This window comes from Curtobacterium oceanosedimentum (genome assembly GCF_020297365.1).
Classification (GTDB): Bacteria; Actinomycetota; Actinomycetes; order Actinomycetales; family Microbacteriaceae; genus Curtobacterium.
In genome coordinates this window covers 1-53,552 of record NZ_JAIXIG010000028.1, presented here as the reverse complement: position 1 = coordinate 53,552, position 53,552 = coordinate 1, and the positions used below count along the sequence as shown (strand labels likewise).

The following is a 53,552-nucleotide window of genomic DNA, read 5'->3' as shown; positions in this document are numbered from 1 at the left end:
GCGGCTTCTCCGGCGGCGGCCGGTTCTGACCGGTCGCACTCCCCCGCACCGATCCGATCCGGCCCGACCCGACCACCGATCGACCACACACGACCTGACCGACCAGACCATCCACAGGACTTCCACGAAAGGGAACAGCAATGGCCAAGCAGACCATCTTCGGACGCATCTCCACCCTCGTGCGCGCGAACATCAACCAGATCATCGACGACGCCGAGGACCCGCAGAAGATGCTGGACCAGCTCGTGCGCGACTACACGAACAACATCGCCGACGCGAAGACGGCGATCGCGCAGACGATCGGCAACGTGCGCCTGCTCGAGCAGGACCACGAGGAGGACAAGAAGGCCGCGGTCGAGTGGGGGCAGAAGGCCGCCAACGCCTCCGCCGCCGCCGACAAGTACCGCGCCGAGGGCAAGGCCTCCGAGGCGGACAAGTTCGACAACCTCGCCAAGATCGCCATCGGCAAGCAGATCGCCGCCGAGCAGGAGGTCAAGGACGCCGAGCCGAACCTGGCGTCGCAGAACGAGGCCGTCGAGAAGCTCAAGACCGGTCTCGCCGGCATGGAGCAGAAGCTCGAGCAGCTCCGCGCCAAGCGCGACAACCTCGTCGCCCGCTCGAAGACCGCCGAGGCACAGTCGCGCGTGAACGACGCCCTCGGCAACATCGACGTGCTCGACCCGACGAGCGACCTCGGCCGCTTCGAGGAGAAGGTCCGTCGCGAGGAGGCCAAGGTCCTCGGGCAGCAGGAGCTGCAGTCCTCGAGCCTCGACGCCCAGTTCGAGAGCCTCGAGGACGTGGGCAAGGACGCCGAGGTCGAGGCCCGGCTCGCCGCGCTCAAGTCCGGCGGCTCGTCGACCATCTGACCGACGCACTGACGACGCCGGACCCCAGCTGACAGACTGAGACGATGCAGTTCCTCGTGGTCGGTCAGTGGCAGGGTTCGGCGTCGTCGCGCGCGATGCGCCTCGGGGACGGCGCCGCGGCCATCGCCGCCGACCTCCCCCGGGCCGCGACGACGACGGTCGAGGTCCCGACCGGAGCGGGCGACCGGCTCGAGACCGCCGTCGCGCGGTACACGTCGGTGCTCGCCGTCGCCGAACGCGTCGCCGAGGAGACCGCCGTCGCACCCGAGCCCGTGCTCGTGGTCGGCGGCGACGGGGCGAGCGTCCTCGGCGCGACCACGGCGCTCACCCCGGACACCGCCTTCGTCCGCATCGCCGGCTCCAGCGGCTACCGCGCCCTGAACCGCGCCCAGCCCGTCGCCGCCGAGACCGCCGCCCTGCGCCTGCTGGTCGACCGCCCCGCCGACCTGTTCCCCGGCCTGCCGGTCGTCCCCGCCGCCTCCGTCGTCGTCGCGGGCGTCCGCGGCGTCGAGGAGGCCGAGCGCGCCGCCCTCGACCGTGCCGGTGTCACCCACCTCGACGTCGACGCCGCGACACCGGACGCCGTCGCCGCCGCGGTCGACGCGACCGGGGCGTCCGCCGTGTTCGTGCACGTCGACCTCGACGTCCTCGACCCCTCGGAGGTCGACGGCCTGCTCGAACCGGTGCCGTTCGGCCTGGACGGCGGAGCGCTCGTCGAGCGCATCCAGGCCGCGACCCGCGGCCGCCGTCTGGCGGGTGCCGCCCTGACCGGGTTCGCCCCCGTCGACCCGAGCCGGGCCGTGGACGACCTCGGCGTGATCCTGCGCGTCGTCGGAGCGGTGACCACCGCCTCCCGGACGGCCTGAACCGGCGCCGACGCACCCGGCAGAACCGATGCCGGTCCGCGTACGCTCAGGGGCATGACGGACTACGACCTCATCGTGATCGGCGCCGGCGCAGTCGGCGAGAACGTGGCGGACTACGCCAGGAAGCGCGGCCTGTCGGTCGCCGTCGTGGAGGCCGAGCTCGTCGGCGGCGAGTGCTCGTACTGGGCGTGCATGCCGTCGAAGGCGCTCCTCCGCAGCGGCCACGCCCTCGCCGCGGCGAAGCGACTCGACGGAGCGGCCCAGGCCGTCACCGGTTCCCTCGACGCCGCCCGCGTGCTGGCCCGCCGCAACTCGTTCACCTCGGACTGGAAGGACGACAGCCAGGTGGCCTGGCTCGAGTCCTCCGGCATCGACCTCATCCGCGGGCACGCGCGCATCACCGGCGAGAAGACGATCGAGGTCGACGGTGTGACGCACCGGGCCCGCGCCGCCGTCGCGCTCGTCACGGGATCGCTGCACACCCTGCCGCCCGTACCGGGTCTGGCCGAGGCGAAGCCGTGGGGCACCCGCGAGGGCACGAGCGCCCAGCAGGTGCCCGAGAGCCTGCTCGTCATCGGCGGCGGCGTCGCCGGGTCCGAGCTGGCGACGGCGTGGGCGTCCCTCGGCGCGGAGGTCACCCTGGTCGCGCGGCACGGGCTGCTCGGCGGCATGGAGCCCTTCGCGGGCGAGCTGGTGGCCGACTCCCTGCGCGAGCTCGGCGTGGACGTGCGCACCGGCGTCAGCCCGACCCGGGTGGACCGCGACGAGCACGGCCTCGTCACCACCACCCTCGACGACGGCACCACCGTCATCACGAGCGAGGTGCTCGCCGCGACCGGTCGAGCAGCACACACGAAGGACCTCGGCCTCGAGACCGTCGGACTGACCGCCGGTGACTGGCTCGACGTCGACGACACCATGCTCGTGCACGGCACGGACTGGCTGTACGCCGTGGGCGACACGAACAACCGCGCACTGCTCACCCACCAGGGCAAGTACCAGGCGCGTGCCGCGGGCGAGGCCATCGCCGCCCGGCACCAGGGCACGCCGCTGCACACCGAGCCGTGGGGTGCGCACGTCGCCACCGCCGACCACGCCGCCGTGCCCCAGGTGACCTTCACCGACCCCGAGGTCGCGAGCATCGGCCTGACCGAGGCGAAGGCCCGCGAGCAGGGGTTGAACGTCCGCGCCGTCGAGTACGACCTCGGCGCCGTCGCCGGCTCCGCGCTGCAGGCCGACGGCTACACCGGCCGGGCGAAGATGGTCGTCGACGAGGACCGGAAGGTCGTCGTCGGGGTCACGTTCGTCGGCCAGGACGTCGCCGAGATGCTGCACGGCGCCACCGTCGCCGTCGTCGGCGAGGTCCCCGTGGACCGCCTGTGGCACGCGGTGCCGGCGTACCCGACGATGAGCGAGATCTGGCTGCGCCTGCTCGAGACGTACGGCCGCCCGGCCTGATCGTGCGCAACCCGTTCGTCGACTCGCTCGTGTCCCGGGCGGGCTGGGTGTTCGCGACGGGTGTCGGGTTGGCCGTCGGTGTCCCCCTGTCCACCGGACGCGTCCGGGTGGTCGACGGGCTCGTGGTCTGCACGGGGCTGCCGCGCTGGGTGTTCCGGCGCGGCGGCACCTGTGTCGGCTCGGTGTACCTGACGCGCGACAACGACGGCCCGCGGGTGCTCCGGCACGAGCGGGTGCACGTGGAGCAGTGGAAGCGGTACGGCATGCTCATGCCGCTGCTGTACGCCGTCGCCGGGCGGGATCCCCTGCACAACCGGTTCGAGGTCGAGGCCGGCCTGCGCGACGGCGGCTACGTCCGCTGATCCGCGCGTACGTCATCGAGGTCGCACTCCGTCCCGTTCCGACGCCGGCGGAGCGGGAGTTCGTGCGACCTCGGCGCGGTGGCCGGTGCGCCCGACTGGTCACGACACCCCGCCGGCCTCGCGGTGATGGGTCACGAATCGTCGCGTGCGGTGCCGCCGGACGACGGTTCGTGACCGCTCGGCGGCAGCATGGCCCCGGCGGACTCGGCGGCGGCCAGTGCGTCAGGCGGCGGGGCGGCGGGGCACCACGAGGGGGGTGCCGGTCTCGGGGTCGGGGACGACGACGCACGGCAGGCCGAAGACCTCCTCGACCAGGTCGGCCGTCAGCACCGCGGCGGGCCGGCCCTGGGCGACGATCGACCCCTCGCGCATCGCGATGACGTGGGTGGCGTACCGCGCGGCCTGGTTCAGGTCGTGCAGCACCGCGACGACCGTGCGACCGGCGGCGTGCAGCGCCGAGGCCAGTTCCAGCACGTCGTACTGGTGCGCGATGTCCAGGAACGTGGTCGGCTCGTCGAGCAGCACGATGTCGGTCTGCTGCGCGAGCACCATCGCGATCCAGACCCGCTGCCGCTGGCCGCCGGAGAGCTCGTCGACACTGCGGTCGGCGAGCGACACCGTGTCGGTCTGCTCGAGTGCCGCCTGCACGGCCTGCCGGTCGGACCCGGACGACGGGTGCAGCAGGTCTTGGTGCGGGAAGCGACCGCGGGACACGAGGTCGCGCACGGTGATGCCGTCGGGCGCGATCGGGGTCTGCGGGAGCATGCCGACCCGCCGCGCCACGGCCTTCGGGCGGTACGAGTCGATCGGCGCTCCGTCGAGGAACACCGTGCCGGCCCGGGGCTTCAGGGTGCGGGCAAAGGACTTCAGCAGCGTGGACTTGCCGCACGCGTTCGGGCCGACGATGACGGTCAGCTCGCCGTCCGGCACGTCGACGTCGAGGGTGTCCACCACCACCCGGTCGTCGTACGCCAGGGTCAGGCCGCGGGCGCCCAGGGCCGTGGTCGGGACGGCACCGGGCACGGCACCGACCGTGCCCGCCCCCGGCATCAGTGCTCGGCCCTGCCGTGCCGCCAGTACCCCATGAACGCGACCTGCTTGCGGTCGATGCCGACACCGCGCACCAGGTGGCGACGGAGCTCCTTGACGCAGCCGGCCTCCCCCGCGATCCAGGCGTAGACCGGGCGCTCGTCCACGGGAGCGGGGACGTCCCACAGCACCTGCTCGTCGACGTCGACGTCGGTGAGCTCGGCGGCCGGCTCGCACGTGGCGGCGGCCGCGGGTGCGACGGTGGAGGCCCATGCGTGCACCTGGTCGGTCATCCGGACGCCGTGCGTGGCACCGTTCCGGGCGATCCAGCGGACCTCGACCCCGGCGGGGGCGCGGACCGGCAGGCGGTCGGCGTCGGTCGGGACCTCGATGAAGACGTGGCCGACGGTGGAGACGTCGAGCGCCTCGAGGATGGCGCAGATCGCCGGGGCGGCGGTCTCGTCACCGGCGAGCAGGATCCGGTTCGCGTGCCCGGGGGCGAACTCGGCGGCCCCGGTCGGCAGGTCCTCCGGGGACTCCGGCACGCGCGGCCCGACGATGCGGAGCTCGTCGCCGACGCGGCAGGACGACACCCAGCGCGACGCGGGGCCGGCGTCGCCGTGCGCGACGAAGTCGATGTCGAGCTCGTGGGCGTCGGGGCGGAACGAGCGGACCGTGTAGGTGCGGAGCGGGTTGCGGGTCTCGTCGGGCAGGGCACGCCAGGCGGCGTACCAGTCCTCGTCCTCCGGCAGCTCGGCGAACCCGATGCCGTCCAGGGGCAGCACGACCTTGATCCGCTGGTCGAGTCCGACCGCCGAGAAGTCGGCGAGCGCGTCGCCCGTCAGCGTCACCCGGACGAAGTGCGGGGTGAGGGACGTGACGGCGGCCACACGGACGGAGAAGACGCGATACCGGGTTGCCACGAGATCGAGTATGGCATGCCTTACCTAACGTCTCCAGACCCCGGACGGTGCGAGGATCGTCCCGTGTCCGAAGCCCCCGACGACGAATTCGCCGACCTGGCCGCCCTCGCCCGCGCGAGCGGCGTGACGGAGCCGCTCCGCGCCTCCCGGCAGGTGGTCCGCACCACGGACGGGCAGGAGATCTCCGCGATCCGGTGGGGCGACGACGGTCAGGAGGCCCGGATCACCTACCTGCACGGGCTCGGCATCGACGCGCACAGCTTCGACCAGACCGCGCTCGCCGTCGGCGAGCCGGCGGTCGCCATCGACCTGCCCGGGCACGGCTGGTCGTCGTGGCGGGACGACGCCGACTACGCGGCAGCCGTGACCGCACCGAGCGTGCTCGCCGCCCTCGACGCGTTGGCGGTGCCCCCGGGGATCGTCGTCGGTCACTCGCTCGGCGCGATCCTGTCGGCGCGGCTCGCCGCCACTGCGCCGGAGCGGGTCACCGGCCTGGTGCTCGTCGACATGTCGCCGGACTTCGCGCAGCGGGCCGTCGACCGGATCGCCCGGGCGCTCGAGGCCGAGGAACCGTTCGAGTCGCTCGAGCAGGTCGTCGACCGGGCGGTCGAGGCGCGCGTCGGGGACGACCGGCAGGTGCTGCTGCGCGAGGCCCGGCACACCACGAGGCTCGGCGCGGACGGTCGGCTCGTCCGGCGACACCACTTCCCGCACCTGCCCGCCGGACGGACGTCGTCGGTGGGGCGGTTCGCGGACGCGTGGCCCGACCTCGACGCACTGCGGGTGCCGATCCTGCTCGTCCGTGGCGACCGTGGGTACGTGTCCCCCAAGCTGCACGCCGGGTTCGCCGAGCGTCTGCCGGACGCCGAGATCGTCACCGTGACGGCGCGGCACGCGGTGCAGAACCAGGCACCCCTCGCACTGGCGTCGGCGATCCGGGCATGGGCGGAGCGTCACGGTTTGTTGCACCCGATCGAAGAACCGTCGCCGGACGGCAGCAGCCGCCGGTAACCTCGTGCGAGCGCGAGGCCCGATCACCGCCCTCGCGCCCGGAAGGAACCCACACCCCATGAGTCCGCTCCTGCCCCGCCGCACCGCGCGCACCACGCGCCCCACGCGATCCGGCCGTGCTGCCCTGGCCGCCACCGCGGTCGCCGTCGTCTCCGCCCTGGCCCTGACCGGCTGCTCGGGTCCGTCCGGCACCACCGGTGGCCCCGACGCCACGGTGCGCGTCGGCCTGGTGCTCGAGCCCACGAGCCTGGACATCCGCACGCAGTCCGGCGCCGCGCTCGACCAGGTGCTCATCGACAACGTGTACCAGGGGCTCGTCGGCCGCACCGCCGAGGGTGACATCCGCGACGTGCTGGCGTCCTCGCACGAGGTCTCGGACGACGGGCTGACGTACACGTTCACCCTGCGCGAGGGCACCACGTTCCAGGACGGCGAGCCGGTCACCGCGGCGGACGTCGTGTGGTCGCTCGAGCAGGTCAAGGCGAACGAGTCGTACGTCGACTCCGCCAAGCTGGCGGGTGTCCGGTCGATCACGTCCCCGTCCGACGGGGTGGTCCGACTGCAGCTCGCGAAGCCCGACTCCGACCTGCTCTGGAACCTCACGGGTCGGGCCGGGCTCGTGCTCGAGCAGGACGCCGAGAACGACCTGTCCGACAGCGCGAACGGCACCGGACCGTTCGAGGTCGCGAGCTGGAAGCAGGGCGACGCGCTGACCTTCGACCGCAACGACGACTACTGGGGCACGAAGGCGAAGGTCGCGAAGATCGTCTTCCGGTACATCACGGACCCGTCCACCGCCGTCAACGCGATGGCGAACGGTGACCTCGACGTCCTGAACCCGGTCGACGGCACGCTGCAGAGCCAGCTCGAGGGCAGCGACGACATCACGCTGCACAGCGGCAAGACGACGGACAAGTACACGCTGGCGTTCAACGACCGCAAGGAACCGTTCACCGACAAGCGCGTGCGGCAGGCGATCCGGCAGGCGATCGACCCGAAGGCGCTCATCACGGCGATCGGCGGCACCGGTGTCGAGCAGGGCGGCCCGATCCCGGAGCTCGACCCCGGCTACGAGGACCTGACCGACATCGACGCGTACGACCCCGCGAACGCGAAGCAGCTCCTGGCCGACGCCGGGCAGGAGGACCTCGACCTGACGCTCACCTACGCGAACATCTACCCGACCACGATCGGTGACGTGCTGAAGTCGCAGCTCGCCGACGTCGGGATCACGCTGACCGTGAAGCGCGTCGACTTCGCCACGTGGCTGTCCTCGGTGTTCCAGGCGCCGAAGTCGGGCGAGCGGGACTTCGACCTGTCGGTGGTCGACCACGTCGAGGCACGCGACTTCGGCAACTGGGCGAACGCGGACTACTACTTCGGGTACGACAACCCGAAGGTGCAGGAGCTCTACGCCCAGTCCATCGCCGCGACGGACGAGCGGACGAAGGTCGACGCCCTGCGGAAGGCCGCCCGCATCGTCAGCGAGGACGCGGCCGGCGAGTGGCTCTACACAGCGACCGAGATCACCGCGGTGCGCTCGGGTGTCACGGGCTTCCCGGTCGACGGCGGCAACTCGCGCCTCGACCTGGCGGGGCTCGCGGTCAAGTGACCGAGCGTCACGCCGGCACCGGAGCACCGGTGTCGTGACCCGGTTCCTCATCGGGCGGGCGCTCCTGCTCGTCGTCGGCCTGCTCGTGGCGAGCGTCATCATCTTCGCCACGCTCCGCGTGCTGCCCGGTGACGTCGCCCAGGTCGTCGCCGGCACCCAGTCGACCCCGGCGCAGGTGGAGCAGCTCCGCCAGCAGCTCGGGCTCGACCGGCCCGTCGTGGTGCAGTACCTCGACTGGATCGGCGGGGTGTTCCGCGGCGACCTCGGCCGCTCCCTGGTGACGAACGGTGCCGTCGCGCCGGAGATCGCGCAGAAGCTCGCGATCACCCTGCCGCTCGCCGGCATGTCGCTCGTCGCCGCGCTCGTCGTCGGGGTGCCGCTCGGGGTCGTCGCCGCCGTGCTCCGCGGCCGCCCGGGCGGTGCGGTGATCGGCTTCGCCGCCCAGGCCGTGGCCGCGGTGCCCGTCGTCTGGGCCGGCATGCTCCTCATCGCCCTGTTCGCGGTGACCCTGCACTGGTTGCCGACCCAGGGCTTCCCGCTCGACGGCTGGTCGGAGCCCGGGCGGGCGTTCGCGTCGCTCGTGCTGCCCGCGCTGACCATCGGAGCGGTCGAGGGTGCCGTGATCCTCCGCTTCACCCGGTCCGCCACACTGTCCGTGCTCGACGCCGACCACGTGCGGACCGCCGCCGCGATCGGCCTCAGCCGCACGCAGGCGCTGCTGCGGCACGGGCTGCCGTCGGTGGCCCTCACCGTGCTCGCCGTGCTCGGGGTGCAGATCGCCGGACTGCTCGTCGGGGCCGTCGTCGTCGAGCAGCTGTTCTCGCTGCCCGGGGTCGGCCGGATGCTCGTGACCGACGTCGGGCGCCGCGACATCACGAAGGTGCAGTCCGAACTGCTCGTGCTCACCGGGCTCGTGCTGCTCGTCGGGTTCGCCGTCGACGTCCTGCACCGCACCCTCGACCCCCGCCAGCGAGAGGTGCAGGGATGATCCGCCGCCTGGTGTCCCGTCCGACGGGGGCCTTCGCCGTCGTCGTGCTCGGCCTGCTCGTCGTGCTCGCAGCGGTGTCGCTCGTGTGGACGCCGCAGGACCCGTTCCGCGCCGACCCGTTCCACCAGTGGGAGGGCCCCGGCGCCGCGCACTGGTTCGGCACCGACGCCGCCGGCCGCGACATCGCGAGCTACCTGCTCGCCGGCACCCGCACCACCCTGCTCGTCGCCGTCGGCTCCGGGGTGATCGCGAGCGTCGTCGGCATCGTGCTCACCGCGATCGGCTCGCTCACCGCACGCTGGGTGCGCGAGGGCACGGCGGTCCTGCTCGACATCCTGGTGGCGTTCCCGACGCTGCTCACGGCCATGCTCCTGACCGCGGTGTTCGGCGGCTCGCTCGGCGTCGTGATCGTCAGTGTCGGGCTGTCCTTCGGGGTGACGATCGCCCGCGTGGCCCGGGGCGAGATCCGCCGGATCGCCCGGAGCGACTACGTCACCGCTGCCCGGGCCTCGGGGGTCGGCGGTGCCGGGGTGCTGTTCCGCCACCTCGTGCCGAACGCGGCGCCCCTGTTCACCGTGCAGCTGTCCCTCGCGATGGCCACGGCCGTGCTCGCCGAGGCCGGCCTGTCCTACCTGGGCTACGGCGCCGGATCGGACACGGCGTCGTGGGGCAGCCTGCTGTCCGACCTGCAGACCTACATCGGAGTGCACCCGTGGAGTGCGACGTGGCCGGGGGCGGCGATCGCCCTCGTCGTCGCCGCGCTGTCACTGCTCGGCGACGCGGTGCGCGACGCCTCCGACCCGCGGCTGACGACCAACGACCGGGCTGCGAGTGACAGCACGACGAACGACCGGGCCGCGGGCGACCGGAGCGGCGACCCGGCCACGACCACTCCCGGGGTGACCGCATGACCGCCGACGCACGGGACGGATCCGGCGCAACCGGCACCGCCCCGACCACCCCAGCCTCCGGGCTCGAGGTGCGCGGGCTGTCGGTCCGCATCACGGGGCGGACGATCCTGGACGACGTCACGTTCACCGTGCCTCCCGGCCAGCGCGTCGGCGTGATCGGCGCGAGCGGATCCGGCAAGTCCATGACCTCGCTCGCCCTGATGGGGCTGGAGCCCGCCGGTGCCGTCGTGACCGGCAGCATCCGCCTGGACGGCACCGAACTGGTGGGCCTGCCCGACCGCGAGCGCGCGCGGCACCGCGGATCGGGCATCGCGATGGTGTTCCAGGAGCCGGGCACGGCCCTCGACCCGCTGCGGCGGGTCGGCGCGCAGATCGCGGAGCCACTCCGGCTGCACCGGGGGCTCGACCGACGCGCCGCACGTGCGGCGGCCGTCGAGCTCGCCGCCTCCGTGGGCCTGCCCGATCCGGGATCGCTGCTGCGGCAGTACCCGCACCAGCTGTCCGGCGGGCAGCGGCAGCGGATCTGCATCGCGATGGCGATGGCCGGTGAGCCGTCGTACCTGGTGGCCGACGAGCCCACGACGGCGCTCGACGTCACCACCGAGGCCCGCATCCTCGACCTGTTCGAGCACCTGTCGGCCGGCATGGTGTTCGTGACGCACGACCTCGCCGTGCTCGCACGCATCGCCGACACCGCCGTGGTGCTCGACGCCGGCCGGGTGGTCGAGCAGGGTCGGGTCGCCGACCTGCTCGCCGCACCGCAGCACCCCGCCACCGTCGCGCTCGTCGACGCCGCCCGCGCCACCGCCCGTCGCCCTGGAGGCTCCGCGTGACCGACGTCCTGCACGCCACCGGCCTGCACCGCACCTACCGGCTCCCCCGCCGCGGTCCGTTCGAACCCGGTCCGCTCCGCACCGCCGTCGACGGCGTCGACCTGACGGTCGCCCCCGGCGCGCGGCTCGGCATCGTCGGCGAGTCGGGGTCCGGCAAGTCCACCCTGGTGCGGCTGCTCGCCGGTCTGGAGGCCCCTTCCGCCGGCACCGTCGTCGCCTCCGGTCGTCCGGTGGTCGCGTCACAGTCCGCAGCTGCGATGCGCTGGTTCCGTCGCGAGACCGGGGTGGTGTTCCAGGACCCGTACGCGTCGCTCGACCCGCGGATGCGCGTCGGCGCGATCGTCGCCGAGCCGCTGCGGGCGCTGCGGGTCCCCGGGTCGCACGAGTCACTCGTGGCGTCGGTGCTCGAGCGCGTCGACCTGCCCGCCGACGCGGTCGACCGGTACCCGCACGAGTTCTCCGGCGGGCAGCGGCAGCGCATCGCGATCGCCCGTGCCGTGGTGCACTCGCCGCGGATCCTGTTCGGGGACGAGCCGATGAGCGCCCTCGACGTGGTGGTCCGCGCCCGGGTGATCGAGCTGTTCCGGTCGCTCGCCGACGACCTCGGGCTGACCCTGGTGCTGGTGTCGCACGACATCGGCGTGGTCCAACGGCTGTGCGACACGGTGGCGGTGATGTCCGAGGGCCGGATCGTCGAGCACGGGCCGGTGTCGTTGCTCGACGCGCCGCAGCACGCGGTGACGCAGGCGTTGGTGGCGGCGGCGCCGACGCTGCCGTAGGGGCGCGGGCGCGGGCGCGGCGGCAGCGGGCAGATTCTGCGACGTTCCACGAGTCGATCGACGCGTGGTCCGTCGGAACATGCGCACGCAACCGATGCATGTGCACACTCCGACGGAACACGAGTCGATCGACGGGTGCTCGGTCGGAAGATGCGCACGCACGGACGGCGCCGCGTGGCGCCGCGCGCGCGACCCGGCACGGGCCTCCCGTCAGGCGGTCCAGGCGGCCGGGTGCCGCCGCTGCCACCGCAACCGGCGCTCGAGCTGCGCGCCGATCGCGAGCAGGACGCGCTCGCCACCGGGGCGTCCGATCAGCTGGACGCCCATCGGCAGGCCGCCGCCGTCCGGGTGGTCGTCGTCGGTGACCCCGACCGGCAGGGTGATGGCCGGCAGCCCGGACACGTTCGCCATCGACGTCCACGGCGAGTACGCGCACTGGCGGCGGAAGTCCTCCTCCGGGTCGTCGCCGTACCAGCCGAGGGGCCGCGGCGTGAGCGCGAGCGTCGGTGTGAGCACCGCGTCGAACCGGTCGAACGCGCCGATGAGCGTCGTCGAGAAGGTGTCGAGCGTGGTCATCGCCTCGAGGACCTGCGTGCCGGTCAGCGCCCGACCGCGTGCGACGAGCCACGCCACGAGCGGGGTGAGCGCCGACAGGTCGATGCCGGGCACCATCGGCAGCCGGGCGGCGGAGCTCTCCCATGCGACCCGGAACGCGTCGGCGTAGGGCACGCGAGGCATCCGGACGTCCTCGACGCCGTGGCCGACCTCGCCGAGCACCCGCACGGCGGTCTCGACGGCGGCTCGGGCGGCGGGGTCGACGACCACGTCGACGGTGTCGTCCCACGGCGAGCCGTCGAGCAGCCCGATGACGAACCGGCCCTCGCCGCGGACGGCCGCAGCGGTGAACGGCCCCTCGCCGACGTCGGGCGTGACCAGGGCGTACGGCGACGGTTCCGGCAACCCCGTGGGCGCGACCAGGGCGTCGAGGAGCATGCCGGCGTCCGCGACGGAGCGGGTGAGCGGCCCGGCGACGGACAGCCCGCCGACGCCGGAGCGGCCGGGCATCGACGGCACGCGGCCGCGGCTCGACTTGAGGCCGACGAGTCCGGTCGCCGCGGCGGGGATTCGCACCGATCCCCCGCCGTCCGAACCGACCGCGGCGGGCAGCAGCCCGGCAGCGACGGCGACGGCCGCACCGCTCGACGAGCCGCCCGGCGCGCGCGTGGTGTCGTAGGGGTTCCGCGTCACGCCGAGCCGGGTCTCGGACGACGACGACATGCCGAACTCTGGCGACGCCGTCTTGCCGAGGCTGACGGTGCCGGCTGCGTCGAGCGCGGCGACGAGCGGGTGGTCGGCCGACGCGGGCCGCTCCGGCAGGCTCGTGGTCCCGTTCCGCGTGGGGACCTCGGCGCGGTCGTACAGGTCCTTGTCGGCGGACGGGAGGCCCCACAGCGGTCGCGACGTCGGCACCAGGTGACCGAGACGGTCGGCTCGCGTCCGTGCCGCGTCCGCCGTGACCGTCACGAATGCGCCGAGTCCGGCGTCCAGGCGTTCCACGCGGCCCAGGTAGTGCTCGGTGACCTCGAGGGCGGTCGCCTCGCCCCGGCGGATCCAGTCCCAGAGTTCCTGTGCGGAGAGGTGGTGGAGTTCGAACACGTCTCCGAGCCTAGGCGTCGGCGGCCGGTACCCTTCGGTGGTGGACTCCCCGCTCCCCTCCGGCACGACGAAGCGCCGGCTCGAACTCCGGCTCGTGCGTCCCCCGTTCACCTGGTTCGCCCGGCCGACCGTGACGATCGACGGCGTCGGCCAGCCGGCGCAGTGGGGCACCGGAACGTGGGCGGTGCCCGACGACGGCGACACGGTGGTCGGCGTGTACCTGTACAACCGCGTGTGGCGGTTCGGCGCGGTGTCGGTGACCGTCGGGCGGACGGACGTCCTGGAGTACCGGGCAGGACTCCTGCCCGTGGGCGCGGGACGCCTGGCGCCGCCGCAGGGCTGAGGCCGGGAGCGCCGGCTACTCGAACATCTCGGCGAGCAGCGCGTGCGGGTCGCCGTCCACCACGTGCGCCGACCGTCGCTCGGGCCAGTGGGTGGTGCCGTCGTCCGGCCAGCACGGCACGACGTGGAGGTGCAGGTGCGGCACGCTCTGGCCCGCGTCCGCGCCGGAGGCCTGCAGCAGCACCGTGCCCGTCGCGCCGAGTGCACCCTTCATCGCACGGGCCACCCGCTGCGCCAGGGCCGTGGTGGCGGCGAGCGCCGTGGGCCCGGCGGTGAGCAGGTCGGCGGTGTGCTCGACCGGGACGACCAGGGTGTGGCCGGGAGCGAGCGCGGAGTCCGGCAGCGGCGCGAACGCGACGGCGTGCTCCTCGCGCTCGACCCACACGGCGGGTTCGTCGCCGGCGATGACGGCACAGAAGACGCAGGAGTCCATCGGCCCAGTCTGCTGCACGTGGGCGGGGTGCTCCGCGTGGGACGATGGGCGCATGACCGCCACGCTCGTCGCCAAGGGCCTGTCCGGCGGGTACGCCGCTCGCACGCTGTTCGACTCCCTCGACCTGACGGTGGCACCCGGCGACGTGATCGGGGTCGTCGGGGTGAACGGTGCCGGCAAGTCCACCCTGCTGCGGTTGCTCGCGGGGGTCGACGAGCCCCTCGCCGGCACGGTCTCCCTGGCGCCGACGGACGCGTTCGTGGGCTGGCTGCCCCAGGAGCACGAGCGCATCGCGGGCGAGACCGTCGCCGCGTACATCGCGCGACGCACCGGCTGCGCCGAGGCGACCGCCGTCATGGACGCGGCCGCTGCGGCGCTCGGCGACCCCGACGCCGGCGATGCCGCGGCCGACCGGTACTCGGCAGCGCTCGATCGTTGGCTCGCCGCGGGCGCCGCCGACCTGGAGGACCGGATCCCGGCCGTGCTCGCCGACCTCGGGCTGGAGCCGGGCACGGGCGCCGACGGCTCCGGTGCGGACGGCGTCGGTCCGGACTCCCTGATGTCCGCGTTGTCCGGTGGGCAGGTCGCCCGCGTCGGACTCGCCGCGCTGCTGCTGTCGCGGTTCGACGTCGTCCTGCTCGACGAGCCGACGAACGACCTCGACCTGGACGGGCTCGACCGGCTCGAGGCGTTCGTGCGCGGGCTGCGCGGCGGGGTGGTGCTCGTCAGCCACGACCGCGAGTTCCTGGCCCGCTCGGTGACCGCGGTGCTCGAGCTCGACCTGGCGCAGTCGTCGAACCGGCTGTTCGGCGGTGGGTACGACTCGTTCCTCGAGGAGCGCGAGATCGCCCGGCAGCACAAGCGTGATGCGTACGACGAGTACGCGTCCACCAAGGCCGACCTGGTCTCCCGTGCCCGGACCCAGCGGGAGTGGTCGAGCCAGGGCGTGCGCAACGCGATGAAGAAGAACCCGGACAACGACAAGATCCGTCGTCGGGCCGCCTCGGAGTCGAGCGAGAAGCAGGCGCAGAAGGTCCGGCAGATGGAGTCCCGCATCGCCCGGCTCGACGAGGTCGAGGAGCCGCGCAAGGAGTGGCAGCTCGAGTTCACGATCGGCAGCGCGCCCCGCTCGTCGGCGGTCGTCGCGACACTGTCCGACGCCACCTTCACGCAGGGCGACTTCACGCTCGGTCCGGTGTCGCTGCAGGTCGACGGCGGCGACCGCATCGGCATCACCGGGCCGAACGGCGCCGGCAAGTCCACCCTGCTGCGGGCGCTGCTCGGCAAGCAGGCGCCGACGACCGGCACCGCGTCGCTCGGGTCGAGCGTCGCGGTCGGCGAGGTCGACCAGGCCCGTGCCGCGTTCACCGGCGACCAGCCGCTCGCTGCCGCGTTCGAGGCGGTCGTCCCCGAGTACACGACCGCCGACGTCCGGACGCTGCTCGCCAAGTTCGGCCTCAAGGCGGACCACGTCGGACGACCGGCATCGGCGCTCTCCCCCGGGGAACGGACCCGCGCCGGGCTGGCCCTGCTGCAGGCCCGCGGGGTGAACGTGCTCGTGCTCGACGAACCGACGAACCACCTCGACCTGACGGCGATCGAGCAGCTCGAGCAGGCGCTGGAGTCCTACGACGGCACCCTGCTGCTCGTGACGCACGACCGGCGCATGCTGGAGACGGTGCGGCTCGACCGGCAGTGGCGCGTCGAGGGCGGCCGCGTCACCGAACGCTGAGACACGACCGAGGGGACACACTGTGCGACGGACCACCTGGATCGCGACGACCGCCGGCGCGGTGGCGATCGTCACCGTCGCCGTCGTGGTGGGGGTGACGGTCGGAGCCCCGACGCCGGAACCGACCCGTGCGGCACGAGCGACGGCGACCGTCACACCCACGTCGACGCCCAGCCCGGAGCCCGCGCTCGCCGCCGTCCCCGCCGCACCGTCCGACGCCGCACTGGCCGCGCTGCCGTTGGCGTTCCACGACGCCGTCGTCCCGCAGCTGCTGGACGGCGGTGACGTGCAGCCCGAGGACACCTGGCGGATCGCGACCCCGCGCACGCCGCTCGTCGCCCTGTACGCGAGCCCGTCGAGCCGGGCCCGCCCCGTGGCGACCCTGTCCCACCTGGTGTCGACGATCAACCGGCCGGCGGCGACCGCGGTGTGGGGTCGCTCCCCCGGCGAGGACGGCGGGATGATCCTGGTGTCGACGCCGTCCCGCAACCGCACCCCCGGCGACGGCGGCGACCCCGACGCGCCGAGTGCGACGTTCGCCTGGGCCCGGGCGGCCGACTTCACCATCACCCGGACGGACCGGATGATCACGGTCGACGTGACGGCGAGCACGGTGTCCGTCGTCACCCGTGGCGGCGAGGTCACCGCGACCGAGGCCGCGCGGCTCGGCACGCCGGAGGACCCCACACCGACCGACACCGCCACCTACGTCGAGGCCGCCTACGTCGACACGCGGGTCACGTACACGCAGGGCAACCCGATCATCCTGACCGGCGCGCACTCCTCGCGGATCCCGTCGTACGGCGGGAACGCGGCGCTGACCGCGCTGCACTACTACCCCGACCCGACGGGCAGCTCCCACGGCTGCGTGCGGATCTCGGCGGAGATGACCCGGACCCTCGCCGCCCTGCCGGTCGGCACGCCGATCCGTTTCACCTGAGCACCGAGGACGACGGGGCACCCACGAGCCGGCCGTGGCCGGTCCGTCTGTCCTGCCCGGGCCGTGCCCGATCAGCCCCTCGGGATCGGGACCAGTCCGAGGCGCTCGACGACCTCGGCGCTCTCCTGTTCCGGCGTGCGGTCGGCGGCGATGGTCAGGTGGGCCTCGTCGGGCTCCGGCACCTCGAGCGTGGCGAGCTGCGACCGCAACAGCGACGTCGGCATGAAGTGCCCGGACCGCTGCGACATCCGCTCCTCGATGAGGGCACCGTCACCGGCCACGTGCACGAACACCACCCCGGGCGCCCGCAACACGTCACGGTACGAGCGCTTCAACGCCGAGCAGGTCACGACCCCGTTCGTCCCGGCGTCCAGGTGCCCCCGGATCCAGTCGGCGACGACCTCGAGCCAGGGCCAGCGGTCCTCGTCGGTGAGCGGGGTGCCGGCCTGCATCTTCGCGACGTTCGCCGCCGGGTGCATGGCGTCGCCCTCGGCGAACGCCCACCCGAGCTGCTCGGCCACCATGGCGGCGACCGTGGACTTGCCCGACCCGGACACCCCCATCACGACCAGGACGCGGGCGTCCGGGCCGGCGGTGGTGGCCTCGGCTGCTGCGGTCACGTCGCTCATCGGATGAACACCCCGGCCAGCAGCACGCCGAGCAGGCCGAACACCGAGATGAGGCACTCGAGGACCGTCCACGTCTTGAACGTCTGCCCGACGGTCGTGTTGAGGTACCCCTTGACGAGCCAGAACCCGGCGTCGTTGACGTGCGACAGGAACACCGATCCGGCACCGATCGCCAGCACGAGCAGCGACGTCATCGGCGACGACAGGTCGGCGGCGATCGGCGCCATGATGCCCGCGGCCGTCACGGTGGCGACGGTGGCCGACCCGGTGGCCACGCGCACCAGCGCCGACACGACCCAGGCGACGAGCAGCACGGAGATGCCGGACTCCTGCACGGCGTCGGCGATCACCCCGCCGATGCCGGTGTCGATGAGCACCTGCTTGAAGCCGCCGCCGGCACCGACGATGAGCAGCACGCCCGCGACGGGCGGCAGGGCGCTCTCGAGCGACTTCGCCACGGCCGAGCGGTCCATGCCGCCGCCGATCGCGAAGAAGACCATGGCGTAGACCGCGGCGATGCCGATGGCGATCATCGGCGACCCGAGGAAGTCGAGCAGGCTCACCCACGAGCCCGTGGCCTCCGGGGCGGTGGCCTCGCGGATCGCCTGGGCGAGCATGAGCACGACCGGCAGCAGGATGCCGAGCAGCGCGACGGTGAACGAGGGGCTGCGCGGCTCGCTGATGACGCGGGTGAAGTCGCTCTTGCCGTTGGGCAGGGACGCCGTGTCCTGCGTGGCGGGGCTTCGCCGGGCCTCCCGTCCAGGGTGGGCGGGGTCGTCGGCGAAGGCGCCGGACGCCGAGCCCGAGCCGGGGCCGGCCGTGGCGACCGCGCCGCGCGAGCCGAACATGTCGGGTGCGGGGATGTCGACCCAGCGCGCCGCGAAGCGGGCGAACAGCGGACCGGCCAGGACGATCACCGGGATCGCCAGCACGATGCCGAAGGCGAGCGTGGTGCCGAGGTTCGCGCCGACCGTCGAGATCGCGACGAGCGGTCCGGGGTGCGGCGGGACGAACGCGTGCATCGTCGACAGGCCGACCAGGGCGGGCACGGCGATCTTCATGATCGGCACCTCGCTGCGCTTGGCGACCAGCACGATGATCGGAATGAGCAGCACGAGGCCGACCTCGAAGAACATCGGCAGACCGATGAGCGCTCCGATCAGGGCCATCGTCCAGGGCAGCGCGGCCCGGGACGACCGGCGCACCAGGGTGTCGACGATGCGGTCGGCCGCCCCGGAGTCGACGAGCATCTTGCCGAACATGGCGCCGAGGCCGACCAGGATCCCGACACTCGTCATGGTCGCGCCGAAGCCGTCGCCGAAGCTCGTGACCGCCTTGTCCGGTGCGAGCCCCGCGCCGATGCCGACGCCGAGCGCACCGATCACCAACGCGATGAACGGGTGCACCTTGAGCCAGGTGATGAGCGCGATGATCACCACGATGCCGACGACCGCGGCGATGATCAGCTGCGGGACGGACCCCGAGGGGTCGACGGTCTCGGTGGTGCCGCCACCGGCGGCGAGGACCAGCCCGAGGTGGTGCGGTCCGGCCGGGTCTGACAGAGCGTGAGGCATCAGCGCCCCTTCCTGGAGCCGCACCTGCGCGGCTCCGTCGCCTTCGTGTCGGGGTCGGACCGACGCATCGGCCGACCCCGCAATAATCTGATTTATCAGAGTGTACGACGGGTGCCGCGCGCCGTCCGCCCTCGGCGGCAGTCTGCCGCTTCGATGGGACCCACGTCACGGTCGCTCGTGACACGTACTGCACGGAGGAACGATGCCCACCGCACGCGGCCTGTACGCCCACGTGCTCGAGACCCTCGGGCAGCGGATCGTCGACGGTGTGCTGGTGCCCGGCGACGTCGTACGGCCCGAGCACGTGGCCGACGAGTTCGGCGTGTCGCGGTCGGTCGTCCGCGAGGCGCTCCGCGTGCTGCAGTCGCTCGGCCTGGTCGAACCCCGACAGCGTGTCGGCACACTCGTGCGCGGCATCGCCACGTGGGAGTTGCTCGCACCGACGGTGATCCGGTGGCGGGGCGCGTCGCCGGCGTACTTCGTGCAGCAGCGCGAACTGCTCGAACTCCGCCTCGGTGTCGAACCGGTGGCGGCGTCCCTCACCGCCGGCGGGCCCGGGGCCACTCCGGTGCTCGAGGCCGCGCGGGACATGCTCGACGCCTGCGGGCGGCAGGACGGCCACGCCTACCTGGAGGCCGACGTCCGCTTCCACCGCGCCCTGCTGACCGGGTCGGGGAACGCCGTGTTCACCCACTTCGCCGGCACCGTCGAGGCACTGCTGCGCACCCGCACCTCGGAGTCCCGCGATCCCATCACCGGGTGGACGCGCGAGGCAGCCCTCCGGCACGAGGCCGTCGGGCTGGCGGTGGTCGACGGCGACGCGGAGGCCGCCGCCGCCGCGGCGTCGGCGCTGGTCCGGGTGACCCGCGACGAGTTCATCGCGGAGGCGCCGTCACGCTGAGGCGCCGGGCGTGCTCGCACGGAACGTGACCACGGGACGGACGGGAGGCCCGGGGCGGGGCCGTCCCGCGCCTCCCGTCCGGCGGGCTACCGACGGCGCGCGAAGAGGCGCGGGCCGCGCAGCCGGAGGCGCATCGTGACGGTGCCGAGCCAGCGGTCGTACTTGTAGCCGACCTTGCCCATGCGACCGACCTCCTCGAAGCCGAGCCGCTCGTGCAGCCGGATCGACGCCTCGGCCTGGCGGTCCGCGATGACGGCGACGACCTCGCGGACGCCCGCGGCGCGGCACTCGTCGAGCAGCGCCTCCATGAGCGCACGACCGAGCCCCTTGCCGCCGGAGGCCGCGCCGAGGTAGATCGAGTCCTCGACCACGTGGTTCGAGCGGTCGCGCGGGTTCCAGGCGTCGACCAGGGCGTACCCGAGGATCTGGCCGGCGGGGTTCTCCGCCACCAGGAACGGCAGGGTGCGCCGACGGATGTCGTCGTAGCGCTGCTTCCACGCGGCGAAGGTGAACGCCGACGGGTCGAAGGTCACCGACGAGTTCCGGACGTAGTGCGTGTGGATCTCGCGGACGTCGGGCAGGTCGCTCACCTCGGCCGCACGGATGCGGTACGCGAACGCGGTCTCGGCCGCCGCCGGGGCACGCAGGTGACGCGGCAGGACCCGCCGTCGCTGGTATTCCTCCTCGAGCACGTTCCGAGCCTACTGAGGACGGCACCCGGCCGCGCGAGCGGAGAGCGAGTGCGCAACCCGGGTGCCCCGCGCCGGCGGGCCGCCTAGGCGCCGGGCAGTGACCAGTCGACGGGCTCGGCGCCCTGCGCCTCGAGCAGCGTGTTCACCTGCGAGAACGGTCGGCTGCCGAAGAACCCGCGCGAGGCACTGAGCGGGCTCGGGTGGGCCGAGGCGACGACCGGGGTGTCACCGAGCAACGGCCGCACCGATCCGGCCTGTGCGCCCCAGAGCACGGCGACGAGCGGCGTGCCGCGCGCGACCAGGGCGCGGACGGCCTGGTCGGTGACGGCCTCCCACCCCTTGCCACGGTGGCTGCCGGCATCACCCGCACGCACCGTGAGTACCCGGTTGAGCAGCAGGACGCCCTGGTCGGACCACGCCCGCAGGTCACCATGCGGGGGCGGGGTCACGCCGAGGTCGTCGGACAGCTCGCGGTAGATGTTCGCCAGGCTGCGCGGCACCGGGCGGACGGCCGGGTCGACCGCGAACGACAGACCGATCGGGTGCCCGGGCGTCGGGTACGGGTCCTGACCGACGACCAGGACCTTCACGGCGTCGAACGGGGCCGTGAAGGCGCGCAGCACGTCGGCGCCGGCCGGCAGGTACGGGCGACCGGCGGCCGTCTCGGCCCGCAGCCAGTCGCCCATGCGGTGCACGTCGTCCTCGACGGGGGCGAGCGCCGCTGCCCAACCCGGGTCGACCAGGTCGGCCAGGGGTCGTGGTTCCACGACGACTACGCGCCCATGGTGGCGACGGAGACCGATTCCTCGCCGGCGACCACACGCCAGACGCTGCCGGTCCCCCGGACCTCGAGGGCGCCCTCGCCCACGACGAGCGTGGTGTCCTCGTCGATCGCGAGCCCGGCCGCGACGAACTCGGCCTCGGCGCTGGCGATCAAGCGGGTGAGCGTGCCGGCCTGCACGGCGTGCACGTCGATGGTCAGGTCGACCAGGCCGAGGCCCTCGCGGAGCTCGACCTCGTCGAGCCCCTCGGATGCGCCCTCGGGGCAGATCTCGACGCCACCGATGCGCCATCCGCCCACCAGGGCACGGTCGGCCGCGATCATCGCACCGGCCGAGTAGCCCAGGTAGGGCAGGCCGTCGGAGACGAGCAGCCGGAGCTGGTCGACGAGCGGGGCGACCGCCGTCAGGTAGTCGGGGGTCACGCCGCCGCCGACGACCAGCGCGTCGACGTCGCTCAGCACGGCGGTGTCGAACGCCTGACCGGCAGCGACCTCGGTGACGAGCACCTCGGCCGCACGGGCGCCGCCGAGGACCTCGGCGATGTCGGCGGTCGACGAGGGGCTGGCGCCGTCGGGACGGGCGACGGAGAGCAGGGCGATGCGCGGGACGGTCCGCCCGACGGCTGCCGAGCGCGCGGTGGCCTCGGCGAGGAACGGTGCTGCGGCGTCCGAGGCGGCGAAGGGTCCGCCGCCGACCAGGTGGATGCTCACGACTCGGCCGTCACTGGTGCGAGGGCGCTCCAGGGGAACGTGATCCAGCCGTCGACCCGGCGCCACACGTGGTCCGGTTCGAGGACGGTGCCCGGCTTGGAGTACAGGCAGGCGCTGCGGACGTCGGCCCCGGCGTTGCGGACGATGTCGACCACCAGGCGCAGGGTGCGGCCGGAGTCCGAGACGTCGTCGACGACCAGGACCCGCTTGCCCGCAAGGCTCGGGGCGTCGAGTGCCGGCGTGAGGACGACGGGCTCCTCCAGGCGCTGCTCGACGTCGGTGTAGAACTCGACGTTGATCGAGCCACACTCCTTGGTGCCGAGCGCGTAGGCCACGGCACCGGCGATGATCAGCCCGCCGCGGGCGACCGCCACGACGACCTCGGGCTCGAACCCGGAGGACAGGACGTCCTTGGCGAGCAGGCGTGCGGCGTCACCGAACTCCAGCCACCCGAGCACCTCGGGCCCGCTCGTCACGGTCACGGTCGACTGAACCGACGCCGTGGGCTCGGGTTCGCTGCTGATCGGCATCCGACCACGGTACCGGCAGGGAGCCCGCGCCCGCGACCCGCGACCACCGCCCGGGCGCTGCGCGCGGCGTCGTGCTCCGGCTCAGCGCGGGGTGAGCGGCCCGCGCGCCAGCTTGTGCTGCGCCGACTGCGCCACCGGTCGCAGGGTGACGAGGTCCAGGTTGACGTGGGCCGGCAGCTCGACCGCGTGCACGATCGCCTCGGCGACGTCCTCGGCCACCAGCGGGTCCGCGACGCCCTCGTACACCGCGGCGGCCTTCTGCGCGTCGCCGCCGAAGCGCGTCAGCGAGAACTCGTCGGTCTGCACCATGCCCGGCGCGATCTCGACCACCCGGATCGGTTCGCCGTTCAGCTCGAGGCGCAGCGCCCCGACGAGGGCGTGCTCGGCGAACTTCGCGGCGTTGTACCCGCCGCCGTTCTCGTACGCCACGAAGCCGGCGGTGCTCGTCACCGTGACGACGTCCGCTCCCCCGGTCGCACGGGCCCGGTCACGCAGGTGCGGCAGCAGGGCCGAGACGACGCGCTTCGTGCCGATCACGTTGACCTCGAACATCGCCCGCCAGTCCTCGACGTCGGACTCCTCGACGCTCGCGGACCCGAAGGCACCGCCGGCGTTGTTCACGAGGACGTCGGCACCGCCGAGCTCCGCCACGCGGTCCGCGAGCGCCGAGACGTCGGCCGCGCTCGTGATGTCCGCCACCAGGACGTCCGCCCCGGTCTCCGCGGCGAGCGCCTCGAGCTTCGCGGCGCGGCGGGCGACGGCGAGCACGTCCCACCCCCGCGACCGGAACAGTCGGACGGTCGCCGCCCCGATGCCCGAGCTCGCTCCGGTGACGACTGCGCGCCGTGCTGCCATGTGATCTGCCTCCTGCGTCGGTGGCCGGGCGCACGTGGCCCGGCTCGCCCACCGTACCGAGCGGGACGGCGCCGGGCCGACCATGTCACGATCCGGTAACGTGACCGACGATGACGACGGACGCCGCCCCTCCCGCGCCCTCGGCCCCCGCGACGCACCTCGAGCCCGGCCGGACGCCCCGACGGATCCCCATGTGGGACACCGCGCGCTTCGTCGCGGTCACGCTCGTCGTGATCGGGCACGCGATCCAGCGCCAGACCCCCGCGAGCGAGCACGCCCTGGCGCTCTACACGTTCATCTACGCGTTCCACATGCCCGCGTTCGGCGTGATCAGCGGCTACTTCTCGTCGGCGGACACCCCCACCGCCAAGCGCATGCGTCGCACGATCACGGACATCGTCGTGCCGTACATCATCATGCAGACGATCTGGACCGTGGTGCAGGGCATCGTCGAGGGCGGCAAGGACTTCAACCCGACCCAGCCGACGTGGACCCTGTGGTTCCTGCTGGCCCTGGGCATCTTCAAGCTGATCCTGCCGTACCTGGCGCAGCTGCGGTGGCCGCTGTTCTGGGCGGTCGTGTTCAGCATCGGCGTCGGCTACTTCGACAACGTCGACTCGACGCTGTCGCTGTCCCGCGCGATCAGCCTGCTGCCGTTCTTCCTGCTCGGGTGGCAGGTCAAGCAGTGGGGGCTGTTCGACCGCTGGTACGAGGCGTCGCGCCGCACGGTCGTCCGGGTCCGCGCCGCAGCGGTCGTGGTGTTCGCGGCGTGGGCGGTCTCGTGTGCGATCTGGATCCCGCAGTTCAAGGAGTTCGACCTGCACCACTGGTTCTTCTACGACGACTCGTACTCCGGGCTCGGCGAGGACGCCTGGTGGGCGGGCGGCGTGCGCTTCGCCCTGATGCTGCTCGCGACGCTGCTCACCGCGTCGTTCCTGCTGCTCATCCCCCGGCGCACGGTCTGGATCACCCGGTTCGGCGCCGCGACGATGTACGTCTACCTGCTCCACACGTTCGTGCTCTACCCGATCCGGGAGTCCGGTGTGCTCGCCGGCGAGCACTCCGCGTGGCCGTTCGTGCTGCTGATGGTCGGGATCGCCTGCGCCGTCAGCCTGTTCCTGGCGCAGCCCTTCGTGCGGCGCGGCATGCGCTGGCTGCTCGAACCGAAGGTCGACTGGTTGTTCCGGAAGGACGAGGTGCGCTAGGCGCACCGAGCCGGCCGGGAGGCACGATCCGCCTCCGTCACGTCCGTTACGCCCCGAGGCGGGTGCGCTGGTGCCGGATCGGCCACGTGCGTACCGTGACGGTCGACGCAGCGTCGCCACGGGCCTCCCGGCCGACGGCGCGACCCGACGACCACCGCACCCGACAGGAGCACCGATGAGCACGAACGACGCCGCCGCCTGGCGGTTCGAGACCACGCAGGTCCACGCCGGGGCGCAGCCGGACCCGACGACCGGTGCCCGCGCGACGCCGATCTACAAGACGACCTCGTACGTGTTCGAGGACTCGGACCACGCCCGCGACCTGTTCGCGCTGGCCCGGCCGGGCAACATCTACTCGCGGATCATGAACCCGACGAACGACGTCGTCGAGCAGCGCATCGCGGCGCTCGAGGGCGGCTCGGGGGCGCTCCTGGTGTCGTCGGGGCAGGCGGCGGAGACGTACGCCGTGCTCAACATCGCCGGCGCGGGCGACCACATCGTGTCGTCGTCGTCGATCTACGGCGGCACGTACAACCTGTTCAAGTACACGCTGGCGAAGCTCGGCATCGAGACGACGTTCGTCGAGGACCAGGACGACCTCGAGGAGTGGCGTCGAGCCGTCCGCCCGAACACCAAGCTGTTCTTCGCCGAGACCATCGGCAACCCCAAGATCAACGTGCTCGACATCACCGGGGTGAGCGACGTCGCGCACGAGTCCGGCGTCCCGCTCATCGTGGACAACACCATTGCGACGCCCTACCTGATCCGGCCGTTCGAGCACGGGGCGGACATCGTCGTGCACTCGGCGACGAAGTTCCTCGGTGGGCACGGCACCGTGATCGGCGGGGTCATCGTCGACTCCGGCCGGTTCGCCTGGTCGGAGCACGCCGATCGGTTCCCGGAGTTCAACACGCCCGACCCGTCGTACCACGGGGCCGTCTTCGCCCAGGCCGTCGGCAACGAGCTCGCCTACGTCGTCAAGGCACGCGTGCAGCTGCTCCGCGACCTCGGCGCGTCGAACTCGGCGGACACCGCGTTCACCCTGCTGCAGGGCATCGAGACGTTGTCGTTGCGCATCGAGCGGCACGTGGCGAACGCGCAGGAGATCGCCGAGTGGCTCGACCGGCACCCCGACGTCGCGACGGTGTCGTACGCCGGGCTGCCGACGTCGCCCTGGTACGCGGCGGCCAACCGGTACGCGCCGAAGGGCGTCGGTGCCGTGCTGTCGTTCGAGCTCAAGGGCGGGGTGCCGGCAGGCAAGGCGTTCGTCGACGAGCTGCAGCTGTTCTCGCACCTGGCGAACATCGGCGACGTGCGCTCCCTCGTCATCCACCCCGCGTCGACCACGCACTCGCAGCTCACGCCCGAGCAGCAGCTGACGACCGGGGTCACGCCGGGGCTCGTCCGACTGTCGGTCGGGATCGAGAACGTCGAGGACCTGCGGGCCGACCTCGAGGCCGGGCTCGCCGCGGCCCGTGCCGTCGCGCAGGAGGGCCAGCGCGCCTGACGCCGGTCGCCCGGGCGTGCGCGCGTGCCCGGGTGCGAGCGCGTCGATACGAGTGCATGTTCCGACGTCCCACGTGTTGATCGACGCGTGGGACGTCGTCCGTTGCACACGCATCCGGTACGTGTGTATGTTCCGACGTTCCACGAGTCGATCGACGCGCACGATGTCGGAACATGCACACACACGGAGCGGCGAGCGCGACCCGGGCACGCGCCGGGCGTGACGTAACACGGCGGCGGCGACCCGCGCCTCCCGGCAGACTGGACGCACCATGGACTGGCAGACGACCCCCGAGGACTCCGTGCCGTCCACCCTGGTGCCCGGCACCGAACTCGGCACCCTCGGCAAGCCGCCCGTCACCGGTGCCTGGCGTCCGGGTGACCACCCCGGGGCCCGCCGGTTCGAGGCCCTCGGTGAGCAGTGGGTGCGGGGCGGGCGGCTGCCGGCCGTCCGCGTCGCCTACGAGACGTGGGGCACGCTCGACCCCGAGCGGAGCAACGCCGTGCTGGTCCTGCACGCCCTGACCGGGGACTCGCACGTCGCCGGAGCACCCGGGCCGGGGCACCGCACCGCCGGCTGGTGGAACGACGTCGTCGGACCCGGCCTGGCCATCGACACCGACCGCTGGTTCGTCGTCGCGCCGAACATGCTCGGCGGCTGCCAGGGCACGACCGGACCGTCGTCGGTGGCGCCCTCCGGGGGCGAGTGGGGCTCGCGCTTCCCGTTCCTGACCATCCGCGACCAGGTCGAGGTGCAGCGGCAACTTGCGGACCGGCTCGGCATCGAGGTCTTCGCGGCCGTCGTCGGCGGGTCGATGGGCGGGATGCACGCCCTGGAGTTCGCCGTCACGCACCCGTCGTGCGTGCAGCGCTTGGCGGTCCTGGCGTCGACCGCGCAGACCACGGCCGACCAGATCGCCGCGAACTCGCTGCAGCGGGCCGCCATCCAGATGGACCCGGCGTTCGCGGGCGGCGACTACTACGAGGCCGAAGCGGGCGAAGGACCGCACCGTGGTCTGGCCCTGGCGAGGCGGATGGCGCTGATGACCTACCGGGCGCCGGACGAACTCAACGGCCGGTTCGCCCGGTCGTGGCAGAGTGACGTCTCACCGCTCGGCGACGACGGACGGTTCTCGGTGGAGAGCTACCTCGACTTCCACGGCAACAAGTTCACCCGGCGGTTCGACGCGAGCTCCTACGTCACGCTGACGCACGCGATGGACTCGCACGACGTCGGTGCCGGACGGGGCGGGGTCGCCGCAGCGCTCGGGCAGGTGACGGCCCGCACGCTCGTCGTCGGGGTGTCGAGCGACCGGCTGTTCCCGATCGAGGACCAGCACCGCATCGCGGCCGGGGTGCCCGACGCCCTGGACGGCGACGAGGCCGCGGTGATCGACAGCGAGTTCGGGCACGACGGGTTCCTCATCGAGCACGAGCAGGTCGGGGCGCACCTGCGGCGGCTGCTCGAGGCCTGAGCGGCGGCGGCGCGGCTCCGCGGTCGGCGGCACGGTCGCGGCCATGCGGCAGCGGTGCCGGGCGCAGCCGCGCGGCAGCGGTGCCGGACGCAGCCGCACACCGCGGCTGTGCCAGCGTCGCCGGACGCCACCGCAGTAACGATCTCACTGCATCCGACACGACCTGGCGCGCCGGAGACCCCTCAACGGGTGTCGCGCGTGGAATGATGGCTGGGAGTTCGGCGCTGACCGACGCTCGGTTTCCCGTACCACCCAGACCGTCACCGACCAGGACATCGATGGACTTCATCGCAGAGGAACGCGACCGCTTGCTGCGGTCGACGACCCGTGTCGTGGGCGTCGTCTGCGCGCTCCTGAGCGTCGTCGGCATCGTCGCCGCCGCGGCCGTGCCCGCGCCGTCGCTCACCGCGGGTCTGCTGTGCATCGCCGCCATGGTCACCGCGCTCGTGTTCTTCGGCCGTTCCGGCGCGGTCAGGTGGACCGCCGCGATCGTCACGACCGGCCTCGCGGCGATGCTGCTGCTGTTCTTCGGCGTCGACGACCCCGTGCGGCCGCTCATCGCCAGCGCCGTGATGCCGCTCGCCGCCGGCGGGATGTCGTCACCCCTGATGGCGCAGCGCGGGCACCCCACCGGCCTCGGCATCACGATCGCCGGGGGCGTCGCCGTCGTCGTCGTGATGGTCTGGGGTTCCGGGTCGGTGCTGTCGACACCGGTCAGCGGCGCGCTGCTCGGCTGGGTGCTCATGGCCGTCGTCGCCGTCTGGATCTCGCGCAGCATCCCCCGCGTCGCTCGTCGCATCTACACGATCGGCTCGGCCCACCGCGCGGAGCGACAGGCGAGCGAGACCGAGGCCCAGCGTCGCCAGGGCGCCCGGCTGCTCCACGACACCGTCCTGGCCACCCTGACCCTGCTGGCGCACTCCGGCGTCGGGGTGTCCGACCAGGCGATGCGCGAGCAGGCCGCCGAGGACGCCCGGCTCCTGCGCCACCTGCGACTCGGCGCGACGCCGCAGCCGCAGTCCTCCGGCGACTACTCGCTCACCCGCGAAGAGGAGTCGCCGCTCGGGCAGACCCTGGAGTCCGTCAAGCAGCGCTTCGGCCGGATGGGGCTCGAGGTCAGCTGGCACGGCACCGGCCAGGTCCTGCTGCCGTCGAACGTGCTCGACGCGTTCCTGCTCGCCCTGGGCGAGTGCCTCGAGAACGTCCGCCGGCACGCCGGGGTCGGCGAGGCGCACGTGACGATCGTGCACGACAACGAGATGGTTCGCGCCATGGTCACCGACTCGGGCGTCGGCTTCGACCTCACCACCGTCAGCGCTGAGCGTCTGGGCTTCAAGGAGAGCGTCGTGAACCGGCTGCGCGAGGTCGGCGGCGACGCCAAGCTGTTCTCCGCGCCGGGTTCCGGCACCACCGTCGTGCTGGAGGCACCGCGATGACCAGGGTCCCCGAGGACACCATCGGCCGACGGCTTCCGGGCGAGACCGCGCCGCCCGCACCGCGCACCCGGCGGGAGGCCCGTGAGCGGTACCGGACGAGCGAACGTCGGCAGGCCCGCGGGCTGCCGTCCACCTCGACCGGCGCCCGTTCGCTGCGCCAGGCGGCCAAGCCCGGTGCATCGCTCGGCGCGGGGTACCTGGGCCTCGGTGCCGCCATCCTCACCGCCATCGAGGCCGTCGCCGGCATCGCGTTCTTCCTGATCCGGTGGGACGAGTACTCCGATCCGCTGCTGCCGGCCGCCGCCTGGGGCCTGTACATCGTCGCCGCAGTGATCGTCGGACTGAGCGTCCTGACGTACGGGGAACGCCTGACCGGGCCGGCGTTCGCGCTCATCTGCGTGGTGCTCGCCGGCGTGGTGGCGCTCGACTTCGTCGGCATCTGGCCCGAGCACGACATCGCCCACACCGCCACGGCGTCGATGGCGGCGGGCTTCGCGCTGCTGCCCATCGCGACGCTCCGGCCGGCTCGCGAGGTCGCGGCGGCGATCACGGTGCTCGGCCTGGCGTTCGTGGTGATGGCCGCGGTGTCCACGCCGATCACGGCGGACACCCTGCCCGGCATCGTCTCCCTGCTCTCGCTCGTCGTGGTGCCGCCGGCGATCGCCCTGTACGTCGTGCAGCGGTTCCGGCAGCTCGTGCAGCGCGAACTCGACCGCGTGCTCGTGCAGAGCAACGTGCAGGCGCCGCAGTTCGCCGTCGGCATGCTGGCGTCCGACGAGCTGGCCCGGCTCGACCTGGCCGCCGAGAAGCTGCTCGACGCCGTCGCGAACGGCACCGACCCGCTGCCGCTGTCCGACGCCTCGAGCTCCGTCGCCGCCTCGCTCGCCACCGAGCTCCGGCTGCACCTCATCGAGGGCCGCCGCGAGACCTGGCTGTACCACGCCATCACGGAGTCCGACCACCTCGGCCGATCGGTCAGCGTCGCCGACCCGACCGCCCTCGCCGGCCACCTCTCCCCCACGCAACGCGACGGCCTGCTGCAGGCGCTCTGGCAGATGGTCGGCGACGGCCGGACCGCCCAGCCCGGCATGCCCGTGGTCTCGGTGACGCTCGGCCCCATCGGCTCGGACGGCCACCCGGTCTCCGACGAGACCATGGACGTACCCGTCGTCATCGAGTCCCGCGGCGTCCCACGGCGCAGCCTCGGCCCGACGGCGTGGAGCGCACTGCAGCGCATCGGCCCGTACACCGAGACGGTGCGGGACGGCGCGCTCCACATCGTCGCGCACTGCGTTGTCAACCGACATCCGTCGATGTAGGCGCGGGACACCCGCACGCCTGCACGTCAGCTGAACCCGTTCCTCCTAGGATCGGTGGAGCAACCGCACCGAGAAAGGACGCCAGCATGGCGACTCCAGAGGAACCCATCCGACTCGCACTCGTCGACGACCACAGGATGCTGCTCGGCGCGCTCACGGAGTGGATCCGCAACGCTGCGGACGACATCACCCTGGTCGCCGCCGTGACGACCTGGCCCGAGCTGCTCACCAGCCCGGCGTTCCCCGTCGACGTGGTGCTGCTCGACCTGGACCTCAAGGACTCCATCCCGGTGTCGCTGAAGATCTCGACGCTCAAGACCGCCGGCGTGAAGACCGTCGTGATGAGCACCTACTCCGAGCCGAACGTCGTGCGCGAGGCCCTCGGCGCCGGTGCCCTCGGCTACCTGGTGAAGAGCGAGGACGCCGACATGATCGTCGAGGCGATCCGCTCCGCGCAGCGCGGTGAGCAGTACGTCTCCGCCGAGCTCGACCTCGCCATCAACAGCGGCGACGTCGGCGGCGTCCCGAAGCTCAGCGCCCAGGAGCGCCGCGTGATGGCCCTGTACGGCGGCGGCGAGCCCGTCAAGAGTGTCGCCTACCAGCTCGGCATCTCCGAGGAGACCGCGAAGAGCTACCTCAAGCGCATCCGCGAGAAGTACCGCGTCGCCGGCTTCGACGTCGGCACGAAGGTGGCACTGCGGAAGCGTGCGATCACCGACGGCATCATCGTGCAGGACGGCAGCCCCCTCAACCTGTAGCCCGCTGACTGCCCGCTTCGTGAGCAGGAGAGGTCGGGTCCCGTCACGGGACCCGACCTCTCCTGCTCACCATGGGCGGTCTGCCGCACCACGTGACGGACGGGAGGCCCGGTGCGGCGCCGCCCCGGGCCTCCCGTCCGGCGGGTGGGCACGCCCACCCCGCGTGGTCAGTGGATCGGGACCGGTGCGGTGATCGGGCCGGTGCTCGGCGACGAGGAGCGCAGCTCGGCCCGGCGCGAGGTGCGACGCTCGATGGAGTAGCTCACCATCGTGACGAGGACGCCGAGCAGCGCGAGGACGATGCCGAGCCAGCCCGGCGCGAGGAACCCGAAGCCGGCCGCGATGACCGCGCCACCGAGGGCGGCGCCGAGCGAGTTGCCGATGTTGAAGGCCGAGTGGTTGAGTGCCGCCGCGATCGTCCGCGCGTCACCGGCGACGTCCATCAGGCGCGACTGCACCGCCGGCGGGATCGCCGACGACGTCGCTCCGAGCAGGAACGCGCCGAGCAGCATGCCCCAGAGCCACTGCGCTGTCAGCACCGTGACGAGCAGGGCGCCGATGAGCGCGAACATGCCGACGTAGATCGTGCGCTTGACGCTGTGGTCGGCCAGGTACCCGCCGAGCACCCCGCCGACGACCATGCCGACACCCACGACGACGAGGACGATCGGCACGAACGACTCCGGCATGCCGGTGACGTTCTGCACCAGGGGCGAGATGTACGAGTAGACCGCGAAGAACCCGCCGAAGCCGACGGCGCCCAGGCCCATCACGATCCAGACCTGCGGCACGCGGAACGCACGGAGCTCACGGCCGATCGTGGCGTGCTCGTCGCGGGCGCTCTTCGGCACGAAGGCCGCCACAGCCAGGAACGTCAGCGCGAACAGGGCGGCGACGACGCCGTACGCGACCCGCCACCCGGCGACCTGTCCTACCCACGTGATCGCCGGGACCCCGACGACGTTGGCGACGGACAGGCCGAGCAGCACCATCGCGATGCCCTTGCCGCGCTTGCCCGGGCCCATCATGTCGCCGGCGACGATCGACGCGATGCCGAAGTACGCGCCGTGCGGCAGACCCGCGACGAAGCGGGCGACGAACACCAGGCCGAACGAGGGCAGCAGCGCACTCGCGACGGTCGCCAGGACGAACCCGACCAGCAACACGAGGATCAGGCCCTTGCGCGGGAACCGCGCGGACATCGCCGCGATGGTCGGTGCGCCGACGACGACACCCAGGGCGTAGGCGCTCACGAGCCAGCCGGCCTGCGCGATGCCGGCGTCGGGATCCGCGCCGTACTGCTGCGGCAGCAGGGCCTGCGCGATGTTCGGCAGCAGTCCCATCGCGACGAACTCGGTCGAACCGATGGCGAACCCGCCGAGGGCGAGCGAGACGAGCGCGAGGGCGCGGCGCGCGGGCGTGAGCTGTGACATGGGGCCTGTTCTGTGCGGGAGGGAGATCGAGGTGTCCGCAGTGCGGGACCGCGGCGATCGGGAACGCGGCGACGGCTGCAGCCGGATCGGCAGACCGGTCCGCGCAGCGCGTGTGACGACGGTCGATCACGCCGTCACGACCGGGGTGCCGGTCCGGGTTCAGCGACGAACGGGACGGTCCGGGTGGCGTCGTGGGCGACTGCCGCGACGACCCGGTCCCAGCAGTGTAGACCGCTCCAAAGGGCGAACGGAAGCGCGCTCCGGTACCGTGGCCGGAACGGGCTGCGCTCCCGGCGGGGGCTCCTGGCGAGCACCGGGACGCTGCGGTCGAACGATGCGCACGACACGGACGGGGACGGTGGACCGGTGACGCGGAGGAACAGCGCAGGGTTCATCGGAGTCCTGACCGTGAGCGCCCTGCTGCTGACAGCCTGCTCGTGGGTGCCGGCCAGGCCGAGGCCCGGAGACGTCCGGCAGGGATTCGTCGGCACGTGGGCACAGGACGACTGGTCCCAGTCGGTGTTGGTGCTGGACGAGGACGGGACGTTCCGGGCGCGGGACTTCCCGGCTTCCCTGGTCTGCGACGACTCGGGGAACGGCGGGTACCCGCTCGACGCCTGCAGGTCCCGCCCGAGCACCGTGTCGGCCGACGGCACGTGGGCCCTGGCCGAAGGGCAGTTCGGCGTGGTCCGGCTCGACAGTGGCGAGAAGTCGTTCGCCACCGCGTACCGGCACTCCACGAGCTTCTTCGGCCACGGCTTCGTCCTCGGGTTCTACACCGGGTCGCTCGAACAGCCGGAGCCGGACTACGTCTTCGAGCGGGTGCAGCAGCGCGCGAACGGCGTGCACGGGGACGTCGAGCGCTGAGAGCACCGGCCCGACCCGTGACGGTCAGGCCGCGCGGCGGTCCTGCCCGGCATGACCGCTCGACGCGCCCTGCAACTCGGGCAGCTCGTCACGGTGCACCCATCCCGTGCCGCACTCCGCGCAGGTCGCCCACGCGTTGTCGCCGTGCTCGTCCGTGTCGATGACGACCGTTCGCAGGTCGCAGTCGGGGCACCAGCCGTCGTGCATCATCACGCGCTCCTCGTCGTTCTCGGGGCCACCGGACGTGGCTCGATGCACACCATGAGACACCCGACCACCGACATCCGAGCGACCCCGGCGGCGTGTCGACGGCACCGCTGATCGATGATGGTGCCGTGCACACCGCCATGACCGTCCTCGCGTCCTGTCCCGCCGGGGCGTCCGCCCGCTGCGAGGACGTGGCGAACCCGCTCGAACTCGTCACGGTCGTGGTGCTCGTGCTCGCGGCGATCGCCCTGCTGACGGTCGCCGCTGTGCACGGCACCGACCCCCGTCGCCGGGAACGTCCGCGCCGGCGCCGCTGAGGGCTACTCGCCGAGCGCCTGCTCGAGCCGCTCGAGCTTGCCGTCGATCTCACCGGTGTGCCCCGGCCGGATGTCGGCCTTGAGCACCAGCGACACCCGCGAGCCGTACGCCCCGACGGCCTCGGTCGCGCGCTTGACGACGTCCATGACCTCGTCCCACTCCCCCTCGACCTCGGTGAACATCGACGAGGTCCGGTTCGGCAACCCGCTCTCGCGCACGACCCGCACGGCGGCGGCGACCGCGTCGTGCACGGACCCGTCCGACTGCGCAGCGGTACCACCGGACGGAGCGACGGAGAAGGCGACGATCATGCGTCCATCCTGCCCCGCTCGGGCACACCGCGCACCGGTGACGTCGCGCGCCCGGCGTCGCCGCCGCGCAGCCCCATCCGCACCAGCACCACCACGCCCCACACCATCGCAGCGATGACGAGCACGTTCCGCAGCGTCAGCACCACGAGGATCCACGGCTGCACGGCGAGCACCTGGTCGTAGTACCCGGGGTAGATCAGCTGCGTCAGCAGGGCCGTCGGCAGCGCGAGCAGGGCGACGGGGACGAACCGTCGGGCGCTCGGCGACCCGGCGGCGAGGCCCCAGACGATCGGCACCGCGAACCAGCCGATGTACTGCGGCGACCCGACCTTGTTCGTGGCGACGAGCGCGGCGACGAACAGCAGGGCGAGCACGGGGGCGAGTTCGGCACGTCGGGCACCGCGGTGTGCGGCCCATAGTGCCAGCAGCACCCCGGCGACGACCACGGCGGCCATCAGCGGTGTGGACACCGCCGCGGCGGCCCGGGTGCCGGCCCCGGACACCTCGAACGTCAGGATGTCCTGGTTGTAGAAGACCGCCGCGCCCGGGGCCCCGGCGGCCGCTGCCCACATGAAGGGTGTGGCGAGCGGCGACTCGATCTGCAGCGCCCGGCCGGTCTGCTCGCCGACGAAGGACAGCAGGTACGGCGCACCGCCCCACAGCACGTCGACGAGCACGATGAGCGCGCTGAGCACGAGCGCCCCCGCGAGCACGCCGCGTCGCTGCCCCCGCCGCAACAACAGCACCGCCACGAGTGCTGCGGGCCACACCTTCGTCCAGGCGCCGGCGGTGAACAGCGCCGAGGCGACCGCGGGCCGCGACGCGACGAACGCCACCCCGACGAGCGCGAGCACCGTGGCGACGGTGTCGATCCGACCGAGCGCGATCGGGCCGAGTGCCAGCAGGAACAGCAGCCACCACCAGACGACCCGCACGCCGCGCACTCCGGAGCGACCGGACGACCCGACGCGCGCCCGGAACCGCCACAGGAACGCGCAGGCCACGGCGTCGAGCAGGACCATGAGCAGCAGCCACCCGGTGCCGATCGACGCCACGCCGCCGAGCGCCGCGGCCGCCATCGGCACGATCGCCAGGATCGGGTAGACCCACTCCCCGTCGATGCCCACCCAGAACCCCGCGGACCGGCCGGTCTCGATCCAGCGGCTGTAGGTGATCGTCACGTCGCCCAGCGGCAGGTTCGTCGACACCGTCGTGAGCCACCACAGGAACGCGTGCACCGCGGCGAACGCCAGCACGAACCCGACGCGTTCGATCCACCGGTCCGCCGTCCTCTGCACCGGACGAGCGTAGCGGCCGCACGCACGGCTCCCCCGGGAAGTCCCAGCCTCCCCGCAACATGACGTGTCACCGTTCTGCTCGTGACCACCGAAACCCCGCGCAGGCACCGCAAGGCCGTCATCTGGATCTCCGTCGTCGTCGCCGTCGTCGTGCTGGCGGTCGTCGCCGTCGTCGTGGCGACGAACGTCTACTCGAGCAGTGAGAACGCGAAGGCATCGGCCGCACCCTCGGTGGCCGCCACCCGCGAGGCGTCGACGATCGAGACCGACGACCTCTCCGGCACGTGGACCGTCGGCGGCGACTCCGAGGCCGGGTACCGCGTGCACGAGGTCCTCAACGGCTCCGACGTCACCGTCACCGGCCGCACCGACAGCGTCTCGGGCACCGCCACCGTCGACGGCACGAGCATCACCGCGGCGACGATCACCGTGCAGGTCGCCGACATCACCACCGACTCCGAACAGCGCGACGCCTACTTCCGCGACTCCGCGATGGACGCGGCCGCCTTCCCCGAGGCCACGTTCGAGCTCACCGAGCCGATCGCCGACGCGGTCCCGAGCGGATCCGACACGACGACCGTCTCGGCCCCGGGCAAGCTCACCCTGCACGGCGTCACGAAGGACGTCACCGCGGAGCTGCAGGTCGGCCTGAGCGGCGACGGCGTCGACGTCTCCGGCTCGGTCCCGGTCACGTTCTCCGACTACGGTGTGCAGGCCCCGAACCTCGGGTTCGTCAAGGTCGACGACGCCGGCTCCGTGGAGTTCCTGGTGCACGCGACCCCCGCGAGCTGACGTCCGCAACGCGTGTTGCGCCCGTCACGTGACCGCCGACGGCCTGGAGGCGCGGTGCCAGCTGGCACCGCGCCTCCCGTCCGCCGTGTCCGGGGCGCACCCGCCATGTGATGCGTGCGCATGTTGCGACCTTCCACCTGTCGAACCCGAGGTGCCCCGTCGCTGGATGCGCACGTACCCATTGCGTGCGCATCCTCCGACAGGACACGCGTCGATCACCTCGTGGATCGTCGGAAGGTGCACGCGCACCGACCGCTACCCGCGCGCGTCCCCGTCCACGACCAGGTCTCGCACGACTCCCGGCAGCTCGGCGATGAGCGTCGTCATGGGGAACGGCCCACCGCCGGACGCACGACGCGCCGCGATCCCGTGCACGACCGCGGCCGACGCGGCCAGGTGCGCGAGGTCCGACGGCGTGAGCGAGGAGTCCGCGGCCTCGGCGGCCCCCTGCCGGGCGGCGACGAGGGCGCCGAGCACCCCGCCGAGCACGTCCCCGGCGCCGGCGGCGGCGAGCCACGGTGTCGCCGAGGACGCCACGAGCCGCACCGAGCCGTCCGGGGTGACCACGTGCGTGCGCTCACCCTTGAGCAGCACGACGCTGCCGGTCTGCTCGGCGGCACGGAGCGCTGCGGCGGCCGGGTCCCGCTCGATCCCGTCCCGGTCCACGCCCAGCACCGAGGCGAGCTCGCCCGCGTGCGGCGTGAGCACGGCGAGCGGCCCGAGGTCGACGAGCGGGATCGCGCCGGCGTCGACCACGACGGGGACACCGTCGTCGGATGCGTGCTCGAAGCCGGACGCCGTCGTCTCGTCGAGCTCGTCGAGGGACCCGGCCGAGATCCCAGACCCGACCAGCCAGGCCTGCACGCGGCCGAGGCCGGAAACGACCTCGGGGCGGCGGGTGAGCACGTGGTCGGTGGCCCGATCCGGCCCGACGTAGCGGACCATGCCGACACCGGTGTGCACGGCGGCGTCGACCCCCATCACCGCGGCACCGGGGTACTGGTCGGAGCCGGTCGCGATGCCGAGCACCCCGCGGCGGTACTTGGTGGACTCCCCCGTCGGCGCGGTCACCCACGCGGCGGCATCGGACGGTCGGACGGGCACGAAGTCGTTCACCGGCCCCACGTTACGGTGGAGCGCATGAGCCTGTTCCTGCGTGATCGTGTGGTGGTCTTCGACTACGGCGAGGTGATCAGCCGGACGCCGCACGCCTCGCGGGAGGCCCTGGTCGACGCCACGGGTGTCCCGGCCGACGAGCTCTTCCCGGTCTACCAGGAGCTCCGGCACGACCTGGACCGCGGTGACCTGTCCGTCGTGGCGTACTGGCGCGCGATCGCCGAACGGACCGGACGCACCTGGAGCGTCTCCGACATCCACCGGTTCTGGGCGATCGACTTCACCGGGTGGTTCGAGGTCGAGCCGGAGACGCTCGCGATCGTCGAGGAGCTGCACGACGCCGGCACCCGCGTGGCGCTGCTGTCGAACGCCGGCTTCGACTTCGGCGACCCGTACCGTCGGTCCCCGATGGGGTCGCTGTTCGAGACCGTCGTGGTGAGCGCCGAGGAACACGTCCTCAAGCCCGACGCATCCATCTACCGCGACACCTGTGCGCGTCTGGGAATCGAGCCGGGTCAGATGGTGTTCGTGGACAACAGGGCCGAGAACGCCGCCGGTGCAGAAGCGATCGGGGCGGTCGGCCACCACTACACGTCGCCGGCGTCACTGCGGTCGTTCCTGACGGGACTGGCCGAGGCACCGGCCCCCGTCCTCTGAGGAGCCCGCGTGACGCACGCCCTGTTCGACCCGATCACCGTCCGTGACCTGACCGTCCGCAACCGCATCTGGGTCTCCCCGATGTGCCAGTACTCGGTCGACCAGCAGGACGGCGTCCCGACCCCGTGGCACCTCGTGCACCTGGGCGGGTTCGCCAAGGGCGGCGCCGGCGCGGTCGTGGTCGAGGCGACGGGCGTCGTCCCCGAGGGTCGGATCACCCCGCAGGACCTGGGGCTGTGGAACGACCAGCAGCGCGACGCGTTCGTGCCGATCGTCGACTTCCTGCACCAGCAGGGCGCCGCCGCGGGCATCCAGCTCGCACACGCCGGTCGGAAGGCCTCGACGTACCGCCCCTGGGAGACCACGCACGGCACCGTCCCCGCCGACCAGGGCGGCTGGAGCACCGTCGCGCCGTCGGCCGTGGCCTTCGACGGCTACGACGTGCCGCGCGAGCTCGCCGTCGAGGACGTCCGCGTGATGGCGCTCGCCTTCGCCCAGGCCGCCCGGCGTGCGGTCGAAGCCGGCTTCGACCTGGTCGAGGTCCACGCCGCGCACGGGTACCTGCTGCACCAGTTCCTGTCCCCGCTGAGCAACCAGCGCACCGACCAGTACGGCGGGTCGCTCGAGAACCGCGCACGGGCGCTGCTCGAGGTCGTCGACGCGGTCCGCGCCGAGGTCGGCGAGGGCTTCCCCGTCGTCGTCCGGTTCTCGGCCACCGACTGGGTCGAGGGCGGCCTCACGCTCGAGGAGACCACGACCGTCGCGCGCTGGGCGGCCGAGCACGGCGCCGACATGGCCGACGTCTCGACCGGCGGCAACGTCGCGAGCGCACCGATCCCGGTCGGCCCCGGCTACCAGGTGCCGCACGCCGCCGCGGTCAGGCGGGACGCCGGCATCGGCACGATCGCGGTGGGCATGATCTCGAACGCCTTCCAGGCCGAGCAGATCGTCGCGACCGGACAGGCCGACGTCGTGATGATCGGACGCGAGATGCTCCGCGACCCGTCGTTCGCGCTGCGTGCCGCCGTCGAGCTCGGGGTCTCGGTCGACTACGAGCCGCAGCAGTACCACCGCGCCCGCGTCACCGGGTGACCACGCCGTCGTTCTCGACCGATTCCCGGGGAGCCGCCCCCGCAGGGAGTACGATCGACAGCACTGTGGACGATCCCCCGAATAGTTCTTCGCCTCACTCATCCGCCGCTCACTCGGTGAGCAGCACACCCCTGTGCGCGAACGGGGGTGAATCATGAGTCCGATCGACATCGTCATGCTGATCGGCGGCATCCTGCTGACGCTCGGCACGGGTGTGTTCGTCGCGTCCGAGTTCGCCCTGGTCAACCTCGACCGGGCGGACGTCGAGGCCCGTCGCGACCGCGGTGAGGCCGGGCTCGCACCGGTCATCGGTGCGTTGAAGGTCACCTCGACGCACCTGTCGAGCGCGCAGCTCGGCATCACCCTGACGACGCTCCTCACCGGCTACCTGCTCGAACCGTCGATCGCGACGCTGCTCGAGGCGCCGTTCCTGGCGATGCAGCTGCCCGAGAGCATCGTCGAGACGGTCGGCTCGATCGTGGCGCTCGTCATCGCGACCCTGCTGTCGATGATCCTCGGCGAGCTCGTGCCGAAGAACTTCGCCCTCGCGCTGCCGCTGCAGACCGCCAAGCTGGTCGTGCCGCTGCAGATCGCGTTCACGACGGTCTTCAAGCCGGCCGTCGCGCTGCTGAACGGCACGGCGAACGCGGTGCTCCGGTCGATGGGCATCGAACCCCAGGAGGAACTCTCGGGTGCCCGCAGCGCCGAGGAGCTCACCTCGCTGCTGCGCCGCTCGGCGTCCGAGGGGTCGCTCGAACAGGACACCGCGACGCTGCTCGAGCGCACCATCTCGTTCTCCGAGCTGAGCGCCAGTGACGTGATGACCCCGCGCCCGCGGCTGTCCACGATCCGGGTGTCCGAGTCCGCCGAGGACGTCATCGCCCTCGCCCGGAAGACCGGCTTCAGCCGCTTCCCCGTCATCGAGGAGGACGCGGACGACGTCGTCGGCATCGTGCACGTCAAGCAGGCCGTCGCCGTCCCGCGCGAGAAGCGTCCGGAGGTCCCCGTCGGGGCCCTGATGACCGACGCGGAACGCGTGCCCGAGACCATGCCGGGCGACACCCTGCTCGCCGAGGTCCGTGGCCGCGGCTACCAGATGGTCATCGTGGTGGACGAGTACGGCGGCACCGCCGGGGTCGTCACCCTCGAAGACCTCATCGAGGAGATCGTCGGCGAGGTCTCCGACGAGCACGACCGTGCGCGCATCGACGTCGTGCGCTCCCGCGACTGGCTGACCTTCCCCGGACTGCTGCGCCCCGACGAGCTCGAGGACCGCGCCGGCGTGACGGTGCCCGAGGACGGCCCGTACGAGACCGTCGGCGGGTTCGTCATGTCGACGCTCGGCCGTCTGCCCGTCGTCGGCGACGAGGTCCCACTCGACGGCGGCGTGTTCCGCGTCGAGCGTCTGGACGGCAGGCGGATCGACCGCATCCGCTGGACCCCCACGCCACCGTCCGACGACACCGGGGCGACGGCGATCATCATCCCGTCCACCCGCAGCACCCCCAAGACCACGCCGGCGAAGGCCACGACGAAGGGCGGCACCCGATGAGCTCCGATTGGTGGGGGATCTTCTGGCTCGTCGTGCTGCTGATGGGCAACGCGTACTTCGTCGCCGCCGAGTTCGCCGTCATCTCTGCACGTCGGTCGCAGATCGAACCCCGCGCAGAGGCCGGCTCCAAGGCCGCGCAGATGACGCTGTGGGCGATGGAGCACGCCACCCGCATGCTCGCGACCACCCAGCTCGGCATCACCGTGTGCTCGCTGCTCATCCTGAACGTCTCCGAGCCGGCGATCCACCACCTGCTCGAGGTCCCGCTGCACCTGACCGGCTGGAGCGCCGAGGTGATCGGCACCGTGGCCTTCGTGTTCACGCTGCTGCTCGTGTCGTTCCTGCACGTGGTGTTCGGCGAGATGGTGCCGAAGAACATCTCGTTCTCGATGCCGGACCGCGCGGCCCTGCTGCTCGTGCCGACGCTCTGGTACATCGGCCACGGCCTGCACTGGGTGATCGTCGGCCTGAACGAGGTCGCGAACGCCGTGCTGCGCCTGTTCCGCGTCGAGCCGAAGGACGAAGCGGTGAGCGCGTTCACCGTGGAGGAGGTGCAGACCATCGTCGAGCAGTCCCGCCGTGAGGGCACCCTGACCGACGACGGCAAGCTCGCCCTGGCGTTCGAGTTCACCGAGAAGAAGGTCCGTGACGTCGCGGTGCCGATGGCCGAGCTCGTCACCCTGCCCGAGGACGCCACCCCCGGCGACGTCGAGCACGCGGTGGCACAGCGCGGGTTCTCGCGCTACGTGCTCGTCGGCGAGGACGGCTCCCCCACGGGCTACGTGCACGTGAAGGACGTCATCGACCTGCGCCCGGACGAGTTCGACGACCCGGTGCCGCCGAAGCGCATCCGCCAGCTCATCTCGCTCTACACCGAGATGGACCTGGAGGACGCGCTCGCGACCATGCGGGCCGCGGGTCGCCACGTCGCGCGGGCGTTCGACGCCGACGGCCAGACGATCGGCGTGCTGTTCCTCGAGGACATCCTCGAAGAACTGGTCGGCGAGGTCGAGGACGCGACCCGACGCCGGTAGACGCGACCGAACGACGGACGGGAGGCGCGGTGCCAGCTGGCACCGCGCCTCCCGTCCGTCGGTGGTCGCGACCAGGGCGACGCGCGCCCCGTCCGCGCTACCAGCTGACGGGCAGGGGCTTGCCTTCTTCGTACCCGGCGGCGGACTGGATGCCGACCAGGGCGCGCTCGGAGAACTCGGCGAGCGAGGACGCGCCGGCGTAGGTGGCCGAGCTGCGGACACCCGTGGTGATCATGTCGAGCAGGTCCTCGACGCTCGGGCGCTCGGGGTCCAGGTAGATCGTCGACGACGAGATGCCCTCGGCGAAGAGCTCCTTGCGGGCCCGCTCGTAGGGGTCGAGCCGCTCGAAGCGTTCCCGGACGGCCTTGGCCGACGCCATGCCCCAGCTCTCCTTGTAGGCCTTGCCGGCGGCGTCGCGGCGGAGCACGCCGGGCGCCTCCAGCGTGCCGGCGAACCACGAGCCGATCATGACAGCCGAGGCACCGGCGGCCAGGGCGAGCGCGACGTCGCGCGGGTACCGCACACCACCGTCCGCCCAGACGTGGGCGCCGAGCGAGCGCGCGGCCGCAGCGGTCTCGAGCACGGCGGAGAACTGCGGACGGCCGACCGCGGTCATCATGCGGGTGGTGCACATCGCGCCCGGACCAACACCGACCTTGATGATGTCCGCGCCCGCGGCCACCAGGTGGGCGACGGCGTCGGCGGTGACGACGTTGCCGGCGACCAGCGGGATGCCGAGGTCGAGCGCGGCGACGGTGCGGAGCGCGCGGAGCATGCCCTCCTGGTGACCGTGCGCGGTGTCGAGGACCAGGACGTCGACGCCGGCGGCAGCGAGGGCCTTCGCCTTGGCGGCGACGTCACCGTTGATGCCCAGCGCGGCGGCGACGCGGAGCCGGCCGGAGGCGTCGACGGCGGGCGTGTAGATGTCGGAGCGGATGGCGCTCGTGCGGCTCGTGGTGCCGACCACCCGGCCGTGGCGGACCACCGGCGCGAAGTCGACCTCGGCGGCACTGAGCACGTCGTACACGTGCCGGGGCGTGCCGGCGTCGTCGGCGTCGATGGCGGTCGAGGCACCGTGCAGCAGGTCGCCGAGCGTGGCGTCCGGTCCGGCGTCGCCGAGCCGACTCGCCGGGACGCACCCGAGGTACTCGCCGTCGGCGTCGCGGACGACCACACCGCGGCCGGCGACCGGGAGCAGCTGCTCGAGGGCCTCGGCGACGGTGGTGTCCGCTCCCATGTCGTAGGCGGTGTCGAAGTCGACCGGCTGGTCCTTCACCCAGCGGATCGCGGCGGCGAGGTCCTGCAGGTGCATGTCCTGCGGCAGGACGCCCAGGCCGCCCCGTCGGGCCAGCGTGGCGGCGAGCCGGGGGCCGGTCACGGAGTTCATGTTGGCGCTGACGATCGGGATCGTCGCACCGCTGCCGTCGTTCGCGGCGAGGTCCACGTCGAAGCGACTCGTCACGCCCGAACGGCTCGGGACGAGGAAGACGTCGGAGTAGGTCAGGTCGTGGGTCGGCCGCGTCTCGTAGAACCTCATGCATCCCACTGTACGGCGCTCGTCCGTGCCCCCGCCGCGCGCCGACTCGCGCCACGCTGGCACGGAACGGTCGGGAGCGAACGGCTAGGCTGGGCACCTGTGCGGCGCAGGGTTGCTCCGCACGACACACACGAGCATCTATCGACGGAGAGTGGGCGATCGGCTGTGTCGAGCCATCTGACCGGAACGGACGAGACCGCGGGCGAATTCGGGGCGAACGAGTGGCTCGTCGACGAGCTGTACGAGCAGTTCGTCGCGGACAAGGAATCGGTCGACAAGTCCTGGTGGCCGGTCCTCGAGAGCTACCACCGCACGCAGGGCGGTGACGCGCCGGCAGCGGCAGCGGGCTCCGGATCCCCCGCCGGGACGACCGGCACCGACGCACCGGCCCCGGCCTCGGCACCGGCACCCGCGCAGCAGGGTCAGGCTCCTGCGCAGGGCGGTCCGATCCAGGCGAAGACCACGTCGCGCCAGCCGGCACCGCAGCCGATCCCGGCCGAGGCGAACGACGCCGCCGACGACCACGAGGAGACCCACGAGGACGTGGCGACCCCGCTCCGTGGGATGGCGAAGACCCTGGCGTCGAACATGGACGCCTCGCTGTCCGTGCCCGTCGCGACCAGCGTCCGCACGATCCCGGCGAAGCTGATGATCGACAACCGGATCGTCATCAACAATCACCTGCGCCGAGCGCGCGGCGGCAAGATCTCGTTCACGCACCTGATCGGCTGGGCGATGGTGCAGGCGCTCAAGGAGTTCCCGAGCCAGAACGTCTTCTACGAGGAGCGCGACGGCAAGCCGTTCCTGGTCACCCCCGCGCACGTGAACCTCGGCATCGCGATCGACGTGCCCAAGAAGGACGGCACTCGCTCGCTGCTGGTGCCGAGCATCAAGCGCGCCGAGACCCTGACCTTCGGGCAGTTCCTGTCGGCCTACGAGGACCTCGTCAAGCGGGCCCGCGACAACAAGCTCACGCCGGCCGACTTCCAGGGCACAACGATCTCGCTCACCAATCCGGGCGGCATCGGCACCGTGCACTCGGTCCCCCGCCTGACGAAGGGGCAGGGCTCGATCATCGGCGCAGGCGCCCTGGAGTACCCGGCGCAGTTCCAGGGCTCGGCGGCGAAGACCCTGGTCGAGCTCGGCATCGGCAAGACCATCACGCTGACGAGCACCTACGACCACCGCGTCATCCAGGGTGCGGGCTCGGGCGAGTACCTCAAGCACGTGCACGAGCGCCTGATCGGCGAGCACGGCTTCTACGACGGCATCTTCGCCGCGCTCCGGATCCCGTACAAGCCGATCCAGTGGGCGAACGACATCAACGTCGACCTGGCACACCGGGTGAACAAGACCTCCCGCGTGCAGGAGCTCATCAACAGCTTCCGCGTGCGCGGGCACCTGATGGCGGACATCGACCCGCTCGAGTACCGCCAGCGCACCCACCCCGACCTCGAGATCGAGAACCACGGGCTGACCTTCTGGGACCTCGACCGCGAGTTCGTCACGGGCGGCCTCGCCGGCACCACCACCGCGCCGCTGCGGGACGTCCTCGGGATCCTCCGCGACGCCTACTGCCGCACGGTGGGCATCGAGTACATGCACATCCAGGACCCGGAGCAGCGGCGCTGGGTGCAGGAGCACATCGAGGTCCCCTACTCGAAGCCCTCCAAGGAGGAGCAGCTGCGGGTCCTCGGCAAGCTCAACGAGGCCGAGGCGTTCGAGACCTTCCTGCAGACGAAGTACGTCGGACAGAAGCGCTTCTCGCTCGAGGGCGGGGAGTCGACGATCGCGTTCCTCGACACCCTGATCCAGCACGCCGCCGGTGCCGGGCTCGCCGAGGTCGCGATCGGCATGGCCCACCGCGGCCGGCTCAACGTCCTGACGAACATCGCGGGCAAGACCTACGGCCAGATCTTCCGCGAGTTCGAGGGCTCGTCGCTCCCCGGCACCGTGTCCGGCCAGGGCTCGGGCGACGTGAAGTACCACGTCGGCACCGAGGGCGTGTTCCGCACGTCCGACGGGTCGAGCATCCCGGTGACGATCGCCGCGAACCCCTCGCACCTCGAGGCCGTCGACGGCGTGCTCGAGGGCATCGTCCGCGCCAAGCAGGACCGCGAGGCGCCGGGCAGCTTCGGCGTGCTCCCCGTGCTCGTGCACGGCGACGCGGCCATGGCCGGCCAGGGCGTGGTCGTCGAGACGCTGCAGATGTCGCAGCTGCGCGGCTACCGCACCGGCGGCACGGTGCACCTGGTGATCAACAACCAGGTCGGCTTCACCACCCCGCCCGAGTCGGCGCGCAGCTCGGTGTACTCCACCGACGTCGCGAAGACGATCCAGGCGCCGATCTTCCACGTGAACGGCGACGACCCCGAGGCCGTCGCCCGGGTGGCGGAGCTGGCCTTCGCCTACCGCGAGCAGTTCCACCGCGACGTCGTGATCGACCTCATCTGCTACCGCCGCCGCGGCCACAACGAGGGCGACGACCCCTCGATGACGCAGCCGCTCATGTACAACCTCATCGAGGCGAAGCGCTCCGTCCGCACCCTGTACACCGAGGCCCTCGTCGGCCGCGGCGACATCACGCAGGAGGAGTACGACGAGGCGCACCGCGACTTCCAGGACCGCCTGGAACGCGCCTTCGCCGAGACGCACGAGGCCCAGACCGGCACCATCCCGGTGATCGAGGTCGACGACGACGGCGCGGTGCAGGGGCTCGAACGCCCGGCTGCGCAGCGCGACGACTCCGAGAACGAGGTGCACGAGACCGCGGTGTCCGACGACCTCGTCCGGGCCATCGGCGACGCGCACAGCAACCCGCCCGCCGGCTTCTCGATCCACCCCAAGCTGCAGCAGCTGCTGACCAAGCGCACCGAGATGACCCGCAGCGGCGGCATCGACTGGGCCATGGCCGAGCTCATGGCCATCGGATCGCTGCTGGTCGAGGGCAAGCCGGTCCGCCTGGCGGGACAGGACGCCCGCCGCGGCACCTTCGTGCAGCGCCAGTCGGTGTTCCACGACCGGGTCAACGGCCAGGAGTGGCTGCCGCTGTCGAACCTCACCGAGGACCAGGCCCGGTTCTACGTCTACGACTCGCTGCTGAGCGAGTACGCGGCGATGGCGTTCGAGTACGGGTACTCGGTGGAACGCCCCGAGGCGCTCGTGCTCTGGGAGGCCCAGTTCGGCGACTTCGCGAACGGCGCCCAGATCGTCATCGACGAGTTCATCTCGTCCGCCGAGCAGAAGTGGGGGCAGCGCTCGGGTCTCGTCCTGCTGCTGCCGCACGGCTACGAGGGCCAGGGGCCGGACCACTCGTCGGCACGCATCGAGCGCTACCTGCAGCTGTGCGCCGAGGACAACATGATCGTCGCGCGGCCGTCGACCCCGGCGTCGTACTTCCACCTGCTGCGCCGGCAGGCCTGGGCCAAGCCGCAGAAGCCGCTCGTGGTGTTCTCGCCGAAGGCCATGCTCCGGCTGCGCCAGGCGACGAGCTCGGTCGACGCGTTCACGAGCGGCACCTTCGACGAGGTCCTCGACGACGACCGCATCACCGACAAGGGTGCCGTGCGTCGCGTCGTGCTGCACTCCGGCAAGGTGCACCACGACCTGCGCGCCGAGGTCGACAAGCGGGGCGCCACCGACGTCGCGCTCGTCCGCCTGGAGCAGCTCGCGCCGCTCCCCCTCGAGCGCATCCTCGAGGTGCTGTCGGGATACCCCGACGCCGACGTCGTGTGGGCGCAGGAAGAGCCTGAGAACCAGGGCGCCTGGCCGTTCGTCTGCATGAACCTGACGCCGCACCTGGACGGTCGCACCCTGTCGGTGGCCGCCCGCTCGGCGAGTGCCGCCCCGGCCACGGGTTCCTCGAAGCGCTCCGCGCAGGAGGCCGCCGAGGTCATCAGCACCGCATTGAGCGTGTCGGCCTAGCTGATGAGGAAGCGCCCCGTCCGGGAGTCCGCAGGGACTCCCGGACGGGGCGCTCCGTCGTTCGCGAGAGGCTGCCGGCGCTACGCGATCTTGGTGTACCGCACCCCGGCGTCGTGGTACCCGCGCTTCTGGTAGAACCGGTGCGCGCTGTCCGTCGCGGCCGCACTCACGGCGCTCAGGCGACGCGCGCCCTGCTCGACGGCCCACGCTTCGAACGTGTCGATGAGCGCCGAACCGGTGCCGAGCCTCCTGGCCGTCTCGTCCACGACCAGCAGCAGGAGCTGCGCCGTCGGCTCGTCGCTCGCGTAGGCCCAGGTGACCTGCGCGCCCCCGACGGCGACCACGCGGCCGTCGTCGCCGCGGACCACCCAGGTGCGGTGCCCGGCCTCGGGCGTCAGGCGCTCGAGTCGGGCGCGCATCGACGGTTCGTCGACGGCGTGACCGAGCAGGCGGACGAGGGCGGCGACGTCGGCGACGTCCGTGTCGGACCAAGCGGTGATCGACTCGGCGGAGAGGGTCATGCTCGCGACCCTACCGGGCACCCGGGACGTGTTGCGACGGGGTTTCGTCGCAACTGATATTCATATATGCTGCTGGCATATCACCCGCCGGGTGAACCGACCGACAGGACAGCCATGCACATCACCTCTCGCCACGGCCGCACCGCAGCCTGGATCGCGCTCCCGCTCGCCGTCGTCGCCAGCGGCGCACTCATCGCCACCGCGTCGTACGCCGCGTTCTCGAGCAGCACCGACAACGCCGGCAACAGCTGGCGCACCGGGGCCGTCGCCCTGACCGACGACGACCAGGGCGTCGCGATGTTCGACGTCGACGACCTGGTCCCCGGGGCCTCCGGCACGAACTGCATCACCGTCACCGCCGAGACCACCAACGCCTCGACGGTCAAGTTCTTCGTCGACGAGCAGACCGACACCGACGCGCTCGGGACGCACCTCGACGTGCAGGTGGAGCGCGGGTCCCTCGGCACCGCCGGCGACTGCGGCACCTTCACCTCGGCGGCCAGCGTCCACGACGGCAGCCTCGCCGACCTCGCGGCGCACGACTCGTTCGGCACCGGGCTCGACTCCTGGAAGCCCGCCACCGGGACCGCGACCGCCACGTACCGGATCAGCTACACCCTGTCGGAGGACGCCCCGAACACCGTGCAGTCGTCCGAGGCCGGCACGACGTTCGTCTGGGAAGCGCAGACCGACTGATCCTCCCGACCCCGACCGACCACGACCGCGAGGAGCAGCCCGTGTCGACCACCGTCACCCGACGACCCGTCCGCTGCGTCGGAGAGCTGCCCCGGCTGCTCCTCGCGGTCGTGGCGCGCACCGCGCTCTGGACGGTGCTCCTGCTCGCCGTCTGGGCCGCGCTGCCGGCGGCACTCGGCTGGCACCTCACGACCGTGGTGTCGGACTCGATGGCCCCGGGCATCCGCACCGGTGACGTCGTCGCCGCGGTGCCCACCGACGGGGACGCGGTCGAGACCGGGCGCGTCCTGCTGGTCGACGACCCGGACCACGACGACCGGCTGCGGCTGCACCGCCTGGCGCGGATCGAGCAGGACGGCGGCCTCCGGCTCCGTGGCGACGCGAACCCGAGCGCGGACCGGACCACGGTGGCACCGGACGCCGTCCTCGGTGTCGGGGTCCTCCGCTTCCCCGTCGTCGGGCTCCCCGGGGTCTGGATCCGCACCGGCGACTGGGCCGCACTCGTCTCGGTCTGCCTGGGCGTCGGCGCGGCGGTGTTGCTGAGCCGCCTCGACCGGGACCTCCGCGCCGGTCGACCCTGCCCCACCTGTGGTGTCCCGCGCTGGGAGCCGGGAGCGCCGCCGATCGGCGTGGACGTCACGGCCGCACCGCGCGCGGCGCTGCCCGCCCTCGCAGCGGTGGTGCTCATCGCGCTGGTGGGCAGCACCACCGGCGCCACGTTCAGTGGCACAACCGCATCCGGAGCGTCCTTCGGAGCGTCGCTGTTCCCGTGCTTCCACGGGCCCACGAACGGCGCCGTGCTCGCGTGGGACTTCTCCGAGAAGGCCGGCGACGTCGTCGTCGACCGCTCCGGGCACGGGCGGGACGCAGTGCTCCGGCCGAGCGTCGTGCGGGTCGACGGGTCGTGCGGCGCGAACCCCTTCGCGGACTTCCGATCGGGTTCCGCCGACACGGGGGTCGTCCACACCCGCACGGCGCAGGCGGCACCGGAGACGTTCGCCCTGGAACTGTGGTTCAAGACCGCCACGCAGGGACGACTGCTCGGGTTCAGCCAGCGGAGCACAGGTCCGTCCGGGGCGTACGACCGCAACTTCTACGTCGGGCCGGACGGACGCCTGGCGTTCGGCGTCTGGGACGGATCGGTCGCCAAGGTCACGCAGAGCGCCGCACGGGTGGACGACGGGACGTGGCACCACGCGGTCGGGCAGTTCACCAGTGGTCGTCTGGAGCTGTGGCTCGACGGCACGCGTGTCGCCGCACGGACGGACGCGGCTTCCGCTGCCGCCTACAGCGGGTACTGGCGAGCCGGTTCGGGCGTCGTCGACCCGACGTGGCCGAACGCCCCGACGAGCACCGTCTTCACCGGCTCGATGGACACGGTCCGTGTCCACGACCAACTGCTCACAGCATCGACGATCCGCGAGCACCACACAGTCGGCCGCTGACGCCGCCGACACGACGCACTGACGGCGCTGACCGTCAGTGCGTCGCCTGCTCCACCCGGATGCGGGCGAGGATCTCGGAGCGCAGGTGCTCGGGCGCGGTCTCCTTGCAGGCGCGCTTGACGGTCTCCATGAGCACCACCCCGACCCGGTGTTCGGTCTGGCAGTCCACGCAGTCGTCCATGTGCTCCCGGATGTCCGCGGCGTCCTCACCGCGGAGCTCGTCGTGCAGGAACTCCTCGAGCTCGGCCTTCGCCTTCGAGCAGTCGCAGCCGCTCATCGTGCGTCCTTCCGTCCGGTGCGGCCCGAGGCCGCGCTTGTCGTCGTCGTCTCCGCCGCGCCCCGTCCCCTGCCACGCATCGTCGCCGTCGACGCTGCGTCCGGGACGATGCCGGTCTCACGGGCGTGGTCCGCCAACAGCCCTCGCAGGAGCCGGCGGCCACGGTGGAGGCGGCTCATGACCGTCCCCACGGGGGTCTTCATGATGTCGGCGATCTCCTGGTACGAGAAGCCTTCGACATCGGCGAAGTAGACGGCCATCCGGAAGTCCTCCGGGATGGCCTGCAGGGCGTCCTTCACGGCGGAGGACGGCAGGTGGTCGATCGCGTCGGCCTCGGCGGACCGCGCGGAGATCGACTGCGTGACGCTCTCCGCGCCGCCGAGCTGCCAGTCCTCGAGCTCGTCGATGGTGCCCTGGTACGGGTTCCGCTGGTTCTTGCGGTACGTGTTGATGAACGTGTTCGTCAGGATCCGGTACAGCCAGGCCTTCAGGTTCGTGCCCTGCTTGAACTGCCGGAACGCGGCGAACGCCTTGACGAAGGTCTCCTGCACCAGGTCCGACGCGTCGGCCGGGTTGCGGGTCATCCGCATCGCGGCGCCGTAGAGCTGGTCCATGAACGGCAGGGCCTGGTCCTCGAACAGGGCCCGCAGCTCCCCCTCGGAGACGGTCTTCTCGTCCGCGGGCTCCGGCTCGGCCTCGGCGTCGAGCGCGGCGGCCTCGTCGGACACCGCGTCGAGCTGCACCTCGGTCTCCTCGACCAGGTCGTGCGGTACTGCCTGCGGTTCGTCGGTCGTCATCGTCGGCAAGTCTAGGCCGAGCACGCCGAGCGTCGTCGGCGCGGCGGGCAGCACGGTCGCCGTGCCGGTCCGCTCCCGCGCGAGTGTTGCTGTCGCCACTGATCCTCCCGGTGCGTTCAGTACCCTGGTGAACCGATGGCAGACACGACGCATTCCCCGCACGGGACACCGGCCCCGAACGAGCCCTGGACCGCCCCGCTCGCGCACGGTCCGCTGCGCGGTGACGTGGCCCTGCCCGGCTCGAAGTCGCTCACGAACCGGGAGCTCGTGCTCGCCGCGCTCGCCGACGGCCCGTCGGTGATCCGGCTGCCGTTGCACTCCCGCGACTCCGCGCTCATGATCGCGGGACTCCGGCAGCTCGGCGTCGGGATCGAGGAGCTGCCCGGCACCAATCCCTACGGCCCGGACCTCCGGATCACGCCGGCCCCGATGCACGGCGACGTGCGGCTCGACTGCGGGCTCGCCGGCACCGTCATGCGGTTCCTCCCCCCGCTCGCCGCCCTCGCCGTCGGAGCCGTGACCGTCGACGGCGACCCCTACGCCCGCAAGCGCCCGATGCACGCCGTCGTGCAGGCGCTCGTCGACCTCGGCGTCCAGGTCACCGACGACGGCGGCGGCTCCATGCCCTTCGCGTTCACCGGCACGGGCTCCGTCCGCGGCGGCGCCCTGACGATCGACGCGTCGGCCTCGTCGCAGTTCGTGTCCGGACTGCTGCTGTCGGCACCGCGCTTCGACGAGGGCCTGCACCTGACCCACGTCGGCGAGCGCCTGCCGAGCATGCCGCACATCGAGATGACCGTCGCCGCGCTCCGCGCCCGCAGCGTTCGGGTCGACGAGCCGGCGGTCGGCGAGTGGGTCGTGCACCCCGGGCCGATCGCCGCGCGCGACGTCACCATCGAGCCGGACCTGTCGAACGCGGCGCCGTTCGCGGTGGCCGCGCTCGTCGCGGGCGGGACGGTGCGCATCCGCACCTGGCCGACCGAGACGACGCAGGTCGGCGCCGACCTCGAGACGCTCCTGCCCCTGTGGGGCGCGACCGTGGCCCGTGACGGTGACGACCTGGTCGTCGACGGCGGCGTCGGGGTCCGGGGTGGGGCCTCCCTGCCGGGGGTCGACCTGGACCTGAGCCGCGGCGGCGAACTCGCACCGGCGCTCGTCGCGCTCGCGGCGCTCGCCGCCGAGCCGAGCGAGATCACCGGGATCGGCCACCTGCGCGGGCACGAGACGGACCGTCTCGCCGCGCTCGCGGCGGACCTCAACCGGTCTGGAGGCACGGTGCACGAACGCGACGAGGGCCTGCGGATCGAGCCGGCCGCGCTCCACGGCAGCGCCTGGGCCGCGTACGACGACCACCGGATGGCGACGGCTGGCGCGATCGTGGGCCTGGTCGTCGACGGCGTCGCCGTCGACGACATCGGGTCGACAGCGAAGACCCTGCCGCAGTTCCCGGAGCTGTGGGCAGCGCTGGTGGCGACGTCGGCCCAGCAGGAGGGTGAGGTCCGACCGTGAGCTGGTGGGACGACGTCGACGGGGACGACTCCGACGCGGACGAGCCGTACGGCCAGTACGACGAGTCGAGCGTGCGGGTGCGCCCGAACCCGAAGGGCAACCGACCGCGCACGAAGACGCGGCCGACCTACGACGACGCCCCGGTGGGCTGGGTGACGAACGTCGACCGCGGGCGGTTCGGCGTGCTGGTCGACGACCGCGTCATCACCGCCACGAAGGCCCGCGAGCTCGGCAAGAAGTCCGTCGTCACGGGCGACCACGTGTCGCTCGTCGGCGACGTCTCCGGCGATCCCGGGTCCCTGGCCCGCATCGTGAAGGTCGCGGAGCGGACCACCCTGCTGCGCCGGAGCGCCGACGACTCCGACGAGGTCGAGCGCGTCATCGTGGCGAACGCCGACCAGATGCTCATCGTGGTGGCCGCCGCCGACCCCGAGCCCCGCACACGACTGATCGACCGGTACCTGGTGGCCGCGTTCGACGCCGGCCTCGACCCGATCCTGTGCATCACGAAGACCGACCTGGCCGACCCGACGCCGTTCCTGGCGCACTTCGCGTGCCTGGACCTGCGGATCGTGACGAGCAGGTCCGACGACGTGCCGTTCGACGCGCTGCACGAGCTGCTCGACGACGCGGTGACCGTGACCGTGGGGCACTCCGGCGTCGGCAAGTCCACGCTGGTGAACGCCATCACCGGCTCGAGCCGTGCCACCGGCGTCGTGAACGCGGTGACCGGTCGCGGGCGGCACACCTCGTCGTCGTCGATCGCGCTGCGCGTGCGGGACGGCGGTTGGATTATCGACACCCCGGGGGTTCGGTCGTTCGGCCTGGGGCACGTCGACCCCGCGAACGTGTTCCGGGCCTTCGCGTCGCACGCGGTGCCGGTGCTCCCCGCACGTGACGGGATCCCCCTGGCGCAGGCGCACGACTGGGAGATCGTCGACCGGGTGCAGGCCGGGGAGCTCGGGCCGACCGGCGTCGAGCGGCTCGACTCGTTCCGGGCGCTGCTGACCGGCATGGGCGCGTCCGACCCCGGTTCCGAGTAGCGCGCGCGGCCGC

General features: G+C 72.5%; 52 protein-coding genes. 32 read left to right on the top strand and 20 right to left on the bottom strand.

Going from position 1 to position 53,552, the window contains the following annotated elements; translation table 11 throughout:
- The first annotated feature begins 140 nt into the window (after window positions 1–140).
- Genes LEL83_RS12885 through LEL83_RS12870 form a run of 4 tightly spaced genes read left to right on the top strand, consistent with a single transcriptional unit; the run spans window position 141 to window position 3,552 of the window.
- Window positions 141–866, top strand: coding sequence for a PspA/IM30 family protein (locus LEL83_RS12885; protein ID WP_225559114.1), 726 nt, complete (start codon window positions 141–143; stop codon window positions 864–866).
- 44 nt (window positions 867–910) lie between these two features.
- A complete protein-coding gene (locus tag LEL83_RS12880; protein WP_225559113.1) occupies window positions 911–1,732 on the top strand; it encodes an arginase family protein in 822 nt (273 codons plus the stop codon).
- 54 nt (window positions 1,733–1,786) lie between these two features.
- Window positions 1,787–3,190 carry a dihydrolipoyl dehydrogenase family protein gene (locus LEL83_RS12875; RefSeq protein ID WP_225559112.1) on the top strand — a complete coding sequence of 468 codons (1,404 nt, stop codon included), beginning with the start codon at window positions 1,787–1,789 and terminating at the stop codon, window positions 3,188–3,190.
- A 2-nt stretch (window positions 3,191–3,192) separates the two neighbouring features.
- Window positions 3,193–3,552 carry a Fe-S oxidoreductase gene (locus LEL83_RS12870; protein WP_198656039.1) on the top strand — a complete coding sequence of 120 codons (360 nt, stop codon included), beginning with the start codon at window positions 3,193–3,195 and terminating at the stop codon, window positions 3,550–3,552.
- Window positions 3,553–3,774: 222 nt separating this feature from the next.
- Here LEL83_RS12870 and LEL83_RS12865 read toward each other — a convergent pair whose 3' ends face one another.
- Window positions 3,775–4,602 carry an ABC transporter ATP-binding protein gene (locus tag LEL83_RS12865; RefSeq protein WP_372454458.1) on the bottom strand — a complete coding sequence of 276 codons (828 nt, stop codon included), beginning with the start codon at window positions 4,600–4,602 and terminating at the stop codon, window positions 3,775–3,777.
- Complete coding sequence (locus tag LEL83_RS12860; RefSeq protein WP_225559110.1) at window positions 4,602–5,504, bottom strand: siderophore-interacting protein; 903 nt, start codon at window positions 5,502–5,504, stop codon at window positions 4,602–4,604. Before LEL83_RS12860 ends, LEL83_RS12865 begins: the two co-directional genes overlap by 1 nt.
- A gap of 63 nt (window positions 5,505–5,567) precedes the next feature.
- On the opposite strand from LEL83_RS12860, the gene LEL83_RS12855 reads away from it, so the two are divergent.
- Genes LEL83_RS12855 through LEL83_RS12830 form a run of 6 tightly spaced genes read left to right on the top strand, consistent with a single transcriptional unit; the run spans window position 5,568 to window position 11,638 of the window.
- Entirely contained in the window at window positions 5,568–6,515 is a 948-nt protein-coding gene (locus LEL83_RS12855; RefSeq protein WP_225559109.1) for an alpha/beta fold hydrolase, read from the top strand.
- A gap of 58 nt (window positions 6,516–6,573) precedes the next feature.
- The gene (locus LEL83_RS12850) at window positions 6,574–8,127 is read left to right on the top strand and encodes an ABC transporter substrate-binding protein (RefSeq protein WP_225559108.1); all 1,554 of its coding nucleotides are present in this window, start codon (window positions 6,574–6,576) and stop codon (window positions 8,125–8,127) included.
- A gap of 34 nt (window positions 8,128–8,161) precedes the next feature.
- The gene (locus tag LEL83_RS12845) at window positions 8,162–9,115 is read left to right on the top strand and encodes an ABC transporter permease (protein ID WP_225559107.1); all 954 of its coding nucleotides are present in this window, start codon (window positions 8,162–8,164) and stop codon (window positions 9,113–9,115) included.
- Window positions 9,112–10,026: an ABC transporter permease gene (locus LEL83_RS12840; RefSeq protein WP_225559106.1), complete on the top strand. Its 915-nt coding sequence runs from the start codon at window positions 9,112–9,114 to the stop codon at window positions 10,024–10,026. The genes LEL83_RS12845 and LEL83_RS12840 overlap by 4 nt, the downstream gene beginning before the upstream one ends.
- On the top strand, window positions 10,023–10,859 hold the full coding sequence (locus tag LEL83_RS12835) for an ABC transporter ATP-binding protein (protein ID WP_225559105.1): 837 nt from the start codon (window positions 10,023–10,025) through the stop codon (window positions 10,857–10,859). The genes LEL83_RS12840 and LEL83_RS12835 overlap by 4 nt, the downstream gene beginning before the upstream one ends.
- Entirely contained in the window at window positions 10,856–11,638 is a 783-nt protein-coding gene (locus tag LEL83_RS12830; RefSeq protein ID WP_225559104.1) for an ABC transporter ATP-binding protein, read from the top strand. Before LEL83_RS12835 ends, LEL83_RS12830 begins: the two co-directional genes overlap by 4 nt.
- A gap of 210 nt (window positions 11,639–11,848) precedes the next feature.
- On the opposite strand, the gene LEL83_RS12825 is transcribed toward LEL83_RS12830, so the two are convergent.
- On the bottom strand, window positions 11,849–13,294 hold the full coding sequence (locus LEL83_RS12825) for an amidase (RefSeq protein WP_225559103.1): 1,446 nt from the start codon (window positions 13,292–13,294) through the stop codon (window positions 11,849–11,851).
- 40 nt (window positions 13,295–13,334) lie between these two features.
- Between LEL83_RS12825 and LEL83_RS12820 the strand changes: the two genes are divergently transcribed.
- The gene (locus tag LEL83_RS12820; RefSeq protein ID WP_225559102.1) at window positions 13,335–13,637 is read left to right on the top strand and encodes a hypothetical protein; all 303 of its coding nucleotides are present in this window, start codon (window positions 13,335–13,337) and stop codon (window positions 13,635–13,637) included.
- A 15-nt stretch (window positions 13,638–13,652) separates the two neighbouring features.
- Here the strand turns inward: LEL83_RS12820 and LEL83_RS12815 are convergent, their stop codons facing one another.
- Window positions 13,653–14,069, bottom strand: a complete 417-nt coding sequence (locus LEL83_RS12815; protein ID WP_225559101.1) for an HIT family protein — start codon at window positions 14,067–14,069, stop codon at window positions 13,653–13,655.
- 52 nt (window positions 14,070–14,121) lie between these two features.
- On the opposite strand from LEL83_RS12815, the gene LEL83_RS12810 reads away from it, so the two are divergent.
- Window positions 14,122–15,801, top strand: a complete 1,680-nt coding sequence (locus LEL83_RS12810) for an ABC-F family ATP-binding cassette domain-containing protein (protein ID WP_225559100.1) — start codon at window positions 14,122–14,124, stop codon at window positions 15,799–15,801.
- Window positions 15,802–15,823: 22 nt separating this feature from the next.
- On the top strand, window positions 15,824–16,741 hold the full coding sequence (locus tag LEL83_RS16290; protein ID WP_225559099.1) for a L,D-transpeptidase: 918 nt from the start codon (window positions 15,824–15,826) through the stop codon (window positions 16,739–16,741).
- A 71-nt stretch (window positions 16,742–16,812) separates the two neighbouring features.
- Here the strand turns inward: LEL83_RS16290 and LEL83_RS12800 are convergent, their stop codons facing one another.
- Both LEL83_RS12800 and LEL83_RS12795 read right to left on the bottom strand, forming a co-directional pair.
- On the bottom strand, window positions 16,813–17,361 hold the full coding sequence (locus LEL83_RS12800; RefSeq protein ID WP_372454457.1) for a gluconokinase: 549 nt from the start codon (window positions 17,359–17,361) through the stop codon (window positions 16,813–16,815).
- Between the two features lie 5 nt (window positions 17,362–17,366).
- A complete protein-coding gene (locus LEL83_RS12795; protein ID WP_225559097.1) occupies window positions 17,367–18,944 on the bottom strand; it encodes a GntP family permease in 1,578 nt (525 codons plus the stop codon).
- Window positions 18,945–19,146: 202 nt separating this feature from the next.
- Here LEL83_RS12795 and LEL83_RS12790 point away from each other — a divergent pair, with 202 nt between their 5' ends.
- Window positions 19,147–19,845 carry a FadR/GntR family transcriptional regulator gene (locus LEL83_RS12790; protein WP_225559096.1) on the top strand — a complete coding sequence of 233 codons (699 nt, stop codon included), beginning with the start codon at window positions 19,147–19,149 and terminating at the stop codon, window positions 19,843–19,845.
- A gap of 86 nt (window positions 19,846–19,931) precedes the next feature.
- Here the strand turns inward: LEL83_RS12790 and LEL83_RS12785 are convergent, their stop codons facing one another.
- The 5 genes from LEL83_RS12785 to LEL83_RS12765 form a co-directional block, all read right to left on the bottom strand.
- Window positions 19,932–20,537, bottom strand: coding sequence for a GNAT family N-acetyltransferase (locus LEL83_RS12785; protein ID WP_198656056.1), 606 nt, complete (start codon window positions 20,535–20,537; stop codon window positions 19,932–19,934).
- A gap of 83 nt (window positions 20,538–20,620) precedes the next feature.
- Window positions 20,621–21,304: a uracil-DNA glycosylase gene (locus LEL83_RS12780; RefSeq protein WP_225559095.1), complete on the bottom strand. Its 684-nt coding sequence runs from the start codon at window positions 21,302–21,304 to the stop codon at window positions 20,621–20,623.
- A gap of 5 nt (window positions 21,305–21,309) precedes the next feature.
- Complete coding sequence (locus LEL83_RS12775) at window positions 21,310–22,029, bottom strand: Type 1 glutamine amidotransferase-like domain-containing protein (protein WP_198656058.1); 720 nt, start codon at window positions 22,027–22,029, stop codon at window positions 21,310–21,312.
- A complete protein-coding gene (locus tag LEL83_RS12770; protein ID WP_225559094.1) occupies window positions 22,026–22,559 on the bottom strand; it encodes a phosphoribosyltransferase in 534 nt (177 codons plus the stop codon). The genes LEL83_RS12775 and LEL83_RS12770 overlap by 4 nt, the downstream gene beginning before the upstream one ends.
- A gap of 81 nt (window positions 22,560–22,640) precedes the next feature.
- A complete protein-coding gene (locus tag LEL83_RS12765; RefSeq protein ID WP_225559093.1) occupies window positions 22,641–23,414 on the bottom strand; it encodes an SDR family oxidoreductase in 774 nt (257 codons plus the stop codon).
- Window positions 23,415–23,524: 110 nt separating this feature from the next.
- Here LEL83_RS12765 and LEL83_RS12760 point away from each other — a divergent pair, with 110 nt between their 5' ends.
- From LEL83_RS12760 to LEL83_RS12735, 6 genes are all read left to right on the top strand, one after another.
- Window positions 23,525–24,619 (top strand): acyltransferase family protein, encoded by a 1,095-nt coding sequence (locus LEL83_RS12760; protein ID WP_198656060.1) that lies wholly within the window; start codon window positions 23,525–23,527, stop codon window positions 24,617–24,619.
- Between the two features lie 175 nt (window positions 24,620–24,794).
- A complete protein-coding gene (locus tag LEL83_RS12755; RefSeq protein ID WP_225559092.1) occupies window positions 24,795–26,126 on the top strand; it encodes a bifunctional o-acetylhomoserine/o-acetylserine sulfhydrylase in 1,332 nt (443 codons plus the stop codon).
- Window positions 26,127–26,397: 271 nt separating this feature from the next.
- A complete protein-coding gene (gene metX / locus LEL83_RS12750; RefSeq protein WP_225559091.1) occupies window positions 26,398–27,600 on the top strand; it encodes a homoserine O-acetyltransferase MetX in 1,203 nt (400 codons plus the stop codon).
- Window positions 27,601–27,878: 278 nt separating this feature from the next.
- Window positions 27,879–29,036: a sensor histidine kinase gene (locus tag LEL83_RS12745; protein WP_225559090.1), complete on the top strand. Its 1,158-nt coding sequence runs from the start codon at window positions 27,879–27,881 to the stop codon at window positions 29,034–29,036.
- Complete coding sequence (locus LEL83_RS12740; protein ID WP_198656064.1) at window positions 29,033–30,355, top strand: hypothetical protein; 1,323 nt, start codon at window positions 29,033–29,035, stop codon at window positions 30,353–30,355. The genes LEL83_RS12745 and LEL83_RS12740 overlap by 4 nt, the downstream gene beginning before the upstream one ends.
- 86 nt (window positions 30,356–30,441) lie before the next feature.
- Entirely contained in the window at window positions 30,442–31,113 is a 672-nt protein-coding gene (locus LEL83_RS12735; RefSeq protein ID WP_198656065.1) for a response regulator transcription factor, read from the top strand.
- A gap of 167 nt (window positions 31,114–31,280) precedes the next feature.
- Here the strand turns inward: LEL83_RS12735 and LEL83_RS12730 are convergent, their stop codons facing one another.
- Entirely contained in the window at window positions 31,281–32,546 is a 1,266-nt protein-coding gene (locus LEL83_RS12730; protein ID WP_225559089.1) for an MFS transporter, read from the bottom strand.
- Window positions 32,547–32,954: 408 nt separating this feature from the next.
- Between LEL83_RS12730 and LEL83_RS12725 the strand changes: the two genes are divergently transcribed.
- Entirely contained in the window at window positions 32,955–33,413 is a 459-nt protein-coding gene (locus LEL83_RS12725; RefSeq protein ID WP_225559088.1) for a hypothetical protein, read from the top strand.
- 24 nt (window positions 33,414–33,437) lie between these two features.
- Here the strand turns inward: LEL83_RS12725 and LEL83_RS12720 are convergent, their stop codons facing one another.
- Window positions 33,438–33,623 carry a hypothetical protein gene (locus LEL83_RS12720; protein ID WP_225559087.1) on the bottom strand — a complete coding sequence of 62 codons (186 nt, stop codon included), beginning with the start codon at window positions 33,621–33,623 and terminating at the stop codon, window positions 33,438–33,440.
- Window positions 33,624–33,748: 125 nt separating this feature from the next.
- Between LEL83_RS12720 and LEL83_RS12715 the strand changes: the two genes are divergently transcribed.
- Window positions 33,749–33,937 carry a hypothetical protein gene (locus LEL83_RS12715; protein ID WP_225559086.1) on the top strand — a complete coding sequence of 63 codons (189 nt, stop codon included), beginning with the start codon at window positions 33,749–33,751 and terminating at the stop codon, window positions 33,935–33,937.
- A gap of 3 nt (window positions 33,938–33,940) precedes the next feature.
- Here the strand turns inward: LEL83_RS12715 and LEL83_RS12710 are convergent, their stop codons facing one another.
- A complete protein-coding gene (locus LEL83_RS12710; RefSeq protein WP_225559085.1) occupies window positions 33,941–34,249 on the bottom strand; it encodes a thiamine-binding protein in 309 nt (102 codons plus the stop codon).
- Window positions 34,246–35,547: a glycosyltransferase 87 family protein gene (locus tag LEL83_RS12705; RefSeq protein WP_225559084.1), complete on the bottom strand. Its 1,302-nt coding sequence runs from the start codon at window positions 35,545–35,547 to the stop codon at window positions 34,246–34,248. The genes LEL83_RS12710 and LEL83_RS12705 overlap by 4 nt, the downstream gene beginning before the upstream one ends.
- 81 nt (window positions 35,548–35,628) lie before the next feature.
- On the opposite strand from LEL83_RS12705, the gene LEL83_RS12700 reads away from it, so the two are divergent.
- Entirely contained in the window at window positions 35,629–36,339 is a 711-nt protein-coding gene (locus LEL83_RS12700; protein WP_225559083.1) for a YceI family protein, read from the top strand.
- Window positions 36,340–36,594: 255 nt separating this feature from the next.
- Here LEL83_RS12700 and LEL83_RS12695 read toward each other — a convergent pair whose 3' ends face one another.
- Window positions 36,595–37,455 (bottom strand): ADP-dependent NAD(P)H-hydrate dehydratase, encoded by an 861-nt coding sequence (locus LEL83_RS12695; RefSeq protein ID WP_225559082.1) that lies wholly within the window; start codon window positions 37,453–37,455, stop codon window positions 36,595–36,597.
- A 24-nt stretch (window positions 37,456–37,479) separates the two neighbouring features.
- Between LEL83_RS12695 and LEL83_RS12690 the strand changes: the two genes are divergently transcribed.
- From LEL83_RS12690 to LEL83_RS12675, 4 genes are all read left to right on the top strand, one after another.
- The gene (locus LEL83_RS12690; RefSeq protein ID WP_225559081.1) at window positions 37,480–38,112 is read left to right on the top strand and encodes an HAD family hydrolase; all 633 of its coding nucleotides are present in this window, start codon (window positions 37,480–37,482) and stop codon (window positions 38,110–38,112) included.
- A gap of 9 nt (window positions 38,113–38,121) precedes the next feature.
- Entirely contained in the window at window positions 38,122–39,204 is a 1,083-nt protein-coding gene (locus LEL83_RS12685; RefSeq protein ID WP_225559080.1) for an NADH:flavin oxidoreductase/NADH oxidase, read from the top strand.
- 154 nt (window positions 39,205–39,358) lie between these two features.
- Window positions 39,359–40,756 (top strand): hemolysin family protein, encoded by a 1,398-nt coding sequence (locus LEL83_RS12680; RefSeq protein ID WP_225559079.1) that lies wholly within the window; start codon window positions 39,359–39,361, stop codon window positions 40,754–40,756.
- A complete protein-coding gene (locus LEL83_RS12675) occupies window positions 40,753–41,790 on the top strand; it encodes a hemolysin family protein (RefSeq protein WP_198656077.1) in 1,038 nt (345 codons plus the stop codon). Before LEL83_RS12680 ends, LEL83_RS12675 begins: the two co-directional genes overlap by 4 nt.
- Window positions 41,791–41,887: 97 nt before the next feature.
- Here LEL83_RS12675 and guaB1 read toward each other — a convergent pair whose 3' ends face one another.
- Window positions 41,888–43,327 (bottom strand): GMP reductase, encoded by a 1,440-nt coding sequence (guaB1, locus tag LEL83_RS12670; protein ID WP_198656078.1) that lies wholly within the window; start codon window positions 43,325–43,327, stop codon window positions 41,888–41,890.
- A 165-nt stretch (window positions 43,328–43,492) separates the two neighbouring features.
- Here guaB1 and LEL83_RS12665 point away from each other — a divergent pair, with 165 nt between their 5' ends.
- Window positions 43,493–47,251 (top strand): multifunctional oxoglutarate decarboxylase/oxoglutarate dehydrogenase thiamine pyrophosphate-binding subunit/dihydrolipoyllysine-residue succinyltransferase subunit, encoded by a 3,759-nt coding sequence (locus tag LEL83_RS12665; protein ID WP_225559078.1) that lies wholly within the window; start codon window positions 43,493–43,495, stop codon window positions 47,249–47,251.
- Between the two features lie 80 nt (window positions 47,252–47,331).
- On the opposite strand, the gene LEL83_RS12660 is transcribed toward LEL83_RS12665, so the two are convergent.
- Window positions 47,332–47,772, bottom strand: coding sequence for a GNAT family N-acetyltransferase (locus tag LEL83_RS12660; protein ID WP_198656080.1), 441 nt, complete (start codon window positions 47,770–47,772; stop codon window positions 47,332–47,334).
- A 114-nt stretch (window positions 47,773–47,886) separates the two neighbouring features.
- Here LEL83_RS12660 and LEL83_RS12655 point away from each other — a divergent pair, with 114 nt between their 5' ends.
- Together LEL83_RS12655 and LEL83_RS12650 are read left to right on the top strand one after the other, a co-directional pair.
- Window positions 47,887–48,468: a hypothetical protein gene (locus LEL83_RS12655; RefSeq protein ID WP_225559077.1), complete on the top strand. Its 582-nt coding sequence runs from the start codon at window positions 47,887–47,889 to the stop codon at window positions 48,466–48,468.
- Between the two features lie 41 nt (window positions 48,469–48,509).
- Window positions 48,510–49,913, top strand: coding sequence for a LamG-like jellyroll fold domain-containing protein (locus tag LEL83_RS12650; protein ID WP_225559076.1), 1,404 nt, complete (start codon window positions 48,510–48,512; stop codon window positions 49,911–49,913).
- Between the two features lie 34 nt (window positions 49,914–49,947).
- On the opposite strand, the gene LEL83_RS12645 is transcribed toward LEL83_RS12650, so the two are convergent.
- Complete coding sequence (locus LEL83_RS12645; protein WP_198656083.1) at window positions 49,948–50,190, bottom strand: zf-HC2 domain-containing protein; 243 nt, start codon at window positions 50,188–50,190, stop codon at window positions 49,948–49,950.
- The gene (locus tag LEL83_RS12640; protein WP_263867511.1) at window positions 50,187–50,987 is read right to left on the bottom strand and encodes a sigma-70 family RNA polymerase sigma factor; all 801 of its coding nucleotides are present in this window, start codon (window positions 50,985–50,987) and stop codon (window positions 50,187–50,189) included. Before LEL83_RS12640 ends, LEL83_RS12645 begins: the two co-directional genes overlap by 4 nt.
- A 135-nt stretch (window positions 50,988–51,122) precedes the next feature.
- Here LEL83_RS12640 and aroA point away from each other — a divergent pair, with 135 nt between their 5' ends.
- Together aroA and rsgA are read left to right on the top strand one after the other, a co-directional pair.
- On the top strand, window positions 51,123–52,496 hold the full coding sequence (aroA, locus tag LEL83_RS12635) for a 3-phosphoshikimate 1-carboxyvinyltransferase (RefSeq protein WP_225559075.1): 1,374 nt from the start codon (window positions 51,123–51,125) through the stop codon (window positions 52,494–52,496).
- Window positions 52,493–53,539 carry a ribosome small subunit-dependent GTPase A gene (rsgA, locus tag LEL83_RS12630; RefSeq protein ID WP_198656085.1) on the top strand — a complete coding sequence of 349 codons (1,047 nt, stop codon included), beginning with the start codon at window positions 52,493–52,495 and terminating at the stop codon, window positions 53,537–53,539. Before aroA ends, rsgA begins: the two co-directional genes overlap by 4 nt.
- Window positions 53,540–53,552: the final 13 nt, after the last annotated feature.

Excerpts from the sequence above, each read along its gene's own strand:
- LEL83_RS12885 (WP_225559114.1), top strand. The coding sequence starts at position 141 with ATGGCCAAGCAGACCATCTTCGGACGCATCTCCACCCTCGTGCGCGCG.
- LEL83_RS12880 (WP_225559113.1), top strand. The coding sequence starts at position 911 with ATGCAGTTCCTCGTGGTCGGTCAGTGGCAGGGTTCGGCGTCGTCGCGC.
- LEL83_RS12875 (WP_225559112.1), top strand. The coding sequence starts at position 1,787 with ATGACGGACTACGACCTCATCGTGATCGGCGCCGGCGCAGTCGGCGAG.
- LEL83_RS12865 (WP_372454458.1), bottom strand. The coding sequence starts at position 4,602 with ATGCCGGGGGCGGGCACGGTCGGTGCCGTGCCCGGTGCCGTCCCGACC.
- LEL83_RS12850 (WP_225559108.1), top strand. The coding sequence starts at position 6,574 with ATGAGTCCGCTCCTGCCCCGCCGCACCGCGCGCACCACGCGCCCCACG.
- LEL83_RS12840 (WP_225559106.1), top strand. The coding sequence starts at position 9,112 with ATGATCCGCCGCCTGGTGTCCCGTCCGACGGGGGCCTTCGCCGTCGTC.
- LEL83_RS12835 (WP_225559105.1), top strand. The coding sequence starts at position 10,023 with ATGACCGCCGACGCACGGGACGGATCCGGCGCAACCGGCACCGCCCCG.
- LEL83_RS12815 (WP_225559101.1), bottom strand. The coding sequence starts at position 14,069 with ATGGACTCCTGCGTCTTCTGTGCCGTCATCGCCGGCGACGAACCCGCC.
- LEL83_RS12810 (WP_225559100.1), top strand. The coding sequence starts at position 14,122 with ATGACCGCCACGCTCGTCGCCAAGGGCCTGTCCGGCGGGTACGCCGCT.
- LEL83_RS12795 (WP_225559097.1), bottom strand. The coding sequence starts at position 18,944 with ATGCCTCACGCTCTGTCAGACCCGGCCGGACCGCACCACCTCGGGCTG.
- LEL83_RS12790 (WP_225559096.1), top strand. The coding sequence starts at position 19,147 with ATGCCCACCGCACGCGGCCTGTACGCCCACGTGCTCGAGACCCTCGGG.
- LEL83_RS12770 (WP_225559094.1), bottom strand. The coding sequence starts at position 22,559 with ATGCCGATCAGCAGCGAACCCGAGCCCACGGCGTCGGTTCAGTCGACC.
- LEL83_RS12765 (WP_225559093.1), bottom strand. The coding sequence starts at position 23,414 with ATGGCAGCACGGCGCGCAGTCGTCACCGGAGCGAGCTCGGGCATCGGG.
- LEL83_RS12760 (WP_198656060.1), top strand. The coding sequence starts at position 23,525 with ATGACGACGGACGCCGCCCCTCCCGCGCCCTCGGCCCCCGCGACGCAC.
- LEL83_RS12755 (WP_225559092.1), top strand. The coding sequence starts at position 24,795 with ATGAGCACGAACGACGCCGCCGCCTGGCGGTTCGAGACCACGCAGGTC.
- metX (WP_225559091.1), top strand. The coding sequence starts at position 26,398 with ATGGACTGGCAGACGACCCCCGAGGACTCCGTGCCGTCCACCCTGGTG.
- LEL83_RS12745 (WP_225559090.1), top strand. The coding sequence starts at position 27,879 with ATGGACTTCATCGCAGAGGAACGCGACCGCTTGCTGCGGTCGACGACC.
- LEL83_RS12740 (WP_198656064.1), top strand. The coding sequence starts at position 29,033 with ATGACCAGGGTCCCCGAGGACACCATCGGCCGACGGCTTCCGGGCGAG.
- LEL83_RS12735 (WP_198656065.1), top strand. The coding sequence starts at position 30,442 with ATGGCGACTCCAGAGGAACCCATCCGACTCGCACTCGTCGACGACCAC.
- LEL83_RS12730 (WP_225559089.1), bottom strand. The coding sequence starts at position 32,546 with ATGTCACAGCTCACGCCCGCGCGCCGCGCCCTCGCGCTCGTCTCGCTC.
- LEL83_RS12720 (WP_225559087.1), bottom strand. The coding sequence starts at position 33,623 with ATGATGCACGACGGCTGGTGCCCCGACTGCGACCTGCGAACGGTCGTC.
- LEL83_RS12710 (WP_225559085.1), bottom strand. The coding sequence starts at position 34,249 with ATGATCGTCGCCTTCTCCGTCGCTCCGTCCGGTGGTACCGCTGCGCAG.
- LEL83_RS12690 (WP_225559081.1), top strand. The coding sequence starts at position 37,480 with ATGAGCCTGTTCCTGCGTGATCGTGTGGTGGTCTTCGACTACGGCGAG.
- LEL83_RS12680 (WP_225559079.1), top strand. The coding sequence starts at position 39,359 with ATGAGTCCGATCGACATCGTCATGCTGATCGGCGGCATCCTGCTGACG.
- LEL83_RS12675 (WP_198656077.1), top strand. The coding sequence starts at position 40,753 with ATGAGCTCCGATTGGTGGGGGATCTTCTGGCTCGTCGTGCTGCTGATG.
- guaB1 (WP_198656078.1), bottom strand. The coding sequence starts at position 43,327 with ATGAGGTTCTACGAGACGCGGCCGACCCACGACCTGACCTACTCCGAC.
- LEL83_RS12660 (WP_198656080.1), bottom strand. The coding sequence starts at position 47,772 with ATGACCCTCTCCGCCGAGTCGATCACCGCTTGGTCCGACACGGACGTC.
- LEL83_RS12655 (WP_225559077.1), top strand. The coding sequence starts at position 47,887 with ATGCACATCACCTCTCGCCACGGCCGCACCGCAGCCTGGATCGCGCTC.
- LEL83_RS12645 (WP_198656083.1), bottom strand. The coding sequence starts at position 50,190 with ATGAGCGGCTGCGACTGCTCGAAGGCGAAGGCCGAGCTCGAGGAGTTC.
- LEL83_RS12640 (WP_263867511.1), bottom strand. The coding sequence starts at position 50,987 with ATGACGACCGACGAACCGCAGGCAGTACCGCACGACCTGGTCGAGGAG.
- aroA (WP_225559075.1), top strand. The coding sequence starts at position 51,123 with ATGGCAGACACGACGCATTCCCCGCACGGGACACCGGCCCCGAACGAG.